The sequence below is a fragment of the Chloracidobacterium sp. N genome (assembly GCF_018304765.1).
Lineage (GTDB): Bacteria > Acidobacteriota > Blastocatellia > Chloracidobacteriales > Chloracidobacteriaceae > Chloracidobacterium > Chloracidobacterium aggregatum.
In genome coordinates, this window is sequence record NZ_CP072642.1 from 2,008,254 (window position 1) to 2,065,924 (window position 57,671).

Here is a 57,671-nt window from a genome sequence, read left to right on the forward strand (position 1 = left end):
TCCTCTGGTCAGAAAGGCTTTCTCGCGCAACCGCTGGGCCAGGGTATCGAAGTCATAGCGCGTCGTGGTGAAAATCCGGGGATCAGGCTTGAAACTGACGCGCGTGCCGCGCCGGGTCGTGACGCCTGTCTGCTGCAGGGGCCCCACCGGGATGCCCCGCTCGAATTCCTGCTCATAGACGTGTCCCTGACGACAGACTTCAACCCGCAGCCATTCCGACAGGAAATTGACACAGGACACGCCGACGCCATGCAGACCGCCGGACACCTTGTAGCTGTTATTCTCCCCAAACTTGGCGCCGGCATGCAACTCCGTCATGACGATTTCGACCGCCGAACGCTGCAGGGGATCATCCCGTTTGATGTCCACCGGAATTCCCCGTCCGTTGTCAATGACCGAGATGGAGTCATCGGGATGAATGAACACATCCACGTGGGTGCAGTACCCGGCCAAGGCTTCGTCCACGGAGTTGTCCACCACTTCATAAACCAGGTGGTGGAGTCCGAGTTCGCCGTTGGAGCCGATGTACATCGCCGGACGAAGCCGAACGGCATCCCGCCCGGCAAGGTTTGAAATCGAATCTGCGGTGTATTTTTCATCCGCCCTGTCCGCCATGACCGGCGGTGCGGCGGCGGGTTGAACTTCGGGTTGAACTTTGGGTGTCGTCATGGTGTGAGCGTAATCCGTTGAGCCTTTCACAAAGTACTTGTTCTGCCGTCCCCGGCATTTTTTTCAGTCCTGACACTCAGGCGGGGCGGGCAATAAAAAAGAGACTTCGGGCAAAACAGGTAAACTGGCGGTCATTGTCCACGTATTCGGTCATTTCCGCCGATACCTTCCCGATTCCGGCCCGCTTGAAGGGCTGCCGGCTGCTGGTTTTCGTCAGCCCCCAAACGGGTTCGATGGCACGCGCTACGGTGCGAAAGTCCCGGTTGACCACGGTCGGGGCAGAAACCGAAGCCAACAGCCAGTCGCCGAGGCGCGCATGGTTTTCCGCCGCCAGCAGCCCCCGGCGCGGGCCGAGACACGAGTAGTCAAACCCATCGGCGCGAATCCGTATGTGGGTGGCCAGGGTTGGACCAAACAGATCAATGACGGGCACTTCTTCGTCGTTGGTGTAAATCTCCTCCCGTTCGGCCTTGGTACGGCGTGTGGCCGTGGATTCCCGCGCCAGCACCTGACGGAAACGCAGCATCCCAAAGACCAGCAGGGAGATGTCTTTCCAGGGCAGGCGGAGGGGGGTCGCGGGTTCACTGCTCCACACTTCGAGGTATTCCCCCACGGCCACCAACGCCCGGGCGCGCCGTGGCGGATGGAGCGGCGACAACTGGGTATCGGACAGGATCAGGGTACGCAGCCCGGACTGCGCCAGGCGCTGGGTCAGCAGCACGGCATCGTGGGAGGTGGCCGCGCGCGCAATCGGCACCGGCGAGGGGGAGGCCAGCAGGTGCGCCGCCTGCTCCGGCGTGAGGCGTCCGACCGTGGCCACTTCCTCGATGGCTTCGGCGGTCGGCGGCAGCGAAGGCAGGAAGATGACATTGTAGCCCGGCTCAATATCGGCGGCGTCCCGCAGGCTGGGAAGCACCTGGCTTTCCTGCCCCGGCACGAGCAGGGGTTGGCCGCAAAACAGGCAGGTGGTGCGGTGGAGTCCGTTCAGGCGGCCGCACTTGGGACAGGCTACGGTCGAGATTTTGGCTGTCGTCATGTCGTTACCACGCACCCGCCAGAGAGCACGACTACCGTTCATCACCGTTCTGTCAGACTTACTCATTCCTGCTCAAGCAGGAACAAAGCTGACTTCCTGCTTCGTTGAGGCCGGTTTCACGACCGCCTTGCGGCTGCCGCCAGAGCCTTCCTCTCCACAGGCTGACACCGTGGAACTCACGGCGTATCGGGCAAGATTCCGCGCCGCATTCACATCCCGGTCGTGCGAAGCGCCACAAGCCGGACACAGCCACCGGCGTACAGCCATTGGCAGTACCTCCAGCTTATGTCCGCAAGCCGAACACGTCCGGCTGCTCGCAAAGAAGCGGTCGGCAGCCACCACCAGCCCGCCACGCCTTGCCGCCTTGTACTCCAGTTGCCGCCGGAACTCACCCCACCCCATGTCGGCAATGGAGCGGGCCAGTCGCCGGTTGGCCAGCATGCCGCGCACATTCAGGTCTTCAATGACAATGGTATGAAACCGGCGTGGAAGCTCGCTCGTGAGCTTGTGCAGGGCATCCTGCCGGATGTTGGCTATCCGCGCATGCAGCCGTGCCAGCTTCCGGCGGGCCCGGACGCGGTTGCGCGATCCCTTCTGCTTTCTGGACAGACTTCGCGACAGCCGGCGCAGGCGCCTGAGCAGGGCAGTGTGTGGTTTGGGCCCGGCAATTGTTTCTCCCGTCGAGAGCGTCGCCAGCGCCGTCACACCCACATCCACCCCCACCACGCCTTGGTTCTCGGCGGGGCGTCTGGGCGGATCGTCGGTGTCAACGGTGATGCTGACAAACCAGCGGTCGGCTGTGCGGGAGACCGTGGCTGACATGACCTTGCCGGAAAAGCGCAACGGCTCGCGCATCCGCACCCAGCCCAACTTCGGAATGCGAATGCGTAAGCCCCTGACGTTCACCTGGTCATTCGTAATCGTGAAACGATCATCCACGCCCTTTCTGCGAAACTTCGGATACCGGGCGCGACCATCAAAGAAATTCTCGAACGCCTGCCCCAACTGGATGATGGCCATCTGCGGGGCACACTTGGTGACCTTCAGCATCCAGGGGAACTGTTCGCGCTTGATGGCGTTGAGTTGGCGGCGCAGGGCCGCCTCGGACGGCCTGGGCCGGCGGTTGTCAGCCTTCCATGCCGCATACTGCTGTTGCCACTGGTCCAGCGCCCAGTTCCAGGCAAAGCGGGCCGTGCCGGCCGCGCGGGCCAGCCAGGTGGCCTGCCGGTTGTTCGGATCAAGCGCAATCCGATGGGCCGTCAACATACCTGTGCCTCGGCGACGTCCTGCTTCACGCCGTCAACAAGTTTCCGGTTCCGGTGTGACCGGCTGCCATAAAGCCGGGCACTGAAGATGGTGCTGATCTTCAGCACGTCTTTCGCCAGGTCTTCCTCAAACGTCGTGTCCTCGCCCTGGTTGAGCATCACCACTTCAACGTTTTTGGCCTCGCCAATGGCAAACACCAGTTCGGCACCGAAACGGAGCAGCCGGTCCTTGTGCGTGATGACCAGCCGCCCGGCTTCTCCGGCCAGGATGGACTCCAGCCAACACCTCAGTCCTTTCTTGTGGTCGTTCATGCCGGAACCAGGGCCGGCAATGATCCCGAACGTCCAGCCCGGTTGGGCGCAGTACAGTTCAGGAACCTGCTTTTGCCGCTCCAGCTCGTCTTTCTGGTCATGACTGGAAACACGGGCGTCAGCGATGGTGCGCCGCGCCGTTTCCCGGCCGCGGAACGACGCGGGACACAGCCGGGTCAGGTCATACCGCCGGTGCCCACCCGGCGTGCGTTCGTCGGGCAAAAGCCACCCCTCGCGTTCCCAGCGGCGCAGGGTCTGAGCTGAAACACCCAGGAACCCGGCCGCTTTGTGGATACTGACCATCCGGCGTGACATATCAAATTGTAGATAAATAAGCATAAATGTGCAACTACTGCGTCGGCAGTAAAAGCCCTTGCAGTTTACCACTTCCACAGCAATGATGGCGCTGGAGTTACCTGTCCGGCCCGGACCGTGTCTGCCCCGGAAACCCGGACAACTTTACGGCTCCGTGAGTCGCAGTTTTCGTGAAACACCTGACCGTTGCCATCACCGGTGCGAGCGGCGCCATCTATGCCCAGCGTCTGCTGCACTATCTCGATGCCAGCCCCGATGTGGCCCGCATCAGCCTGGTCATCAGTGCGCTGGGCGTGACGGTCATCCGGGAAGAACTTGAACTGCCTGTCACCGGCACCCGGCAAAGTGATGCCGAGTTGCTGCTGGGCCGGCCGACGACCAAGATCACCCTTTTGCCCGCCAGGGATGTCGGCGCGACGATTGCCAGCGGCTCCCACCCGTGCGACGGCATGGCCGTTGTGCCGTGCAGCATGGGCAGCCTGGGCTACATTGCCTCCGGCATTGCCCGCGACCTGGTTCACCGCGCCGCAGACGTGATGCTCAAGGAACGCCGGCGGCTGGTGCTGGTGCCCCGCGAAACGCCCTTCAATGCCATCCACCTGGAAAACATGCTGCGCGTCGAGCGGGCCGGAGCGTTGATCCTGCCGGCCTGTCCGAGCTTCTACCACCGCCCGCAATCCATTCTGGAGCTGGTTGACCATCTCGTTTTTCGTATTCTGGCCCACCTTGACGTGCCACATCCGACCGAAACCACCTGGCAGGGACGGCGGACACCCACCGGGGAAGCCACTTCAGGCCAGATGTAGGTCTTCGAGAATCTCACGCCGCCCGTACCCGCGCTGCCGCAGGTCACGTCCCCACCGCACATCGGCGGCAATGAGCCGGATGTCGAGCAGTGGAAACCTGGCACGCAGGGCCAGGATGGCTTCTTCGGGAGACTCAAGGCGAATGGCCTCCAGCAGGGCGTCGAGGTATTCCTGGGTCGTGGACGCGGGCATAGGTCCCTCTTTTGCAGGTGTCTCTGATTGCACCTGGCATCCCTCGTCGCCATCTCGTCGGCGTCGCAGCGACGTGGACAGGCACGACATCTTGCCAAGTGTGCGCTGAATACTACACCTTCTGCCACACAGCTTCAATTTTACCGGCTATCCGAACAGCATCCCCATCCGGTTTTGCCGCCCGAAAGCACCAGGTCCGCAGGAGCAGGTCATGAAACGTGATGACTACCGCCGTGAGTTCGCGGCCTTTCAGGCGGCACGCGCCAGTGCGCGGCAGGCGGGCTGGCGGCAGACTTCCCCCTTCGAGCCGCTTCCACCCCCGCTGCATGACCGCTTCAGTGACCTGTGGTCATCCACGACGGTGGAAGCCCTGCGCCGGGCATGCCAGGACGACACCTCCCGCCCGGCGGTCGAACAGCGCGGCGGACAGGTTCTTCAGACTTTTGCCGAAAACTGGTTCATCCGCGCCGCCACCCGGGAACTCGACGCCGAACTCCACCGGGCGCTGACGACACCGTTCATCACCTGGCAGGGGCAACGCCATGCCGCCACGACGGTCGCCGGTTGGCTGGGACCGGAGACCGACCGGGCCACCCGCCAGGAACTGACCCGCCGGCTGGAGGCGCACTACGCCAGTCTGGTGGACCTTCAGGCGCAACGCTGGGAGCTCGCAGCACAGGCAGCCCGGCAACTCGGCTATGACAGCCTTGCCGCCCAGGCCGCGGCACACACCCAACGGCTCTGTGGCGAAGACCTGGCCGCCTGGACGACCGCTTGTGAGCGGTTTCTGGCTGAAACTGACACCGCCTATCGCCGCGCCGTGGCTGCCGCCAGGGACACCTACCCAACCGACCCCTTCGCCCACCGCCGGCAACGGTATCTGGCCGAGGAACTGCTACGCGGCTTTGGCATCCGCCCATGGCAGCAAACCAGCCTCACCACGACCTGGCACACCACCGGCATCACCGGGGTCTTCCGGGTACGCATACCCGAAGACATCCGCTGGGCCGTCGCGCCACCGCGCGGCTGGCAAAGCTGGCGTGGTTTTCTGGGTGAACTGGCGCGCGTCCAACAGGCCGCCTGGACTTCTCCGAACCTGCCCGTCGAACTCCGCAGCCATGGCGACCCTGCCGTTGCCGCAACCTGGGACTGGCTTTTTGCCGGGTTGTTGACCGACCACCGCTGGCTGGCCGGGATGCTCGACCTTCAGCTTCCCCCGGCCGTGCAGCGCGCGATGGACGCCTGGCGCTGGCACGTTGTACGGCAGGCGGCCTGGCGCTGTATCGCATGGTATGGGCGTGCCACGGCTGACTGGCCGCTGGAGCGCCTCCGCACCGGGTTTGAACAGCACCTGGGTGAAACGCTTTCCGACTGGGAGCTTTACCGGGAGCTCGATCTGGCGGCCCACGCTTTCGGGCAACTCCGCGGGGCCTGGCTGGCGGCCGCCCTCGATGACTGGTTGCGCACCCGGTACGGCCTCTGGCCCACCAGTCGGCGTGCCGGAGATGACCTCGTTGACCTGTGGAATACCGGCTTCCGCTACCCGGCTGGCAAGTTGGCCAAACTCGTTGGCGTCGGGCCGCTGACGATGGAGGCTTTCCTTGCCCACTGAGCGGTGAAGTTGCCGCCGCTTTGACCGCATGGTAGTGTTGGATACATGGTGGCTTTTCTCACATTTCCTGATGCGCCAGCCACCATCGCATCCCCAAGGTGGAGGACTTTTCGCCATGTCTGAAAGCTCGAACAAAATCACCTACTTTCTTGCCGGTGCCAGCATCGGCGCGCTGGTGGCCCTGCTCTTTGCTCCCAAGTCGGGACGCGAGCTGCGCAGCGACATCAGCGATGCCACCCGGCGCGGCATTGACTACACGACGGAAAGCGCCAAGTCGCTGGGTGAGAAGGCCTCGCATCTCTACACCAGCGGGCGGGAAAAAACGTCGGAGCTGTACAGCCTGGGCAAGGAAAAAGCTTCCCATCTGCTGGAATCCGGGAAGGGCCTGCTCGACGAACAGCGTGACCGGGTGGCAGCCGCTATCGAAGCCGGCAAGCAGGCGTACCGGGACAAGAAAGCCGAGGTGCTGGCTCTGAACCCGAAAGAAACGACCGATAGCGAACCGGCCCTGTAGGGCACTGTCAGTCCAGCGCGGCTGGCGCCGGTGTGAACCCTCTCAACCTGTTGGTGGCGGTGCCCTGCGGGCCGCGCCAAGGCTCCATCCTGTGGGTCACGAGTCGTGATTACAAACGAAATCTTCCAGATCGTCATCAGCGTTTCGCTGGTCGTTGTCTTTATCGTTCAGTTGGCGCTGCTCATTGTTCTCTACCGGCTCGTCACCAGAGTGATCAGCCTGGTCGAGCAGGTGCGCGTCAAAACTGACCCGGTTGTTGAGCAGACACGCCAGCTTCTGACCTCGGCCAAGCCGATCATCGAGAAGGCACAGGCCACGGCCGAGGCCATCAACCCGATTCTCGTGCGCACCAACGAACTGCTGGGAGTCGCGCGCGAAACGACGGTGCTGGTACGGGACACGACGGCGACGATCAAAACCGAAACCCAGGCCTGTCTGGCCGCCGTCACGGCGACGACCAGGGAACTTTCCCGCCTCACGACGGAAAGCGCCCAGGAAGTCTCGGCGCTTGTCAAGGACACCTCCGAACAACTCCGCACCCAGGTGGACACCTACGCCCACGTCGCCTCACGGACGGCGCTGCGCATTGACGACACCGCCTCCATCATCCAGCAGGATGTGTTGCGCCCCGTACACGAAATTTCCGCCATGCTGACCGCGGTCAAGACGTTCCTCAGCGTTTTGCTGACACCGGAGCGGAAAACCATTGACCGCGCCTATCAGGACGAAGAAATGTTCATCTAGCGCCGACGCTGGGAGCCAAAGGCGGAAGCCAGGCTGGAAAAAGCCGGCCGACATCGAAAAACACTTGGTGCCGCAATGTCCTTTCGCTAGGTTTTGACAGCGTTGCTGCAAATTAGGTTCACGCTGGTGGGCGTTTCTGGATGTCCCAAACACTTTCCGGTGGTTTGCTGGTCAGCAAGCCACCCAATGTCACCTCACATGACGTGGTGGCCCTGGTTCGGCGGTTCATCGGTATCAAGCGCGTCGGGCACACCGGCACACTCGATCCATTCGCCACGGGCCTGCTGGTGCTGTGCGTCGGCCCGGCCACCCGCCTTTCACGTTTTCTGACCGATACTTCCAAGAGTTACCGGGCCGTTCTGCGCTTTGGTTTCGCCACCGACACACAGGACCTGACCGGCAAGCCCCTGACGCCGCCCCGTTCCACCAAAGACCTGACCGAAGACCGGTTGCGCGAAGTAGCGCAAGGTTTTCTGGGCCGGCAGATGCAGACGCCGCCCATGTACTCAGCCAAGAAGATTGACGGCGTGGCGCTGTATCAGTTGGCGCGGGCCGGCAAGGTCGTGGTGCGGGCGGCAACGCCCATTGAAGTGTTCCGCTTTGATTTCATCCCGGACGCGGAAGGCCGCATCCTCCGGCCGGACGAGCACGGCAACCTGATCGTCGAATGCGATGTCACCTGCTCATCAGGTACGTACATCCGCACGCTGGCCCATGACATCGGCGAGCGCATTGGCTGTGGGGCGCATCTCGTGACATTGCACCGCACAGCCGTGGATGGCTTCACGATTGAGGAAGCCCTGACACTCGAAGACCTGCAACGGTGTGTCATTACCGGCAACTGGACGGACCGGCTGCTGTCGCCCCTTGACCTGCTGCGTGGCTGGCCGCGTGTCACGCTGGATGCCCGGCAGGCACGGCATTTCATCCAGGGGCAGGCCCTTGCCCTTTCACCGGATGACATCATCGGTGGCGATCCCCGGCAGCGTCCCTTCCCGGTCACACCGGAAGTCGGGCTGGCTGTCACCGATGACACGGGTCAGTTCCTTGGCGTTGGACGCTACGATACGGCGGCCGGGCGGATTCGCCCCCAGACAGTGCTGCTGCCCGTGACCTGAAGTTGTGGCGTCCGTCATCCCGCCACAGCCCTTCTGGCGCACCCCAAACCCTCAGCCCGGCAAACACGCCCATGACACCTGACGAAGCCCGTGAAAAATTCAGCCGTCGCATTCAGCGGTGCGCCAGTTGCTACGTTGCCTTTTACGTCAAGGACCTGTGGTGGGCCGACGACGGCAACTACTACTGCCAGCACTGCCACACGGACTACCCCGGCGTCGCCGTTCATTTTTCGGACTACGCGCAGGACTTCGACTTCAGCCAGTTGCCGAGCCTGCACGAGTGAGCTTCTGGGCAATGCCCTCCACGACGCGGCGCGGAACGACGGTCGCGTTCTTCATGTGGAGTTCACGGGTCAGATGACCGACCACATACAGTCCCGGCACATTGGTTTCATTCGTTTCGGGGTCATAGACCGGACGCCCGTCGGCGGCAATCGTCACGCCGGCGGCTGCCAGCAACGACACCTCCGGTTTCGCTCCCAGCAGGGCAAAAATATGGTCACACGGAACTTCGTCCACTGTGCCGTCAGCGTGTTGCAACCGCGCCGCATTGGGTAAAACCTCGATGCAGGTCGTCGCATAGTGGATGGTCAACTCGCCCTGGGCGACACATTCCATCAGGGGCGCGCGTACCCATGGCTTGATACCAACCTGGTCCGTATCGTCAGGATGCGGGTCAAGCGTGGGACGCCGCAGTGACCAGTCCACCTGGACACCGGCGTGGCACAAATCCAGCGCGGCTTCCGCCGCCGAGTTGCCCCCACCCACCACCAGAATCCGCTTTCCGGCGTAGGGGAAAGCCTCCACGAAGCGATAGGAAACACGCGCTGGTGTTTCCCCTCGCACCCCCAACCGGAGGGGATGACCAAAACCACCGGTGGCGACGATGACCTGGCGCGCCCCATACACCGCCTTGGTGGAGATCACCTGAAATCCCGTTCCGGTCGGGAGAATGGCCTGCACCGGTTCGTAGGTATGAATCGGCAGGCTGAGTTCGCGGGTGGCCAGCCGGGTGTAATACGCCAGCACTTCCTCGCGGGTGGGCTTGGGGCCAAACTTGGGTTGCAGCGTTCCCGGAATGAGTTCAATCTCATTCGGCGTCGAAAAAAGCGGCCGTCCAATCGGATATTCGGCAATGGTCTGCGCGATGGCGGCACGCTCCAGCACAAGACAGTCAAGCCGGGACTGGCGGGCTGCATAAGCAGCGGTCAGTCCCGCCGGTCCGGCGCCGATGATGATGAGGTCATACGTTGACATAAGGTTCTCGTCTTCCTGAATGTTTTTCCAACACAGTCAACCCGCGCCTTTCAGCTACCAGTCCGTTGCCGGCGGGCAGACATCAGGCGCCACTTTCCAGCTTGGGGGGCTTATTGCAAACGAGCCATGAAAACCGCGTCCCGTTCCGTTTTTCGTTTCTTCTTCGTCATGCTGCTGGTGCTCGGTCTGGCGGCACCGCCGCTGGCACGCCACATCGAAGTTTTTCCCGCCGATGCTGCCGTTGAAGCCAACCTGCGCCGGCACATCGGCTACCTTGCCTCTGAGGCGCTGGAAGGACGCCTCCCCGGTACGCCGGGCGCGGAAAAAGCAGCACAGTACATTATCACTCAGTTTCAGCTTGCCGGGCTACAGCCGCTTGGCAGTCGGGGGTATCGGCAGCCCTTCAGCTTTGTGGCGAGCGTTCGCATGGGACGGAACAACCATCTGACAGCCACCCTGGCCGACACCCGTCTGGCAGCCAAACCGGAGGTGGATTTCCGCCCGCTGGCCTTTACGGCCAACGGTGCCGTCGAGGGCGAACCAGTGCTGGCAGGCTACGGCATTTCGGCCGCCAAAGAGGCGCAGTACGACGACTATGCCACGCTGGACGTGAAAGACCGACTTGTGATCGTCCTCCCCTACAGTCCGGCCGGCTCCAATCCCCACACGAAGTTCGGGGCGTTTTTGTCGCTGCGTTACAAGGCGACCACGGCGCGCAACAAAGGGGCCAAAGGGTTGCTCGTCATCGCCGAAGATGACGATTTCCAACGCTCGCAAGTCGCCCGTCTGCGCTATGACGACGCCTTCGGAGACGCCGGCTTTCCCTGCGCCGTGGTGAGCCGCGCCTGGGCAACGAAGCTGCTCGGCCGTCCCGTGGCGGACATCGAACGCCAGATTGCCACGACGGGCCAGCCGGAAACGCAGCTTCTTTCCGACCGGCGGCTGCGCCTTCAGACGGAAGTCATCAAGGAACGGAAGACAGCCGACAACGTCATTGGCTGGCTGGAAGGCCGCGACCCTGCGCTGCGCAACGAAGTCGTCGTCATCGGCGCGCACTACGACCACCTGGGACTCGGCGGCCCCAACTCGCTGGCGCCACGCGAAGGTGAGGTGCATCCGGGGGCGGATGACAACGCTTCAGGCACGGCCGGACTGCTCGAACTCGCCAGAAGTTTTGCCGCCGCACGCAACCGACCCCGGCGCAGCCTGCTGTTCATTGCTTTTTCAGCCGAAGAAAAGGGACTGCTCGGCTCGGCCTACTTCGTGGACCATCCCACCACCCGCGACAAACGCCTGGTCGCCATGCTCAACATGGACATGATCGGACGGTTGCGCGACAACCGGCTGACGGTGCAGGGCGTCGGCACATCGTCGGTCTGGCGGCCGTTGCTGGCCGAGGCCAGCACGCGCCACGGGCTGGAGCTTTCCCTCGGCGAAAGCGGCTTCGGCCCCAGTGACCACGCCTCGTTTTACAAGCGCAACATCCCCGTGCTGTTTTTCCTTACCGGCAGCCACCCGGACTATCACCGTCCTTCGGATACGCCTGACAAAATCAACTACGCCGGTGAGCGGCAGGTTCTGGCGCTGATCGGGGATGTCATTCAGTCCACGGTCAACCTGCCCACGCCGCCGGATTTCGTCGCACCCAAGGCAGGCGATCCAGCAGAACGTGCCCGTGGCGGATTTCGGGTTTCACTGGGGACGATTCCTGACTACGCCGCCGAAATCAGCGGCGTCAAACTCGCCGGCGTCCGTGAGGGCAGCCCGGCTGCGGCGGCCGGACTGCAAGCCGGCGATGTCATCGTGGGGCTGGCCGGACGCGACATCAAAAGCGTGTACGATTACACTTATGTCCTTCAGGAACTCGAACCCGACCGGGAAGTGGACATCGTCGTCGAGCGCAACGGGCAGCGGTTGACCTTCAAACTCACCCCGACGCGGCGGTGAGGTTTGATGGCGGCTCGCTGCCGCTCAGGCAACGCAGGCGGATATGCGGACTCAGGCCGACGATGCGCATCCCTTCACGGACCCGAATGCGACATGAAAGTGCCGGACGCTCGCGGTCTTCGCCGGGGCGGAAGTACCGAATCTGGCAGTTTGTGCAGTCACCGTTCCAGCAGAAATCACCGTACGAAATGCCTTCCATGTCGAGAAACTGGAAGCCGCGCAGGATGACGTTGTTTTCCGGGACGTGCACCACCCGCCCCAGCACTTCAATCGGAATGAGCCGCTCGTAAGGCTCGAAGATTTCTGCGGGTGGTGTGGCAAACATGGCGCAGAAGAAACCCGGTCAGGCAGGATTGAACCGTTTCAGACGATGCCCTCTCAATCGCATGAACTGAAGGCAGGAAGCAAGTCCTTCTGGTGTAAGGCACGTGGCATATCACACGTTCTATCTCGGACTCGGCAGTAACCTTGGCGACCGCGTGGCTTTGCTGACCCGTGCCATCCAACGTCTGACCACCGGCGCGAGCCAGTGGCGGTGCGCCAACTGGTATGCCACGGCTCCGGTGGACTACCTGGAGCAGCCCTGGTTTCTCAATACCGTGCTCGAACTGACGGTTGACCTGACGCCGGAAGCCATGCTGGCGCAGGGCCTTGGGCTAGAAGCCGAAGCCGGGCGGGTTCGTACCGTCCCGAAGGGCGCGCGGCCGCTCGATGTGGACATCCTGCTCTGCCAGACCACAGACGGTGTGTTCCTGGTTTCCGCAGATTCCGCCCTGACGCTGCCGCATCCCCGGCTGCATCAGCGGCGGTTCGTTCTGACGCCGCTGTGTGATCTCATCCCGGACGCGCAGCATCCACAGCTTCACCAGAGTTTTGCCCACCTGCTGGACGCCTGCCCTGACCGTAGCCCCGTCGAAATCTTTGCGCAGAACGGATTCAGCTTCGGCGGCGACGCCCGGCCGGAGGTGTAGCCGTCGGCAACCGCAGGTCCTCCGGCTCCAGCGTCGTTCCTTCGCAGAGAATGCAGGCCCGCTCGATGCAGTTTTCAAGCTCGCGGATGTTGCCCGGAAAGTCGTAGTCCTGAAGGGCTTTGAGGGCCGCCGGGGACAGTGTGACCCGGCGGCGGCGGATTTCGCGGCCGTACTTTTCGGCAAAGTGGTTTGCCAGCGCCGGAATGTCCTCCCGCCGCTCGCGCAGCGGCGGGATTTCCAGCGTGAATACGGCCAGCCGGTAGTACAAATCCTCCCGAAAAGTCCTGGCCGCTACGGCTGCGGTGAGGTCCCGGTTGGTCGCCGCCACGATGCGGACATCCACGCCAATTTCCTGTCCTCCCCCGATGCGCGTGATGGTGCGGGATTCCAGCGCGCGCAGGAACTTGGACTGGACGGCCAGGGGCAGTTCACCGATTTCGTCGAGAAACAGCGTCCCACCGCGTGCCAGCTCGAACTTTCCCACCTGCCGCCCGTCCGCGCCGGTAAAAGCGCCTTTCTCATGGCCGAACAGCTCATTTTCGACCAGGGTTTCAGGGATCGCCGCGCAGTTGATGGCCACAAACGGCGCCTGCCGCCGGTGGCTCAGGTGGTGCATGGCGCGCGCAAACAGTTCCTTGCCCGTGCCGGACTCGCCAAGCAACAGGACGGTCGTCTCCGTGGGGGCGACCCGTTGCAGGTGCTGTCCGACCTGCTGCATGGCCGGAGAATCGCCGATGATACGCGGAAAACCATAGCGCCGGGCATATTCCTCGCGCATCAGGAGGCAGGCGCGCCGCAGGCGGTGTGTCTCCACAAGGCGTTCCAGCACCAGCAGCAGGTGGTCAGGATCAACCGGCTTTTGCAGGAAGTCTTCCGCGCCGTCCTTCATGGCGGCAACGGCTTCCTCGATGGAGCCGTAGGCCGTCAGGACAACCACGGGCACGTCCGGGTCGAGGGACTTGGCAGCGCGGAGCACTTCCAGCCCTGTGCCATCGGGCAGGCGCAGATCGGTCAGCACGACGGTCGGCGGCTGCCGCCGCAGGGCCTGCCGGGCCTGCTTCAGGTCGGCGGCTTCGACGACGCCATAACCGGCACGCTCCAGCGTCAGCCGCCACATCTGACGCAGGGCATCCTTGTCTTCGACAATCAAAATGTCTGCCGGGCCGGTGGCCATGTCAGTTCCATCTCAGGCCAGTGCCATCTCAGGGTTGCCCTCCGGCAGGCTGCTCGCGGTACTGCCTGGACTGGCCTTCTTCGAGCAGACGGCGCAGCGTCTGGCGCGCCTTGATGACACGCGAGGTGGCATCCTGTTCTGGCGACACCGGACTATCGGCATTGTCCTGCCGCTGCTTTTCTTCCTCGGCTTCGCGCAACTCCCGCCGGGCTTCTTCGACAGCACGCCGCCAGGTCTCTTCCGGGTCTTCAGCGGCCGGGGCGTCCGCGTCTTCGCCATTCTCTCCACGTGGCGGCGGTGCGCCGAAATCATAGTTGTCCGTCGGCCGCCGCGAGCCTGAGCGGTTTGGGCTTCCGTCCGAAGGCATTGGAGACGCGCCCGTATTCGTCATCAACAGGTCTTGGGCCCCAAGGGGTAAATCCTCCATGGGCGGCATCTCCGGGGGCGGTGCCTTGGGCGCAGGTTTCCGGGATGACCGGCGGTTCTTTTTCCCGGTCGCTGGTGCCGGTGATTGGGCGGAAGCCGGATCAGGGGCCGCCAGCATCACCTCCAAACCGCCTGTCAGAAACAGACTCAACAGCAGGCTCATGCAGAACACCTCACTTTTCAACACCAATCCGCAACGGTAGCGAGATACGAAACTGCGCTCCACCGGCGGGAAGATTGCAGGCTTCAATGCGCCCATTGTGACTGACGATGATTTTCCGAACAATGGCCAACCCCAGCCCGTGGCCCTGCTTTTTCGTTGTAAAGAAGGGCAGGAACAGGTTGGCCGCGACTTCCGGTGGAAAGCCAGTGCCGGAATCCTCAACCAGCAGCGTGACATCTTCCGGGCCGGTGATGGCGCGCAGCCGCACTTCCCGTACGGGCGCGTCATCAGGGATGGCCTCCAGCGCATTGCGGAACAGGTTCTCGAAGACGCGCCGCAGCAGAGCGGCATCGCCCGGAATGACCGGCAGCGAATCCGGCAATACCAGTGTCATCGCCTGTCGGCGGAAGTCCTCCCCCAGCAGGGTGACGACTTCCTCGACCACGCCGGCCAGGTCAACCGGTGCCATAACGGGGCGCAGTGGGCGCGCAAAGGTCAGAAAATCCGAGACAACCTGCGTCAGATGCCGGACTTCATCCCGCAACGCCCGGGCGGCCGGGTTGTCGGGAACGTCCTGCAGGAGCAGCCGGGCGTAGCCATCCATCGTGGCCAGCGAGTTTTTGAACTCGTGGGCGATACCGGCGGCCATGTCCCCCAGACTCGTCATGGTCTCCCGGGCCTGCGCCGTAGCTCGCAACGCGGCCAGTTCGGTGATGTTGGCAATCAGACACAGGACACTCGCTGCACCGGGAATCGGGGCAACACTGGCCTCAAGCGTGCGCTGATGACCACCGATGAGCGCCGTGATGTCGGACTGTCGGCGTACGCTCCCGTCCTGCAGTCCGGCCGCCACCAGGTTCTGGAGTTCCGGCACATCGGCAAAGAATTCCCGGAACGGTATCCCCGGCGGGCGGCCAAACAAACGCTGGGCGGTCAGATTCGCCAGCACGGTCATACCGTGTTCGTCCACGACGACGAGCGCATCGGGAATACTCGCAATCAGCCGGTCGCTGAACTGGGCCTGCACCAGGGCGCGGTGTTCGGCATCGGTGCGCAGGCGTTCCAGTTCCCGTCCTGCCGATTGCAGGTGGTCAATGACTTCCTGATAGCCGGCCATGACGAACTCGACGGAAGCCGGCGGCTTGGCGTAAGAGCGCGCGGCCGACCGTCCCGAAAGGAAAACGGAACGCATCAACCACAGCCCAGCCGCGCCCACGACCAGCCACAGAGGCAGTTCGTAGGCCACACGCAGGACGACGCCTGAAAGCTGCGCCTGGCGATGGCGCGCCAGCAGGCGCAGATGGCCCAGCCGTTCACCATCAGCCTTGCGCAACGGAACCGTGAGCGCCCAAACGCCATGCACGTACCGGCTTTCTTCCCGGTCAGCGCCGGCCACATCGAGGTTGTCCGGCAGGGTGAGTTCCCCAGTCAGGTCATTCGTGACCACAGTACACCGCTGCCCCAGGTGGTCATAGATGCCAACGGCCATCGTCAGGCCAGACGGAAGCCAATCAGGTGTCAGCGGTTCGGTGATGGACTGCCCTGCCGTGAAGCGGGCTGCCAGGCGGTGCGCGGTCAACTGCACTTCAGCCCGGGTCCGGTGCTGCGCCTCCCGGTCATAGGCGCTGCGCAGGGCATACGTGGCCCACAACCCTATCAGGCAGACCGTCACCAGCAGGGCCACCAGAACCGCCGTCAGCGCCTGGCCGGCCATAGCCCGCCGGAAGGCAGGCCGCGGTCGGCGGGCGTGCGTCCGGGTGCAAAGCCCTGTGGACTGAAGAGGCAAAGGGCGTGGGTCTGGACGGAAATCGCCCATCGGGCTAACCGGAGCGTATTCCCCAACCCCAGTCATGGCTGACCGATGAGGGTTGGGGCACTGAAAGGATCATCGTCAGGGGGTGTGGGCGGTGTCACTTTCGGGAAGCCACGACTGTTGACGGCAGCCGATTGAGTCAGATAGCTCCCCAAAGCCACGGCCATTTCACGCGCCGTAGGGCGCCGGGCCGGGTCCTTTTCCAAGGCCTGCGCCACCAGGCGACTGAGTTCCGGTGGAACGTCGGAAATGACCTCGTGAACCGGCCGGGGTTTATGGGTCAGGTGCTGGAGCGCAATGCCGACAAAGCCGCTGGCACTGGCAAAAGGCAGCAGTCCCGTCAGCATCTGATACAGCATCACCCCGACGGCATAGACATCCGACTTCCCATCATAAGCCAGATGATTGATGCGCTCCGGCGCCAGATAGGCCGCCGTGCCCACGACGACGCCCAGCGCACTGACCGTCTGCTCGCCCGACATCTCTTCCTGCATCAGCTTGGCCACGCCAAAATCCACAACCTTGATGACTTCGCCGTCTTTTGTCTGGTGCAGAAAGATGTTGTCGGGCTTGATGTCGCGGTGGATCACGCCTTCGGCATGGGCGGCATCGAGAACATCGAGCACCGGAATGAGAATTTCGGCGCACCGGGTGGGAGGCAATGTGCCATACCGCCGCAACTCATCGGAGAGCGAGTAGCCCCGCAGCAACTCCATCACGATGTAGGCGATCCCTTCCGAAGACACGCCGGAATCCAGTACGGCCACGGCGTTCGGGTGGTTGACGCGACAGGCTGAAATGCCTTCCTGGCGGAAACGCTCCAGCGCCTGGGGTGAATCATTGCCGGCTGTTGGACGAAACACCTTGACGGCCACCTTGCGATTGAGGGCAAGCTGCGTGCCTTCATACACAACGCCGAAGCCGCCGGAGCCGATCTTCACATCCAGGCGGTATTTCCCATCGAGCACCTTGCCGGGCAGGGCTTCTGCCAGGGCACTGAACACCAGGTCGGTCCGGCGTTGCGCTTCGTCCAGTTCTTCGTTCTTGCGTGCCAAGTCCCGGTTGGCTTCGAGCAGTTTGAGATTCTTTTCGGCCAGGTCCTGGTTGGCGGACGCCAGGGCCGCCGTCCGCTCGGCCACTTTGGCTTCGAGGGCAAGCGTCCGCTGGCGCAGCACATACACCCGCCATTGCATGAGGCCGAGGCCGAGCGCCACACACGCCAGGGCGTAGAGCGTAAAGGCCCACCAGCGAATCCACCACGGCGGAGAAATGGTGATGGAAGCCGTCGTCACTTCCTGCACCTGACCCAGGTAGTCCCGGCTGCGAATCCAGAAGGTGTACGTGCCGGGCGACAGACTGGCAAAGGTACGCCGGCGGTCGGGCAGCCAGGGCGTGGGCTGTGCCTCGTAGCCGATGAGTTGCGTTGAGTACCGGGTTTCGGCGCTGCGAAAGAAACCCAGCAGCTCATATTCAAACGTCACTTCATTTTCCCCGTGGCTGAGCGCCAGGCGCGCCTCCAGCTTCCGGGGCTGCCCGTTGACGAGCAGGCGCACGAGACGCGGCGGCACGGTCCGGTATTCCCGGTTTTCAAGGCGCTCATCAAAAACGCCCAGACCGGCCACGGTTCCGATCCAGAGGCGGCCCTCACTGTCGCGCAGCGCCGATCCACCGTTGCACTCGTTGCTCGGCAGGCCGTCTTCGGTGGTAAAGGTTTCGAGCCGTGGGCGACGCCACCCCTGGCCGGCATCCGGCGTCAGACGCGCCACACCGCGATTCGTAAACAGGTAAATGCGCCCCTGCCGGTCGTGGCGGATTTCATAGATGACGTTGTTCGGGAGCGCCGGGTCCGTGCTGTCCGTCAGGGTATGCCACTCGATACCGGTCCCCTGCCACTCACCGATGGTGACGCCACCGTACGTGCCGACCCACAGCGTACGCCGGTTTCCATCCACCAGCATGTGCAGGGAGCGCACCACGTCGCTGGAAAGTGTGCCGTTGGCGCGGTTGTACACCGTCCACTGCCCACGGTACAGCGTGGCCACCCCGCCGCCAAAGGTGCCGAACCACAGGCGCAGCCCGCCTTCCGGTTCCGGGGTGGCGAGCATGGCGGTCACATACTCATTGCCCACGCCCGACTCGGCGAGGGGAAACCGGCTCCAGCGCCCTTCCTGCCACACAGCCACGCCTTTTTCCGTGCCCACGAGCAGCCGTGGCGTCCCGTTTTCATCCATCGTCTCCAGCAGGCTCCAGATGCCGTTGTCGGGCAGCGCCCCATTTTCCCGGTTGAATACCGTCCATTGTCCGTTCTGAAACTGCGCCAGACCGCCGGTGGCGGTTCCGATCCACACGGCCGGGCCGCCGGAGACGCGGTCGGTTTTGAGCAGACACGACACAAAGCGGCTGGGGAGCGGACTGTTTTCCATCTGGAAGATTTCCCAGCGCCCCTGCCGCAGACGGGCCGCGCCGTGGTTGCGCGTCCCGATCCAGAAGGTGCGGGAGCCATCCGGTTCCGTGTATTCCAGCAGGGCTTTGACCCCAACGGTGGGGATCATCTCCGGGGGAAAGGTGACACGCTGCCATGAGCCAAGCCGGAGGCGCGCCAGTCCGCCGCTGTTCGTCCCGACCCACAGCAGCGGCGGGCCATTCCCTGTTCGGGTCTCATATATCGAGGTGACTTCACTGTTGGGGATGACCCGCGTATCTGTGTTGTAGAGCGTCCAGTTTCCGTTCTGGCAGGCGGCCAGTCCGCCGCCATTCGTGCCGACCCAGACCGTCGCGGTCCCATCCGGCTGGTAGGTCACGGCCAGGCTCCGAATCTGCTTCGTGCCGCCAAAGTCTTCCCGCACCACCTGCCATTGCCCGTTGCGGTAGGTTGCCACGCCATGGTTGGCAAAACCGGCCCACAGGGTACGTGTCCCATTGGGTTCACGCACTTCACCCAGGGCCCGAATGTCATCGGACGGCATGGACTCCGTTGTGGTGGAATGGAGGCGCTGCACCTGCCCGCCCTGCCATTCGACGAGGCCACGACTGGTTGCCACCCACAGCAGAGGCTGCCCGTCACGTTCCGTCGCCAGCAGGGTGCGGACTTCGTCGCTGGGCAAGCCGGCGTTGGACTGGTTGAAGGTCTGCCACTGTTGTCCATCGAAGCGGGCCAGCCCGCCAGGCGTCCCGGCCCAGAGCGCAGCGCCGCCGTTCTCCGGGACCTCGGCCAGCGCCGTCACCATATCGTGGGGAAAGCCGGCCTGCCCGGACTGGTAGTGACCAACAAACTGCCCATCCCGCCAGGCAAACAGGCCGCTGGCATGCGTGCCAAACCACATCCGGCCGTCTCTGGACTGCAAGATGGCACGCACCCAGTTGGACGTTCCCGCGCCGGGCATGTTGATGCGCTGCCACTGATAGCCGTCATAGCGCGCGGCGCCATCCTGCGTGCCAATCCACAGATACCCGTCGGCGTCGCCGGTCATGGTCATGACCGAGTTTTGCGGCAGGCCGTCCATATCGGTAAACGTGTGCGCGCCGGGCAGGAACGCCATCGGGGCCGACGTGGTTGGGACGGCCGGCGGACGGACCGGCGCAGCCGGCTTTGCCCCGGCGCCTGTTTTCCGGGCAGGCACCATCTGACCGGAGGACAGGCACAGCAGCAGGCACAGCCCGGCCCGGAGCGCCCGCCAGGTCAGCTCGTGCCAGGTTGAACGCTGCCGTCTGCACCGTGTCATGGAAGCTACGCCGCCTATGTGAATGACCGGTGCCGGTTTTCAGAGCACGCGGGGAACCTTGAAGTGCCCGTACCCGGACGCCGGGGCATTGGCCAGGGCGGTCCCGGTTCCGGGCGGGGTGTGCGGTGTATCGGGACGCAGGGCCGTATCGCCCACGGCGCTACAGTGCGACATCGGCGGCACATCCGTGGTGTCCAGCTCATTCAAACGGTCGAAGTAACCGACAATGGCGCCCATCTGCGCCGCCAGGCGGTCGAGATCGGCCGCCGAGGGACGCAGATTGGCAAGCTGGGCGATTTTCTCAACATCCTGGGTGGTGATGGCCATCGCTTCCTCCGAAAAAAAAGAGCGTACAGGCTGGAAGGAGACTACTCGATGACCGGATCGGATGCCGAAGCCCGGCTGCCGCGCCGGTCACTTCCACGCAGTTTTCCGGTCTGGTCAATGAAATAGGACATGCGTCCCGAAGCCGGATAATCAGAAGGTACACTATAGCAGGCAAATGCGTTTTCTGAAGCCTCGATGAAAAATTGCGACATCCTGGCCTCGGAGGGGTCATTGGGCAGAAAACCGGCGTCCACAAGTTCCGCCAGCGACGCATAGCGCCCGTGGGCGGCATGGAAAGACGACTCCACGCGGGCAATCGTCAGCATACTGGCCCGCGTTGCATTGTCCCGTGAGGACTGGCTGGCGGCCACCACGACCTCATCCGGGCTTTCCTGCTTTTTGCAGGCCGGACTCATCCCAAGCACCAGCGCCACACTGACCACCTGACACACCCCAATCACAACCTTTCGCATGGCTGCTCCACCCCACTCCTTCTGGTTTGCTCAACATTCTACACGCGGCGTCTCCCAGTTGCCGGCTTACCTGACGGACATCACGGCCTGACGGACATCACGGCCTGACGGACATCACGGCCTGACGGACATCACGGCCTGACGGGCGTCACGGGCCGACGGGCAGCACGGGCCCGGTGGGTAGCGGGGACGCTTCAGCCGCCGTTCGACTGGAAGGCACTTCGGCGGCCGGAAACTCAAGGACGAACGTGGCCCCCCGTGGGTGGTTCGGCTCGTAGCGAATCGTGGCCCGGTGGTCGGCCAGAATATGCGCGACAATCGCCAGCCCCAGTCCCGTCCCCCGTTCACGGGTCGAAAAATACGGCTCGAACAGGCGGTTGCGGGCTTCCGGCGGAATACCGACGCCGGTGTCTGAAACCCGCAACCGGACCGTCTCCCGCGCCGCTGCATACTCCGTGGTGATGCGAATCTCACCCCGCGCCGGTTTCTCACCGCTGGCCTCGATGGCGTGCAGGGCATTGTCAATGAGATTGACCAGACACCGCTTGATTTGTTCGGCATCGAGCAACACGGGCGGCAGGTTGCCGGCCAGCCCGGTGGTCAACCGAATCCCGTCCAGCCGTTCAGCGTACAGGATAACTGTCCGCTCAACGATGTCATCCAGTGAACCCGGCGCAAGCTGGGCATCCGGGAGCTTGGCAAAACGCGAAAACTCGTCCACCAACCGCTGGAGCGTCGTCACTTCCCCAATGATGCTGGCCGCGCATTCCTCGACCGTTGCCCGGAGGCGCGGCAGATGCGCCGCCTGCCGCGCCACATTGCGCGCGATCCGCTCGGTGGAAAGCTGAATGGGCGTCAGCGGATTCTTGATTTCATGCGCCATGCGCCGCGCGACCTCGCTCCACACGGTATTCCGCTGGGCCTGCATGATGGGTGAAATGTCGTCGAGCATCACCACCACGCCGGTGATTTGCCCGCCGGTGTCCGAAAGCCTCGTGGCCGTCAGTGCCACCTGCATGGAGGGGCGGTCCGGCAGCCGGATTTCGGTTTCCAGGGTTGTCTGGGGCACCCGCCGGGCACGCCGCAGAAGCCGCTCGAAATCACCCCGGTTTCCCGGTGGCACATGCTGCAAGAACTCATCGCCCACAGCGGGCGTTGCACCCAGCATGTTGCAGGCAGCAGGATTGAATGTCGTCACCCGCCACTGCGTATCGAGTGAGACAATGCCGGTACACAGGCTCCCCAGAATGGTCTCGATGTAGCGGCGGCGCTCATCAAGTTGGGTCCGGTTGACGCGCAACTGCTGCGCCATGGCGTTGAAGGAATCCACAAGCACGGCCAACTCGTCCTGGGCTTCGACCCGCACGACGTAATCGAGATTCCCCTGCGCCACGGCTTCCGTCGCTTCGGCCAACGCCCGCAGTGGCACGATGACAAAGCGGGCCGTGGTGATGGCAAACCACATCGCGCCGAACATCAGGAAGAGCGTGACGAAGCCCAGAATCAGCAGGTAGTTGATCTTGAGCGTCCGCGATTCGGCCGCGAGGGTCGCCCGCTGGTTCGCCACCCGGGTCAGTTCGGCAATCTTCTGGTCGAGCACCGGCGGCATCGTACGGACCACCACAAGCACATCTCCGGTCTCTCCGACCGGAACGGCCGCGGCGATGAAGGTATTCAGGTTCCTCTCCAGATGACCGGCCGGAAACGGGTCCGACCGCGCGCGCCGATGCAGGCCGGCGACGAAGCCCGGCGGCAGTTCGGTCCAGTCACCAAAAATGGTGCGGGGCTGTCCCTCCCGGTCCAGCCACTGGCCGGCTTCAATGCCGAGCGCCTGCGCTTCATCCACAAAAAGCTTCCGCGCCGGTTCCATTCGCGCGCTTTCCGGCAGCATTGTTCGTTCCGTCTTCCCCGGCGCTTTTTCGGTCGCCAGCCAGGACACCAGCCGGCGCCCGACGGCGCGCCCGTCATCCTGCAGGGAACGCATTTCGCGGGTCAGCACCAACCGCTGAATGGCCACGGCGCTCTCCCGGTAGCGTTCGGCCGGAAGGTTGAACCACTTGTCAAGGCTGCGGTTCAACAGCCCGTAGGCAAAGAAAAACAGCATCAGCAGCGGCAGGGCGGAAACGATGAGCGAAGCCGTCACCAGGCGCGTCTGGAAGGACGTACCCAGGGTGCGCTGCCGCCGTTCCTGCTGCAACTTCATGACGTTGCGAATCAGGAGCGCCAGCAGGATGATGAGCGCCAGGAAGTTCAGCGCCGACAGCGCATACAGCATCAACGTCGCCGAAACATTGCGCGGCGCGAGAAAAGGCAGCACATTGAACGCTGACTGAACGACGAGCGCCCCCAGGAGTACGATGACGAGAATGAGCAGGGACAGCGTCCGTACCCGCCGCAGACGATAGGCGCGCAGCGCACGGGTCGCTTCCTGGGGGTTGACGATGCTCACCGGGTGCTCGGAAGACATGCCGACTGAAAAACAATCCAGGTGGGATGCCGGTTAGTTGTAACACAGCCGCGTCCTGACAACCGACCGGTTTTACCTTTGCCTGAACAACAACCGCGCCATGCCTTCCGAACGGGATTTTCTCCGCCGTCTCCAGTCCGTCGCACGCCGTGGATGTCCCGACCTCCAGCTTGGGATTGGAGACGATGCTGCCCTCATCACGCCGCGCCCCGGACGCCACCTGGTCGTCATGAGCGATGCCTTGGTGGAGGATGTGCATTTTCGCCGGCGCTACGTACCGGCCGCGGCCATCGGGCACAAGGCATTGGCCGTCAACCTCAGTGACTGCGCTGCCATGGGTGCGACGCCCCGGTTCTGCCTGCTTTCCCTCGCCCTTCCGCCGTCGGCACAGCCGCTGGCCGAAGACATCGTACAGGGATTGCTGGCTCTGGCTGACCGGGTGCAGGTCAGTCTGGTCGGCGGAGATACCACGGCCAGCCCGCAGTCCATGTTTGTGGATGTATGCCTGATGGGTGACATTGCACCCGGCTGTGCCGTCACCCGCGCCGGGGCCCGGCCGGACGACTACCTGTTTGTGAGTGGAACCCTTGGCGCGGCTGCCGCCGCCCTTCAGGCGCTTGAGCAGGGAGCAGCGCCGCCCGATGCGGCTTCCGAAGCCCGGTTTCTGTTCCCGGAACCGCGTCTCGAACTGGGCCAGCACCTGGCGGCACATGGCCTGGCCACGGCCATGCTCGACATCAGCGATGGACTGTCACTTGATCTGGCCCGGCTGTGCGAAGCCAGCCAGGTTGGCGCGGTGCTGGAGGCGGCGGCACTTCCCATTGCCCTGGCAGCCGTGGCGATCAGCCCCGACCAGACAGCCGCGCACCGGCTGGCGCTCGACGGCGGTGAGGACTACGAACTGCTTTTTACGGTCTCGCCACAGCAGGCGGCAACCGTGGCCGCGCTGAGCGGCACGGCGGCGGTCGGCGGCGTTTCCCTCACCTGCATTGGACGCATCACGGCCGGCCATGACATCACCCTGCACATGGATGGAGAAATCCGCCCGCTTCCGGCGCGCGGCCATGATCACTTCGTGAGGCCCGGAGGTAGTGGCACAGGGACGGCCGCCACCTGGGCGTAACCGCCCCGCTGCCAGCGCCACGGGAGCAAAGCGACATCCCAGAACGGCCGCACGGAACGCCAGTTGAAACCGACCTTCGAGCCTTCCGCGTGATTCCACACCACCGGCACTTCGGCCACCCGCGCGCCGATGTTTTGCGCCAGGTAGAGAATTTCCACATCGAAGGCAAAGCCCTGCACCTGCTGCGCCTGAAACACGGGCAGAAACACATCCCGCCGGAAGGCTTTGAAACCACACTGGGTGTCGGCGTACTTCAGTCCCGTCAGGACGCGCACGAAGCGGTTGAAGCACCGGCCGGCGAACTCACGCAGGGCGGACTGATGCACGCCAATCTGCGAATCCGGCAGGTCACGGGAACCGATGGCGGCTTCGTACTGCCCGGCGGTAATCGGTTCCAGCAGCTTGGGAGTTTCGGTCAACGGTGTCGAAAGGTCGGCGTCCGAAAACAGCACAACCTGGCCGCGGGACGCCAGAAAGCCATGCCGCACACTGTAGCCTTTTCCCTGATTGCCCGGATTGGACAACACCTGCAGGGAAAGCCCCTGACGCGCAAAGGACGGGACAAGCTGCTGCACCACCGCCGCCGTTCCGTCCACCGAGCCATCATCCACGACGATGACTTCCACACCACCGGCAAAATCCCGGAAGTAGGCCCCGACGCTTTCCAGCGTCGGGGCAAGACGGGCGGCTTCGTTGTAAGCCGGGATGACCAGGCTGAGGGATGGAACGTCTGTCACGCGATGGTCACTTCCGGGGCGAGATACACATCCTGGATGAGGTTGAGCAGCTTGACGCCATCGGCCATGGGCCGCTGGAAAGCCTTGCGCCCGGAAATCAACCCCATGCCACCAGCGCGTTTGTTGATGACGGCCGTGCGGACCGCTTCGGCAAAATCGTTGTCCCCCGATGCACCGCCGCTGTTGATGAGACCGGCCCGCCCCATGTAGCAGTTGGCGACCTGGTAGCGCGTCCACTCGATGGGATGGTCCGTCGCCAGCTCCGAATAGACTTTTTTGTGCGTCTTGCCGAACTTGAGGGCCTCATAGCCGCCGTTGTTTTCGGGCAGTTTCTGCTTGATGATGTCGGCCTGAAGCGTCACCCCCAGGTGATTGGCCTGGCCTGTCAGGTCGGCTGCCACGTGGTAGTCCTTCTCGGCTGTCTTGAAGGCAGCATTGCGGGTGTAGCACCACAGGATCGTCGCCATACCCAGTTCGTGAGCCGCTTGAAACGCCTCGGAGACTTCCTGAATCTGCCGGCTCGATTCGGGCGAGCCGAAGTAAATCGTCGCACCCACGGCCACCGCGCCCAGATTCCACGCCTGCTCGATGCGCCCGAACATCACCTGATCATATTTGTTCGGGTAGGAGAGAAACTCGTTGTGGTTGATTTTGACGATGAAGGGAATTTTGTGGGCATACTTGCGAGCGGCGAAACCCAGCACGCCGAAGGTTGTCGCCACGGCATTGCATCCGCCTTCGATGGCCAGCTTCACGATGTTGTCACCGTCAAAGTAGATGGGATTGGGCGCAAAGGAAGCCCCGGCGCTGTGCTCGATCCCCTGGTCAACCGGCAGGATGGACATGTAGCCAGTCCCCGCCAAACGGCCGTGGTCAAAGAGCTGCTGCAAGCTTCGCAGCACCTGGGGTGAGCGGTCCGATGGGGTGAAGACCCGATCCACGAAATCCGGTCCGGGCAGGTGCAGGTGCTCGGCTGAAATGCCTTTCGCACGATAGGTCAGCAAAGCCTCGGCTTCGTCGCCAAGCAGGCGTTCAATTTCTCCAATCATGACAGGAAAACCTCCGGGCAAAGATGATGCAAACAGTCCACAGGAAAACCACCGAAGCCGTTTTGTATCACAAGTGCTAAACTGGGGCGCATAACTCCAGGTTGTGGGCCGGGCCTTCCGAATGTACCATACGGCGTACACTTCAACCTGAAATCACGAACTCAAAAGTGGTGACATGCCATGACCGAAGCCGCCAAAACCAGTGTGCTGATTGTTGACGATGACCGGACGATTCGCCTGACGGTCGGGGCTTACCTGAGTGGGCAGGGATTTACGGTGCTCGAAGCGGCCACCGGACGCGAAGCCATCGAGACCGCCACGAAGCACCGCCCCCAGGCCATTATCCTCGATGTCATCCTGCCGGACCTCGACGGACTCCAAATCTGCCGCCTGCTCCGTGAATGCAACATTCAGTCGCCGATTCTCTTTCTTTCGACCGACACCGAACTCGACACGCGGTTGCGGGGTTTTTCCTACGGCGGTGATGACTTCCTCACCAAGCCGTTCAACATGCTCGAACTCGGCGCGCGCCTTCAGGCAATTCTGCGGCGGCATACCATTGTTCCCGACATCGAGGAAATCATCGTCCGGGGTGACCTTTCCATTGATGTCATCCGGCGGCGCGTCATCCGCAACGGCAAGGCGATTGAACTGACGCCAACCGAGTTTCGCATCCTGCTCACCATGGCGCGCCGTCCGGGGCAGGTCTTTTCCCGTGACCGCCTGCTCGATGAGCTACAGGATGAAGAAGGCTATCTCCGCAACGTTGACCCGCACATTGCGCGGCTCCGGGCAAAAATCGAGCCCATTCCCGGCCGTCCGACCTACGTGCAGACGGTGTGGGGGCAGGGCTACAAGTTCGAGTACGCCAACGCCACCAACCCGTAAGCTCATCCTTCACACACCTGCCGGAACGTCGTAAAGCCGGCGGCCGGGATGTCATTGGCTGGCAGGACAGCCACGGTGAGTCATGCGCCTGCTGCATACGTCTGACTGGCACCTGGGCATAGGCTTGGGCGGGTATCTGCGGGAGCCGGAGCACCGTCGCTTTCTTGCATGGCTGCTGGACACGCTCAGGAACCAGTCCGTTGACGCCCTGCTCATCACCGGCGACATCTTCGATGCGGCCAACCCACCGGCGGCGGCGCAACGGCTCTACTACGACTTCCTGGCGGAATGCCACGCCGCGCTGCCGGCGCTGGACATCGTCATCATCGGCGGCAACCACGACTCCGCCGGCCGGCTCGATGCCCCGGCCGAACTGCTCAGCCGTTTCCGCGTGCGCGTCGTTGGCGGCTTCGCCAGCCAGCCGGACGGGAAACCCGATTTCGGGCGTCTGCTCGTCCCGCTGACCAGTGCCACGGGCGACGTGGCAGCCTGGTGTGTGGCCGTACCGTTCCTGCGTCCCTCCGATGCCGGGCCGGCAGAGGACTTCCGTCAGGGTGCGCAGGCGCTTTACGCACAGCTTTTTGAGGCCGCACGGCAGCGGCGTCAGCCAGGGCAAGCCCTCATTGCCACCGGACACGCCTTCATGGTCGGCGGACAGGTCTCCGACACTGAACGCCCAATCGAGTGTGGAGGTCTGTATGCCCTGCCGGCTGACATCTTCCCGGAGGATGTCGCCTACGCCGCACTCGGCCACCTGCACCGGGCACAGTGCGTCGCCAACCGCCCAAACGTGCGGTACAGCGGCTCACCACTTCCGCTGTCCTTCACCGAGCGCGACTATGCACACCAGGTCGTGCTCATCGAACTCGAAGGCGAGCATGCTGCGCGGATCGAGCCGCTTCCGATCCCACGGGTGCGTGATTTGCTGCGTGTGCCGCGCCAGGGGGCAGCGCCTCTCGCCGCCGTTCTCGATGAACTGCGCCAGCTTCCCACCGCGCCCACCGCAACCGACAGACTGCCGCCGCTGGTTGAGGTTTATGTCCAGCTTGACCGTCCGCAGCCAGCCCTGAAAGACGACATCGAACGTGCGCTGAACGGCGTCTGGGCCGAGCTGGCCCGGATTGAACTTGTCCACCCACAGCCGGACAGAGCCGCCTTGCCGGACGGTCTCTCACAAAACAGCCATACCAACCTCACGCCGGAAGCCATGTTTCGCGCCTGCTACCGGGCCAAGCATGGCAGTGACCCACCGGAAGCTCTGGAGCAGGCGTTTCACACGCTGCTTCAGGAAACCCTGCAGGAGATGGCGCCATGAGAATTCTCGCCATTCGCGGTCGTCATCTCGCCTCACTGACGGACTTCGCTATGTCCCTCGAACATGGACTGCTGGGGCGCGCCGGGCTGTTCGCCATCACGGGTCCGACCGGAGCCGGCAAAAGCACCCTGCTCGACGCGCTGTGTCTGGCGCTCTATGACCGCCTGCCCCGGATCAAGCGCAAACAAGGCGGCTACCAGGTTCCGGCCGGTACGGCCGATGATGTGGCGCTACCGTTTACCGACTGCCGGCACATCATCCAGCGCGGACAGCGCGACGCCTACGCCGAGGTGGACTTCCTTGGGTGCGATAACAAACGCTGGCGTGCGCGCTGGCAGGTAAGAGTGTCGCAGCGCAAAACCTCCCGGCAGGCGACCGGACCGCGTGCATCGGAAGTCGAGTTGTTTGAACTGACCACAACGGACGGCACATCACCGGGAAACAGCATCCGCAAAACCGAACACGGCAAGGAAGAAACCCTCAAGCTCATCAGGCAGAAAGTTGGCTTGAGCTACGAGCAGTTCTGCCGGTCGGTCCTGCTGGCACAGGGTGACTTTGCCGCCTTTCTCAAATCCAGCGCCGAAGAACGCGCCAGCCTGCTTGAAGCCATGACCGATACCCGGCTCTACACGGCACTTTCCAAAGCCGCCCACGAGCGGGCCAAACGCGAAAAGGAAGCGCTGGAAGCGCTGAAACAACAGACGGGCTACCTCAATCCCCTTCCCGATGAGGAACGCTGCCGGATAGAAGCCGAACGGGAGCAACGTGCCGCGCAGTGCCGGGAAATTGAACGGCAACGCAGCGCCTACGAGCAGGCGCGGCAGTGGTATGAACGGCATGACGCCTTGGAAGCCGCTTTTCAGAAAGCAAAAGCCGATCATGACGCGGCTCTTCAGGCGCGTCATGATACCGAAAGCCAGCGTGCGTACCTTGCCCGCCTTGACCAGGCGCATCGGCTGCGTCCCATGTATGAAGACCACTTGGCGTCTGACCGGGAGCAACAGCAGGCAGCGCGACAGGTTACTGAAACAGCCGCGCGTCATGGCGCAGCCTGCCAGCACCTTGATGCCGCCCGCAGCCGCGCGGAACAGGCTGAAAAAGACCTTGCCTGTGCCAAGGCCGAGCGCACGGACTGGCAGCCGGCCATCGAAGCAGCGCGCGAACTCGATGTGAAACTTAATCAGGCCCGGCAGCAGGTTTTGGAAGCCGAACACCAACTCGAAGCAGCCAGGCAGCAGTTTCAGACGCAACAGCAGCAACTTGCGGATACCGAACAGGCGCAGGCACAGGCTGCGGAGTCCCTTGCCCAAATCGGCCAGTGGTTGGAAGCCCATTCGCACCTCCAGCCTGTCTCTGACCAGCATGAGCGTTGGGAACGCGACATCAGAGCTTATCTGGAGGCCCGAACCACACTGGCGCAACTGGAAGAACAGGCAGCCAGACTGACCACCGACCTCCAGCGCGGCAAAACCGAAATGATGCATGCTCGCCAGGCGCTTCAGAACGCGGAAGCACAGCTTGCGGACGACCGGCAGGCATTGCAACGCGCCACCCAGCACCTTGAACATCTCACTCGCACCCAATCGCCCGACGCACGGCGTGAGGCACGCTGCCGGCTTGATGAGCAACGCGCGACACTGAATGCACTCCACAATCTGGTTGAAGCGGCCCACAAAGCTGAACGCGAATGTGCGGAAGCCGCGCAGGAAGCGGAAGCGGCCCGAACGGCGCTGGACACCTTGCAGCACGACGACAACCAATATGTGCACCAGCAGGCCGCGCTGGAAACTGCACTCACCGAACGCCTTCAGGAACTCCGTCTGGCGGAGGCCGCCGAGGAGCTGGCCGCCCGCCGTCCCGATTTGCTTGCTCCCGGTCAGCCCTGCCCGCTTTGCGGCTCCACTGAACATCCCGACGCCGACAAACCGGCCCCGCCCGGTGATCTCGTCGCCCGTGTCAGAGCCGAAGTCGAAGCCCTCCAACAGCAGTGCGCTGCCTGCTCGCAGGTTGTACTGGAACTGGAACGCAGGATGGCGGCTGAAGAAACCCGGCTGGAGGCCGCGCGCCAGCGCCATGACAGGGCAACGCAGGAAAAAGAAAGCCGCCTGGCAGACTGGGCACAGCAACGGAGTCCAAACCTGCCCGATTCACCACTGGCGCCGGAAACCAGGCCGATGCTCGACGCGGCTTCCAAACGGCTCGCAGAAGAACAACGCCAGCTTGAAGCGGAAGAACACGCATGTGAAGCCGTGCGCCGGCAACGGGATGCGGCACAACAGGCCGTTGACCGAAGCCAGGAACAACACCGCCAGGCACAGGAAACGTACCGGCAGGCTGAAAATGCCCTGCAACAGGTGAGAAATGCCCTGGAGACATGCCAAACCAGGTATGAAACCTACGAACAGCAACTTCGCCGGTACGTTCAGGAACTCGCCACGGTCTTTTCGGGCACCCCCAACTGGCAGGCGCAACTTGACGCCGACGCCGACACTTTTCTCAAACAGGCCGGAAACGACGCCACCGCATGGAAAGCCAACGTTCAGGCCCGACAGGCAGCCACGGCGCAACTTCAGGAAATCGAACGCCGGATAGCTGCCCACCAATCCGCCCTTGCCGCGGCACAAACCCGGCTGGAGCAGGCTGAACAGGACGCCTCTGCCAGAACGGCCGCATGCCAAGACCTTGAGATGCGCCGCGCCGCGCAGCTTGGCGGCCAATCTACCGAAGAATTCTGCCGGAGACTCGATGATGCCATAGCGCAGGCCGAACGCGCTTTCCATGACGCGCGTCAGGCGCTTGCCGCCGCCGAACGTGAGGAAGCCCAGGCCACGGCTGATCACCGGGCGGCTGAGAAACGTCACCGCGAAAAAGCCACGGCGGCTGAAGCCGCCCGCCAGGCGCTCGATGCCGGACTGACCGAAGCCGGCCTGTCTGAAGCGGAGCTGAATGACCTGCTGGCTGTTTCCGAAGCCGAACAGCAGCAACTGCGGGAGCATATCGCGGCGCTCGATGAGCGGGTCAGACAGACGGCAACCGTGTTGGACACCAGGTGGAAGGAACTCGAAGCCCACCAGGCGTCAGCACCACCGGACATCAGTCGGGAGGACATCCAGGCAAATCTTCCGGCCCTTGCAGAGCAGCTCCGCAACCAGCACCAGACCATTGGGGCGCTGGATGAAAAGCTCAGGCAGGATGCGGAGACCCGCCAACGCCAGGCGGCGCTGGCCGCGGAGATTGAGGCGCAGGAAAAGATTTACCGCCACTGGGCCGATCTGGATGACGTCATTGGCGCAGCCGACGGCAAAACCTTCCGCCTGTTCGTCCAGGACCTTCAGTTCCAAACCCTGCTCGGCCACGCCAACGATTATCTGCGGCGGCTGCGCCAGCGGTATCGCCTGCAGTCCGTCAAGGGTGCCAGTCTGGAACTCCAGGTACTCGACCACGACCTGGCCGATACCGTACGCCCGATCAGCACGCTTTCGGGCGGCGAGACCTTTCTGGTTTCACTGGCGCTTGCCCTGGGATTGGCGGCGATGTCGGCCAACAAGGTCACGGTCAAATCCCTTTTCATAGACGAAGGTTTTGGCACGCTCGATCCCCAGTCGCTTGAAGCCGCACTGGGCATGCTGGACGAACTGCAAGCCACCGGGTGCCAGATTGGCATCATTTCCCACATCCCGGAACTTGCCGAGCGGATTGGCTACCGCATTGCGGTGACACCCAACGGGCGTGGCACGAGTCAGGTTGCCGTACTTGCCTGAGCCGGGGCATGATCGCGCGGTCATTCCCAAAATGTGCCTGCAAGGAGACAGCCCGCGCCATGCTGACACCGGAACAACAAGCCCAGTACAACGCCCTGCTGCTGAAGCAGTACAAGGGCACGCTTACCGCCGAGGAGCAGGCAGAGCTGGAAGCTCTCCAGTTGCTGCGGGACGCGCCAGATACCGCACCGACCGCGGCCAACATAGCCAACCTGCCGCCCCATCTGGCGCGTTTTGCCGGTGAAGTGGACCTTCTGGAAGCCGACCTGGCGGACATGTCCGGCAAAATTGGCGGACGCAGCGCCCTTGCCGAAGCCAAAACCAGGATGGGAGAAACCGCCACGGATGCTGCCCGGAAACCAGAAGACGATGGCGCACATTGAACGCGGCCGTGAAGTGCTGCGGGTGGAAGCCGAAGCCGTGGCGCGTCTCGTGCACCGGCTCGATGAGCATTTTGCGCGGGCGGTGGACATCATTCTCGCCGGACGCGGGCATGTGGTCACCCTGGGCATGGGCAAAAGCGGTTTCGTGGCGCGCAAGACTTCGGCAACGCTGGCCAGTCTGGGGACACCTTCGTTCTTTCTGCATCCGGCCGAAGCCGCTCATGGCGACATCGGGCGCGTAACCGCCGAAGATGTCATCCTGGTGTTTTCACACAGCGGGGAAACCGAAGAAATCGTCCGGCTGCTGCCCAGCTTTCGGGACCTGGCGCTGCCGCTGATGGCCATTCTGGGACGGACGGACTCGACCATCGGGCGGGCGGCGCAGGTGGTACTGGAAACGGCCGTGGATGCCGAAGCCTGCCCGCTCAATCTGGCCCCGACGGCCTCGACGACAGCCGCCATGGCGCTCGGTGATGCGCTGGCGGTCGCCGTCGGTACGGCCCGGGGCTTTGCCGTCGAAGACTTTGCCCGGCGACATCCGGGCGGCAAGCTGGGACGCGAACTGCTGCGTGTCGCCGATGTCATGCACGTGGGGGCGGAGGTTCCGACCGTCCAGCCGACCACGCTGATGCCGGACATCATCCACGAAATTTCACGCAAAGGCTTTGGCATCACCACCGTCGTGGACAGCGAACGGCGGCTGCTCGGCGTCATTTCCGACGGCGATCTGCGGCGGCTGATGGAGCATCAGCCGGAAGCCTTCCTGCGGCTTACGGCGGCGGCGGCGCTGGAAGGGCGGCAGGCACGGCATCCACATCCGCGCACGGCGCGGGCAACCGACCGCGCCATGGCGGCGCTGCGGGCTATGGAAGCGTACCGTATCACCTCGCTGGTCGTTGTGGATGCCGGGCAGCACGTCGAAGGGCTGGTCCATCTCCACGATCTGTGGGGTGTTTTGTCGTCGGCCGGAGCGGAACCGCGCGTTTGACAGCCAGTTTGACAGCCGGGCCAGGGCTTTGCCAGAGTCGTCCCGTGCAGACCCTGAACTTTTCCCAGTTTCCGACGCCATTGCCATGCACATTGCCATCATCGGTACGGGTTACGTAGGTCTCGTCACGGGGGCCTGTTTTGCCGAGTTCGGCGTCAACGTCACCTGTGTGGACAAAGACGCCGCCAAGATTGCCATGCTCGAAGACGGGCGCGTGCCCATCTACGAGCCGGGGCTTGACGTGCTCATCGAAAAAAACCGCCGGGCCGGACGTATCCACTTCACAACCGACCTGAAGGCGGCCGTCCACCGGGCGCTCGTCGTGTTCATTGCCGTTGGCACACCGCCCAATCCAGACGGGAGTCCTGACCTGTCACAGGTGGAAGCCGTGGCCGCGCAGATTGCCGAAGCCCTTGACGGCTACAAGGTCATCGTCACCAAAAGCACCGTGCCGACCGGCACGGGGCAGGCGATTCGCCGGGTGATGGAGGAATGCTGCCCGGCCGGGGCGAGCTTCAGTGTCGCCTCCAACCCGGAATTCCTGCGTGAAGGCGATGCCATCAACGACTTCATGCGCCCGGAACGCATCGTCATTGGCTGCGAAGACCCGCAGGCCAACGCCATTCTCCGCGACCTCTACGCTCCGCTCATTCAAACCGGCGTGCCTTTGGTGGCGACGACCGTGGAAACGGCAGAACTCATCAAGTATGCGTCGAATGCGTTTCTGGCGGTGAAGATTTCCTTCATCAACGACTTGGCGCTGCTGTGCGACCGCCTTGGCTGCGATGTGCTCGATGTGGCCCGTGGCATGGGGCTGGACAGCCGGATTGGCAGCAAGTTTCTGTCGCCGGGGCCGGGCTACGGCGGCTCCTGCTTTCCCAAAGACACCCAAGCGCTGGCCCACCTGGCGCGCAGTCAACAGCATCGGCTGCGCATCGTCGAGGCCGGCATTGCCGTCAATGACGACATGCACGAGGCCATGCTGGGCAAAATCAAAACGCTGCTGGGCGAACCCTACACCGACAAGGTGGCCGGCATGCTGGGGCTGACCTTCAAGCCCGAAACCAGCGATCTGCGTGAATCACCTGCGGTGGCCATCGGGGCGGCCATCCGCCGGCTGGGCGTCACCCTGCGGGCCAGCGACCCGGTGGCGATTCCAGAAGCCGCGACGTTGCTGCCCGATGTGACGTTCTGTGAAGACCCCTACGAAACAGCCGCCGGCTGCGACCTGCTCATCATCGCCACGGAGTGGAATCTGTACCGCCGGCTCGACTTGGAGCGGCTGCGCGAGGTGATGCGCACACCGGCGATTGCCGACCTGCGGAACGTCTGTGACCCGATGCAGGCGCGGCGCGCCGGCTTCCGTTACCTGGGCGTCGGGCGACGCTGACGCAAACGGGCGGCCACGGCTTCCCCGCCACGGCCGCCACGCTTTCAAGCGCCACACGCTCAAGCCGTTTGACTGGCCCCCGGCGGCACGACCAGCACCGGGCAGGGCAACTCCCGAATCACCCGCTCGACGTGGTGGCCAAGCGGCTGGCCGGATTTGCGGTCGCCACAGCCCATGACGATGAGATCGGCTTCGATTTCGTGGGCCAGTTTCAGGGTGACTTCATAAGCCCGTCCATCACATAACCGGGACTCAACATTGACGCCGGCGGCCGCCGCTTCGGCGGCCAGCGCCTCGAAGCGCGCTTCGGCGTTGCGCCGCACGAGTGCCACGGCATCATCTTCCCCGCTTTTGGCGCGCATGGGGAAGTACCCCAGAACGATATGAATGGCATGGAGGGCCGTGACCTTGGCCCCATGGGCTTTTGCCAGATCGAAGGCCAGTTGCTTGGCGGCATCCGTCACCGGGTCAAAATCCGTGGCCAGGAGAATCCGGTTGAGTGCAATCGTCGTTTCAGCGCCTTTGTAGTACACGAAGTCGCGCGAAGGCGGCCGGGCCACCAGGACCGGACAGGGGGTTTCTTCGAGTACGGCCAGGGCTGTCGAACCAATGAGCGGACGACTTAGAAACCCACGCCGCTGCGTTGCCATCACCACGAGGGAGATGTCTTTCTCGCGTGCGACACGCAGGATTTCCGCTGCCGGCTCACCTTCCGCCAGCATGGCATTGGCATTCAGCCCCTGGAGCACTTCGTGCTGAAGTATTTCTTCCAGCTCGCGACGAATACCAACGAGCCATTCAAAGCCGTTTTCGGCCAGGGCCCGCTCCGAAAGCCGCAGCGCCTGGGCCGGCAGGGAGGCGCTCTGAACATTGAGGATGGTCACCTGCCCGTTGGACTGTCGCGCAAAAGCCGCTGCGTATTTCAGCAGCCCACGCGAGAGCGGGGAGAAATCAGTGGGAAAGAGAATGTGCTGGAACATGGCGTCAGAACCGGTACGTATGTGGGTCAGTCATCTGGTGGGAAGTTTCGGTCAGCCGAAACCTTTGCCGTTACTGCGTGAGATTCCAGCGTAGCGCACCAGATGGCGCTGCGCCTATCAGAAAATCTCTGACAGGCGCAGTCGAACGCCACATCACAGGCACCACACCAGGTCATAACCAACCTGCGTCCGGTTCACCACGCCAGTTCGCCACACCAGGCGAACTCCACTAGGCGGCCTGTGCCTGCGGACGCCACAGGCTTTCAACCGCACGGCGCGCATCCGCCACCAGACGGCCCAGCAGTGAGTCGGACGCAAGTGGCTGTCCGGCCACGATGCGCTGCACATCGGCGCTGACCTGTTCCCGCAGCCGGGCGGAAGACAGGATGGTTTCGACGAGTTGCCACCGGGCGCCAAACACCGGGCGCGGGTCTGCGGCCCGGAAGAACTGCTCCACCACGTAGGGAATCTGCCGTTCTGCCGGCAACTGCCGGGCTACTTCCACAACCCGCCGCATGCGGCGGATGGGCGCGCCCGGCATAATGTCCAGCGAAGTTTCATAGGCGGCTTTTTCAATGACTTCAAACTTCGCCTGCGCCCGCCGCACTTCGGCTTCCCGTCCGTTGGCCTTGAGTTCGGACAGATACTGGTTGCCCCACCGGACGTGCCCGGCTTCTTCGTTTTTGACCTGGTTGAGCAGCTTGAAGGCTTTGCTTTCCCTGGGCAGGGTCGAAACATGCAGTGCAAAGCTGAACAGCCCGCGCTTTTCCGTCACGTTGAGCGCCGCCAGCAGTTCGACTTCATCAATCCGGTCGGGATCAGTGCTGGCGGTAGCGAGGGCGGCAAACTCATCCACATACTTGATGCCCAGCGGCGGGCGTGGGACATCGCCCAGGTCCGTCATAATGTCGGCAATCATCGCGGCGTGGCGAAACTCATCGTCCGCGTGGTGAACAAGCGCTTCGGCAAGCTGGGGATTGGTGGCTTCGACCTGTTTGGCCAGCGCGGCAATCCCTTCGGCTCCGTGATATTCCGAGTAGTAGTAAAGATTCATCGTCGCCCAGTGCAAATCAGGATCGGCGACAATGCGCTCGAATACCTGACGCATGGCGGCTTCTTGGCGAGTAGCTGACATGCAAGGTCTCCCAAACTGGCAAAGAGATGGGTTGTCCTGGGGGATGAAGGCCACAACTGTAAACCACCGCCGGCCAATTGCAAACCCATGGCCGACGCCTTTGTGCAATGTGAATGGCAAGTGGTCAATTGCAACCCACGGCTGACGCCGCCGTGCAAGCTCGTCCGGGCGCTTTCAGCCCGGCGAAGGCTGTGCCGCCGACGCGATGAGGGCTTCCGTCACGGCGCGTCCCGAAGCCACCAAGGCTTCCAGATCGGACTGCCGATACAGCAGCATGCCCCGCCCCAGCGCATCCGGCAGGACGACGTGAATGGGCACGTCCGGCCGACGCGCCTGCCAGACCTTGAGTTTGGCAGCGTTTTCCCGCCGGTGGGACAGGCGGTTGGCAATGTCACTGACCACAATCTGACGCGGACGGAAAGGCGCGGCAAAGAGGTACTCGATGGGCAGCCGGTTGCGCCCACCGGCGTCGCTGAGGGACATCCGCTGCCCGGCATGGACGATGCGCCGTGGCGGATAGACCACCGGAATGGCCACGGCCCCCCGCATGGCCTCGGCCAGCGGGAAATCCGGCATCTGGTTGTGAAACATGACTTCCCGCCTGGCAAGGCCATCGAAGGCCAGCAGGCCAATGCGCTCGACGCCGTGGTGCAGTGACCGCCCGGAGGCTTGTTCGAGCCGCTCCAGATAGGTTGGGACAATCCCGGCCCGGCGCTGGAAGTAAGGGCGGGCAAAGCGTGGTGCACGGCGCGCCGCTGCCCAGGCCAGCAGATGCCGCGAGGAAAGCCCCAGCCCCAGGGTGCGCATTTCCTCAAGCGACAGACCAACCCCGGCATAGTAGGCCGCAATCAGCGCGCCAACGCTGGAGCCGACGATTTCCTGTATGCGGAAACCGTGCGTCACCAACGCTTCGAGCACCCCGACGTGGGCGACGCCACGCGCACCCCCAGCGGCGAGAACCAGACTGACCGGCTCTTCTGGTTGCAGTGGACGCATGTCCCCCCCATACCACAGGTGACAGGCCACTTCCCCTGAAAGACCGTGCCCGGAAGATGGGTTCTGCCCAGTGCAGCCGCCAGGTGCGCCTAGGCCGCCAAGGCCACTACCTTCTCCGCGGCATCCCGCATGCCGCTGGCCGTCGTGAAGTTCAGCCCCGAACTTTCAAGCAGGGCGCGCCCCTGCTCGACGTTCGTGCCTTCAAGCCGGACGACAATCGGCAGACGCACATCCAGGTTGCGTGCGGCCCCAATGACCCCGGCCGCCACCATGTCGCACCGGACGATGCCGCCAAAAATGTTGATGAGCACCGCCCGGACGCTCGTATCGGCAATGAGGATGCGAAAAGCCTGCTCGACCCGTTCCTGGGAAGCGCCGCCGCCAATGTCGAGGAAGTTTGCCGGATGACCACCGGCCAGCTTGATGATGTCCATCGTGGCCATCGCCAGCCCGGCGCCATTGACCATGCAGCCGATGTTGCCATCCAGCTTGACGTAGTTGAGATCGTACTTGGCGGCCTCAGTTTCCAGCGGTTCTTCTTCGCGGGTGTCGCGCAGCTCGACGTAGTCGGGATGCCGGTACAGGGCGTTGTCATCGAGCATCACCTTGGCATCGAGCGCGTAGAAATCGCCTTCTTTGGTGAGCAGAAAGGGATTGATCTCGACCAGTGAGGCATCGCTTTCCACAAAGGCCCAGTAGAGCGCCAGCAGTATCTTCACCACCTTCCCCGCCTGGCTGCCCGTAAAGCCGAGGCCGAAAGCGATTTTCCGCGCCTGATACGGCTGCAACCCAAGCGCCGGATCGATGACTTCCCGCAGAATCTTTTCCGGAGTCGCTGCGGCAACTTCCTCGATTTCCATCCCGCCGGCTTCGCTCGCCATGATGATGGGCGAAGACGTAGTGCGGTCAATGAGCAGACTGAGGTACAGCTCGCGGTCAATGTGCAGACCTTCTTCGACGATGAGCCGGTGAACCGTGCGCCCTTCCGGGCCCGTCTGGGGTGTCACCAGCTTGTGCCCCAGCATGCGCAAGGCAATGGCTTCCACTTCCTCAAGCGAGGAAGCGAGCTTGACGCCGCCGCCTTTACCGCGGCCGCCAGCATGAATCTGGGCCTTGAGAACGACCGGAAAAGTCCCCAGAGCTTCCGCCGCCATGCAGGCATCCATCGCATTGAGCGCCACGTGGTGGCGCGGCACGGGTACGCCAAACTTCGCCAGCAGGCGTTTGGCCTGATATTCGTGAATCTTCATAAGCAGGTTCCTGAGTGAGCCGGGCTTAGCGGCGGCTGCGCAGACGCTCGATGGCCTGCTTCAGACTGATGCGCATGCGTTCGAGCGATTCGCCCAGTTCGCCGATTTCATCCCCGGTGGCGACCACGATGGGCTCATCGAGTTCGCCGAGACTGATGCGGTTCGCGGCTTCGGTCAGTTGCAGAATCGGCTTCGTGAGAAGCTGCGACAGGTAAAAGGCAATGCCAACGCCCAGCACCAGTGAGACGCCGGTGACGATGGCAATGATGAGCAGCGTCGTGTTGAACACCTGACTGAAATAGCTTTCACGCACCCCCACGCCAACGTAGCCGATGATGGTGAGGTCACTGGGCTCCTTGATCGGCGCAAAGGCCGTTTTGTAATCGCCTCCCAGCAGGGTGTTGTTGACGGCCGTGGGTTTGTCGTCGGCCAGCGGACCTTGAATCGCCACACCCAGGGCGCGGGGATCGCTGGCTGAAATCACCTTCTTATCCTTCGACAGCACGAGTGTCACCGACACATCCTGCAGGTCGCGGTAGAGCGTCTGCTTGATTTCCCGCGTGAGTGCCGTCAGGGGACGGTTCTCATCCTGGGGCGCGTTGTTGATGAGCTGCCCGGCCACAACGTAGCCCTGCACCCGATTGCCGGACACCACCGGCGCAATGCCTTCGAGGGTCAGCCCAACCTGTGACGCCACGTTGCGGTTGAACTGCTCGGCCAGGCCAAAGTCCCGGAGCAGATCGGGCGTTTCATTGACGGCCCCGGACACCAGCGCCCGCAACAGGGCATCGGGCTGATTGCTTTCGGCAGCATTTTTGGCCTTGATGAACAGCGGGTTGTCACCAAAGGAGCTGTCTCCACTGCCGGCGCTGCGCATCAGAACCTGCCCTTTGGTGTCGAGGGTGGCCAGGAAGTCCACCCCGGAAGATTCGACCCGCTGCCGCAGCAACTGACTGAGCTTTTGCCGCCCGCCCGCCTGGCTCTGCTGGGCCACCTGGGCTGGATTCCCCGAAGCACTCGAAGCCCCGGTCGGCGCCGCCGCCGAGTCAATGAGGTTCTCGGCCGCAATGGCCTGGGCCGTGGACTGGGCGACTTCCCGCAGGGCCTGCTGTCGGGAGCGCAGAATGCGGTCGGCGAGGCGGGCATCCTTTTCGATGTCCCGGCGGGCATTGCCATCAATCGTCCCACTGACGATGACCACGAAAGCCAGCGCCGACAGCGCCAGCGGCGCAAAAATGAGGAGCGCCGCAAAAATGGCAAGTTTATTCCGAATGTTGAGTTTCATGGTCGAAAATGAAGCGTGACGTGTCGGTGGCCGACACGGCCGAAAGGTGCGGCCCCCGCCTGCCTCCCCAACCTGCCGGGAGCAGGGACGCTACGATGCGAAACCATCCCGACAGCGTGGCCCACGCCCGACGCCCATCCAGTGCAGCCGTCCGGGTCAGGCATAAAGGTGCTGCATGATTTCAAGCATGGCCTCCTGAAACTTGACCCGCCGTTCGTTGTCCGGGATTTCTTCGGCCAGGCGCTCGGCCAGGGATGGCATCATGTCTTTGGGCATCTGCCGCAGTTTGAACCCAAGGGCTTCGGCGCAGTCTTCGAGCACAATCGGCGCCATGGGGCCGATGGCGCGGGTCAGTTCGCGCTCAGTCTGGTGGATGATGTCATCTGAGACCACATCCACCTGCACATCCTCTTCCTGACGCTCGCCGACATACTCGACGAGCCCCAAATCGTACAGGCGGACGATCACCTTCGACGCCATCAGTTCATTGAGTTGCGTGATGTCCCCAATCTCGCCGACCGTCTGGACACCATCCAGGTTCTGAATCACCGACCAGTCTTCCGCGCGCAGGGAAAACTCCTTCATCGAGCGCGAAGAAAGCCGGAACACCGCGCGCGCCGAGGGCACGACCCGGCGGACACTTTCCCACTCGGTCGCATAGGTGACGCATTCCAGCAGAATCTCTTCGGTCTGAAGGTAGGTGGTTCGTTCATCGGTTGGCGTGTCCGTGGCTGTGAAGCTGAACTTCCCGCTGCCCCAGGAAAACAGACCATAGACGGCGTCCTCCCCGATGGCATCCTCATAAACAGCGTGGACAATCTGGCCGTTGTCGAAATAAATCTCCCCCTGCCGCCCATCGTCGTGAACGAGTTCCAGCGTCCCGGTCCGGTTGCTCGCATGAAGCAGCCGCAGGACATCCATAAGCTTGAGCTGCGCCAGATTCCCACTGAATGCGTTCGACATGGTGTACGTCCCCAGGGCCAAACAAAATACCGTTGGGTGCTCTGACCAGCTCCCGGCGGAAGCCGCCACGCGCCCCCTGATGCCACGTCACCTCGCTGCCACCGTCAGGCGCGATTCATGGCTTCCAGCAGCTCCCAACTCGTCGCATCGAGTCGGTCGCGCGTCAAAAGATTGCGACGCAACACACTGACGCTGACCCGTAGTCCAGCCACGGCACGGTCTTTTTTGAGCTTGTCGGCCGCTACCTTGACGGTCATGCGCATGGTCGGCAGGTTGGCCGCCGGCACACTGACGAGGATGAGGAAGACTTCCTGCGTACCATAGGTGGTCTCGATCATCAAGTCAAGATTCGTGAAAGTGGTGATGCGCCCGTCGGCAAAGACCATCGAGATTTCTTCGACCTTGTTGTACTCGATCTCGGCCACCGCCGAGAGCTGCGCCAGCAGCACCCCCATCTGCACGGTCGCCTGGGAGTTGAGGGCGAATTGTCCGGCGCTCAACAGGACTTCCCCGCGATTGTTAACGAGCAGGGCGCTTTTGATGCCCGGCATGCGCATCAGGTCCTGGAGAAACACTTCATGGGCTTTCGACATGCGCACTCCTTACCAATCAAGGCTCGATTCACAATACTCACGGCGTCCCGCTGACTGGAACCAGTGCCGCCACCTATCCGGCCGGGTATCCGGCCGAGGGTGCCAGAATTTCGTTTGTGGCGATTTCCAGACCGTACCGCTCGAACTCCGCCCGCCGCCGCTGATGTAACGCCCGCAATGCCGCCTCGATATGCTGGCGAAGCTGGGTTTCCGGCGCGCGCCGGTCCAGATCGGTGACGGTAAGCCGGAGCGCCTGCGAAAGCCCCACCACGAAGTCTGCCGGACGCGCCTTGCCGCGAAACGTGGCCATGCCATCGGCATACTCAAACTCGGCCGCAAAAGGGTCAAGAAAGGGATAGTGGGTGGCAATGCTGATGAGCGCCTCACGGAATGCCGGTACGAAATCCGCCCGGCGCAGGGCTTCCGTGACACCGGATTCCACGGCGCGCACCACCTCCCCCATCAAGCCGACCAGTTCGGCATACTGCTCGCGGGTCAGCGGGCGAATACTTTCATCTTCGAGTTCGAGCGGTGAATCGCTGTCCTCCACGTCCTCGACGAGCACCGTATCCACCACCGGGGACGCGCTGGGCAGGGGCTGCACCTCCGGCACGCGCAGGGTGGGTGGCGCCAGGTCAGGCGCTGGTGTCACGGGGCCGGGACGACTGACCGGCGGCGGACTGACCGGCGGCATTTCCGGGCGTGGCGGCGCGACCAGCGGCTTGATGGTCGCCATTGAAGCCGCCGGGGTGCTCGTCCCACGATAGACGTTGAACGTGGCCCCCCGCGCAACCCGGTCGTAAATCAGTGCCAGTCCGTCCTTCCCCAGCGCCGTGGCGTACTCGCCGCCAGCCGTCGGTGCGACCGAAACGACGGCCTCGGCCCGCTCATCGAAAACGTAGATGATTCCGCCGCCCTGTTCCTGTTCAAACAGGACTTCAACATACCAGGCAGTGCCGGACTTGATGAGCTTTTCGACGAGCTTTTCGAGGTTGGTAAAATCCGAAGACAAATCGCGGTGCACCGGCTCACCATCAATGATGCCGGTAATGGCCTGGATGACTTCTTCCGGGTGCTGGAAGAACCCGACCTTGCCGTTGCGCGCCTGGGCGCGTGACAGCAGGTTGTCCAAAGCCTGCCGCTCGCGCTGGACAGAGGTTTCCGTCGCCTCGTAGGCATTGACAATCTGCCCGCGCGACAGGAACACATAGCCACTGTAGCCCCAGAACTCGACGGAGACATAGCCCGTAAACTCGTTGACCTGGAGATCAGCCAGCAGGGCCGCAACGTTGACGTACGAAGTGCTCAGGTTTTCATGGACTGGCTTTCCGCGTGGAACAATCATGGCCAAGCGTCAACATCAACCGGTGTCGCAGCGCCAAGCCGACAGCACTACATCGTCAGCGGCCCCGCATAAGGCCCAGGTGGGGTCAGCGCACCTGTACCACCCAACAAACCCGTCGAAACCCCTTCGGTTGCACCGTTGATGCGCGCCTGCATCTTGCGGAAGATGCGGTCAATGTGTGGACTCATGGTTTCAAACCGAACCGCCGCACTGAACTCGATGAGCGCCAGGTAGTTTTCGAGGTCGAAGACCATTACCTTCTTCGGGCCAACGCTGATGGTCATCCGGGACAGGGCCCCCACCCGGCTCGGCACGGTGATGAGCCGTCCAAGGTGAACCAGCAGGGCCACCATCATGCCCAGCTTTTCGGCTGATTTGACTTTACTGGCAGCCTGCACGGTGCCATCCCGCGCCACCGCCAGCGCCATGTCAATCCCTTTGACTTTTGTCAGATCATTGACCAGCACCTGGTAAATGTTGACCACCCGGGCTGCGCCACTCGTGGTCGTCGGCGTCCGGGTCGGCAGCGCCGCTGTCGGCGTGGGTGTGGTGGCTTCACCATCTTCTCCGCGTCCCGCGCGGGCCTCGTCCAGCAGCCGCAGCCCTTCCATGATGAGGTTGGCCCAAGGCTCAAAAATCGTGCGGGTCGGCGCTGGAATGCCGGTGTCAATCCGAAAGGCTCCCTGGTCATACTCCAGGGCCTTGTACACCGCTTCAACCCCTACCAGATTACCGAGACGCGCATCCACCACCTCACCATCGGCAAAGTAAAACACGCCATCGCCAATCGGGTAGTGAACGGTCAGCCGCGCCGTGTTGCGGCCGACGCAGTTGATTTGGATGATGTCCACCAGTGCGAGGTCGGTGAGATCGCCTACGAGCGGCATAGGGCTTTCCAGGCAGGAAAAACAGGTTTTGGAAGCGTTATGAACTATAACGAAGGTAGGGCTAAGCTAACAGAGTTTTTTCCGTGGTGTCAATTCACGATGCACCATCTGATCGACACCCGGTAGCAACCCCCCGGAGCCGTTTTGCCGGCGGGCTAGTCGGTCTGATACCGCCGCCACAACCAGATGCCGGTCACAAACAGCGTCAGTCCCACCAGAGCCAGATAGACGCCGTAGGGCACGTCACCCCACGGCACACTGACCGCCAACACCACCGACAGGTGCAGCCCCAACGCCGTCCCGCCGGCAAAGGCCGGAGCTTTCCAGCGCGTGGACAGACCCAGCACCAGTGCGGTCAATGCCGTTGCATCCGCCAGCATGTCCTGGCCAGGCGCCCCCTTGCCATCCAGACGGAGCAGTATAGACTGCACGACGACCGGAAAGCAGAAGACGAAGCTCCCCAGCCAGATGAGCAGGCGCGCCAGCACCGGATGACCGCGCTGCCACCGCCACTTGAGCCAGCCGACACCCGCCACCACCACGCCATAGGGCACAGTCAGGGCGGCAACCCGCTCAAACGGCGGCAACACCAGGTAGCTGAGCGCCCATACGTAAGTCACAGCGCCCCACACCAGCGCGGCTACGGCGTACAGGTCATGCGTGGCATCCCGGGCAAGGAAACTGGCTACGGCCAATGCGCTGGCCGCGCAGACAAGACTACAGCCGACGAGCACTGCGGACTGACCTTCCAGAACGCCCAGCGCGCCCACAGCCCCAACCCACAGGCAGAGCTGCCCGCCGGCGTTCAGTGATCCCCACAACGACGGTTCGGCTTCTCCCTCCTTGGCGCGCTGCGGTCTCCGCCACCCCAGCCACGCCGCGCTGTAGCCATACACCACACCAACCATGGGCAACGCTTCCATCGGACATCCGGCGAGCCGCGCGGCCTGGACGGCCGCCAGCCCGCCACACACCGTTGCCAACAGCCCCCACAGCGGAACCACCTGCCGGACGGCGGCTACCCAGCCCGCACCAGCCGCCGATGCCAGTGCCAGGAAGTGCCCGGCTTCCGGCCCCGTCGCGGTCACGATGCCAACCAGCGCGGACGGCACGCCCCACCCCAGCACAACCAGCGAGACCTGCCGTAATGCAGCGCGAAGGTGGCTTTCATCCACCACCGGAGCGGACACCACCACGACACTGCCCCCGGCAACCAGCGCCACCCAGGGCAGGATGTCGAGCCATCCCACCTGCCCGGCGCCGCACCCCGTCACCACCAGCCCCACGTAGGCCACACCCCACAGCGCCAGGGCATACCCACGCTGAAGACCCGGCGTACTGCTCAGAAACCATCCCAGGCCGCCATAAAGGGCCAGGATGGCAATCCCGACCGTGTGAACCGGATGCCATGCCTCCGCGGCCAGCACCACCAGCCCCAGCAGGTGAACAACCGCGCAGAAATCCACCACCCACCGCGACGGCACGATGGCCGGATGATGCGGCAGCCCGAAGTCGAGACCAAAGCTCGTGTCCACCTCGGTGCTGTACTCCCGCCCCAGCCACGCGCCCAGCCACTCAATCCCGAAGCGCGTGGCACACAGCACAACCGGCAGCACCAGCAGGGCCATCGGCCCAGAAATGACCTGTATCTCCCGTGCGCCCATCGTCAGGGCGCTGGAGATGGCCAGAATGGACACGACCGCCAGGCAGAGTGGAAACCACAGGAGCGTTTTCCGCATCTGCCACGCCCCCCACCCCGCCACGAGCGCCCACGCCAGACCGTACCCGACACACTCATGAGCCGTCGCCAGCCCGCGGCCGAGCGTGATTCCAGCCGACGTTGCAAAAAGCCAGATGTCAAAGCCGATGACGACGCCAAGCAGCGCCCACAAACCAAGGACGCCCGCCAGAAGATGCCCCGCCCACCTGCACGGCACAGAGAAACGTCGGGCCTGCTCTTCGTGGTCCGTTTCCGCCCGGCGATCCGCTGCGATCTGCCCCAAGGTGAGCACCCACAGCCAGCCGGCCCAACCCGTTGCCAGCCAGCCCGATGGCAGGTTGTGCAGCGCGAGCCATTGACCATAGGCCAGCGTCAGGACGCCGAGACCACCGCCCACCCATGCCCAGGCCGCGCCCTGGCTGGCCGTCACCGCCCCCACCACTAGACATGAAAGGCCGGTGAGGCCGCCCAGCCAGAATTCACCAAGGGAAGGCGTCGTCAGCGCGCACAATCCCACAGTGGCCGCACCCCACCACCAACCCGCCACAGCCGCAATGTGGGCCGGAAAACGGACCGACCAGACGGCCAGCCCCATCGCAACGACCGACAGCAGTCCGCAGGCCGCCGCTTCCGACGGCAGGACATCCACCCCAAACCACAGGACGGCCACCAACCCGACACCCACCGCCAGGTGGGGCACGGCCCGGTCAGCAAGCCATGTGGCCAGCGACCAGTACGCCACGGCACACGCCAGCGCATAAGCCCACCCGACCCCGGACGGCAGCCAGCCGTGCCGAACCCCCAACCAGGAATTGAGCGGAAGCAGCAACATCGCCAGCCAGAGCCAGCCCCGGGCCAGGAGATTGTCGGGATCGTGATGCAAACCGCGCACCGCCAGCCCGAAAAACCCCGCCATGGCCGCCGTGACGAGACCAAGCTGCACCGCCGGATATTCCAGAATGATGCCCCGCAGGTACACCAGCGCGCCGATGACCATCAGCATCCCGCCGCCATACACCAGAACCGGCAGCAACCACGCCACAGAACCGGTATCAGCATCGGACGGCCACCCGGCCTCCGGCTCCGTTTCGGCCAACGCGGTCTCCATCTGCACTGGCGGCACAGGTCTGCCCGGCGCGGAACCCGCTTTCGCGGTGCTGGCTTCCGTGGGCAGCAGCGACATCAGAATGGCCCGGCGTTCGGCCTCAAGCGCCGCCAACCGCTCAAAGGCGACTGCGTCGTAGCGCAATCCACACCGGATACAGTATTTCTGCCCAACCGCCAGCGGCGCCCCACAGTTCGGACACCAACCCCCATACGGATGCCCGGCCGCACCCCCTCCGCCCGAAGTGACGTCTGCTTCCAACATTGGTGGCCCCCTCTCTGATTCCTGATGTCAGACAGAAATCACGACCGCCACGGGCTGCTCTCCCCTCTCCGGCAGCGACGCCCGGCCGCGGTTCCCGAAGCAGCAGTTTTGCCTTGACCGCCGGAATGGACTACAAGCACGGTCTTTTGCGCGTGGGAAGATGTTGCCACCTGCTCGAAATCTGAGAAAGCACGGGCCGCAATCATGACGACGATAACGGATACCTGGTTCAAACTCCCGGCTGGCGTCACCTATGTCCTCGGGCCGGAAGTCCGCCGCCGCCGGACCATCGAGCGCATTGTGTTCGAGACCTTTCACGGCTGGTCCTACGAGGAAATCCTGCTGCCGGTCTATGACGCCCATGCCCTTTTTGTCCAGAGCACGGGCAGCCATCCGGCGGAAGCCACCTACTGCTTTACGGATGTCGAAGGCGAGTTGCTGGCGCTGCGCCCGGATTTGACCTCGCTGGTGGCACGCACCGTCGCCACGCGCTGCCGGGACTGGCCGCGGCCCATCCGGCTGTGCTACGGCGGCGAAGTTTTCCGCAACACCCACGCCGCCCGCCGTGTCGCCAGCGCCACCTGGCAACTTGGCGCGGAACTTTTCGGCAATGACCGCCTCGAAGCCGATGTCGAAGTCCTGCTCGTGGCGCTGGAAGCCCTCGAACGGCTTGGACTGGAGGAAGTGCATGTGTCGCTGGGCCATGCCGGAATCCTCGCCGGCGTCGCCGAAGAACTGGGACTTTCCGCCGGACAGCGCGAAATCCTGCGCCAGCTCATTGACCGGCGGCAGTACGACGCCCTGAAAACGTGGCTGCGCGAGCAGTCCGCTCCTGCCCTCTGGCGCGACCTGCTGAGCGTCCATGGGCAGAGCGCAGCCCTACACCACCTGCGTGCGCAGACCCGCAATGACCACATTCTGGCGGCGCTGGACGACCTCGAACACGTCTTTGATGTCGCGTCCGCCCTTGGCATTGCCGACCGCCTGACCTTCGATGCCGGCGCCGTCGGCCGCCTGGGGTACTACACCGGGATGACGTTTCACATCTACGTCCCCGGCAGCGGGCTGGCCGTCGGGAGCGGCGGACGGTACGATGCCCTGACCCGTCTGTTTGGCGTGGATGAGCCGGCCGTGGGCTTTCAGCTTTCGCTCGACCACCTCATCCGGGTGCTGCCGACGCTTTCCGTGTCCATGCCCCGGACGACGGCGCTCGACGCCGATGGCGACGACCTGACCGCGGCCTTCCGGTACGCCCGGCAGTGCCGGCGGGCGGGTGAACGGGTTGAAATTCGCACACTGCGCCATTCCAGCTCCCCTGAAAGATAATCCATTTCCCTTTTGTTTTGTTGTATTTGCACTCCGGGACCGGCAAAATTCTGCCGCATCGCATCACTTTCCGCTTGACTTTTTGACGCAGTGCGTTATCCTCCCCTCAGCGTCCGCCCACGACGTAACTTCCGACGCCACAGGATGGAGGCAACACCCATGGCACGCACAATCAAACGTTACGCGAATCGCAAACTGTACGATGTCGTCGCCCGACGCTACGTGAAACTGGAGGAACTGGCCGATCTCATCCAGGCGGGAGAAGAAGTGCAGGTCATTGACAAGGAAAGCGGCGAAGACATTACGGAAGCCACCCTCTCGAAGATTGCGGCGGCGACGGTGCGCCAGCCAACGGAGCCGATTTCCCGCAACGCGCTGGTGTCGTTCATCCGGCAGCCGAGCGATCTGTTTTTTGGCTACATGCGGCGGACGGTCTCGGCCGGGCTGGACACGGTGCAACAGATTGACCGCCAGTTTGAGCGGCTGGGGACGATGCTCCGGGACGCCCTCCGCCACAGCGTGAAGGGCACGGCGAGCGCTGATGAAAGCGCCGAGCAACTGGCGCCGGCGCTGCGGGCCGTCATCGAAACCTTTGTTTCACAATGTGTTACTGAGCAGCTTGCGGCGCACGGCGTGCCTTCGGCAAGGGAATTCGGACGGCTTCAGCGGCGGGTGACTGAACTCGAAAAGCAGCTTGGAAAGCTTACCCAGGCTGTGCCGCTGGATGGTGCCGGCGTGGACGGCGCAGGAGCTGCTGAGTCCGCCCAACGTGTCACCAACGGCCACGGGATGACCACCCGGAAGCGCACACGCGCCGTCCGGTCGTAATCCCTCACTGTCAACTGCCCCTCGTACAACCCACCACACGGACTTCATTTTTCTGAATACATACCCTCGCAATAAAGGAGTGCACTCGTATGGCAACGACCAAGACCACCCGGAAAACAACCCGCAAAGCGACAACCACGACTTCCAAGCCCCGTTCCCGGGCCGCCCAGCGGCTGGCTGAACAACCGACGGTGCGGCCACCTTTTGAGATCGTTTCCGAGGCGGCCGTCAAAAGCGTCAAGTTCGGGATTGGCACGACGCTGGTTGTGCGTGACACCGTGAAGAAGTTTTTTGACGATGCCGTGGCCCGCGGCAACGAAGTCGAACTCACCGTTCCGACATTGCCTATGCCCAACCTGAACCTGCCCAACCTGAACCTGCCCACGCCGCAGGACATCGAGCGGCAGGTCAGCAAACTCAGTGAAATGCCTGTCGCCCAGGTCAGACAGGTGACGGAGCAGCTTCAGAAGTTTTTTGACGGGCTGGTGCGCCGGCTCACGGAGCTGACCACCCCGCGGTCGAAGAAGGCGGCACTGGACAAGGAAGCCCTGCGGGAGGAAGTCCTCAACGTCGTGGCGTCGCTCGACCTCGCCAACGGCTCGGACATCAAGCGCATTCTCAATCAGGTTGAAAAGATGTCGCGCAAGCTCGACAAGGAAACCAAGGCGCCGACCCGTCGCAAAGGCGAACCGGCCGGTGAACCGACGCCTGCTGTGGCCTAGTTGTTTACTCACTGCCGGCACCGGGCTGCCGACCAGGCAGCACCGTTATCCTGCGACGGCTTTCTGGCAAATTCCGCGACGCGCTCCAACCGGGGCGCATCTTTGCTTTTTGTGCGGGCGGTTCGCGAACCGCCCCTACCTGTCGCCACTCGCCAGTATGGGCGACCGGCCGGTCGCCCCTTCCACTCGCTACTCGCTGCCCACTTCCGGGAAGGCATGCTTTGGATAGCGCCGGGCAAGTTGCGGGCGCAGTTCACGGTAGGCCCGTTTCCAGAAGCCAGCCAGATCGGTCGTGACCTGAACCGGCCGCCGATTGGGTGCCAGCAGGTGCAGGGTGACGGGAACGCGCCCGTGGGCCAGGCGTGGGGTTTCTTTGATCCCGAAGAAATCCTGAATGGGTGCAGCGATGAATGGCGGCCCATCCGCCGGATACCCGATGGACACACGGCGGCGGCCCAGCGGCAGGTTTTCCGGGGCAATGTCATCGAGCCGCGCCCGCTGCACCGGCGTCAGCCGCGCCAGCAGCAAGGCGGACAGGCGCTGCCTCTGTAGCGCCTGTCGGACTTCCTCCAGCGTCACGCAACCGAGACACAGTTCCTCCACGGCTGCCCACACATCATCGTCGGTAAAGGGTTTGAGACCGGCTTCCGGGACATGGGCCGCCGCAAAGGCCAGCCGTGCCTGCAAACGATCCAGCGCCGGCTCGGCCGGCCAGACACTTCCTCCGCTCGCGCGCAGACGGTCAACGAGCAACCGGGCCGCGGCTGCTGGCTCAACCGCCGGAGGCACCCGTTCCTCAAAAACAATGCCCTGATAGAGCAGCCGCCGGAAACGGACGACACGCCCTTCGGCGTTCAGCTCGTGCGTGTCCGTTTCCTCGATGGCATCGAAAAACAGCTCTAGCAGCCAGTCCGGCGAAATCCGGCTCGCCAGCCGCACAAGCGTCGTTCCATCCATCTGTGTTTCAGCATCGAGCGCCAAGACCAGCCCCGGTTCCGTCACGACACTCGACGCCGCCAGCCGGGCCCGTCCACCACCGGGCAGAAGTACCTCACGTTCGCCGTCGGGCCGCCGCCGCATCCGCCCCACCCGGTCAGGAAACGCCACGAGCAGGCAGCGCCCCAGCCGGAATTCGACCTCCCCGGCAACCTCTCCCGCCGACGCCAGCCGCGGCTCCGGCGGCAGACGGCGCACACACCGCAGCAGTTGCTGCTCGACCTGCCGCACCCGCGCCACCGTGCCGGCTTCGTTGGCGGTCTCAAACGTATCGAGCAGCGCCAGAACATCCGATTGCCCGTAGCCGGGCGGAACGGTGGATGCCCGGCGAACATCGCGCTCCCCCAGCAGCGCCGCCACCCGGCAGGCTTCCCGTACCACACCCTGCCGGCGCCCTTCGACGACGAGCCGCGCCAGACGTGGCGCAACCGGTAGTTCGAGCATGGCACGCCCAACGGCTGTCACCCCTTCGGCGTCGAGCGCCCCCAGGCGATGCAGGGCCGCTTCGGCCGCGGCCAGCGCCTCGGCCGTTGGCGGCTCAAACCACGGAAAGGTTGATATGTCGCAGATGCCGGCGGCCCGCAGTTCCAGGACGGCCTCCGCCAGATCGGTACGGTGAATCTCCGGTGTCTCAAAAGGCGGGCGCAGGTTGAAATCCGCCTCGGTGTAGAGCCGCAGGCAGCGTCCGGGACGGGTCCGGCCGGCGCGGCCGGCGCGCTGGATGGCGGACGCCTGGGAGACGCGCCCAATCGTCGTCTGGGGCAGTCCCGTCCAGCTTGCGTACTCCACGCGGCGCACCAGACCGCTGTCAATGACAACCGCCACCTGTTCAATCGTGATGGCCGACTCGGCGACGTTGGTCGCCAGAATGACCTTGCGGCGCGGCCTGGGCCGTACGGCAGCATCCTGCTCCGCCGCCGGCAGGCTGGCGTGCAGAGCATGCAGCGCCAGATTGTGGCGCGCGGCCAGCGGGGAGCACTCCCGCAGGCAGGCGCGAATCTCGGCCATGCCCGGCAGGAAGACGAGTACATCCCCGTCGGGTCCCTCCCGGAGGCACCGCTCAAGAGCCGCCGCCACCTGCCGGGACAGGGGCACCGCACCCGGCGGCGGCAGGTAGTCCACCGTCACCGGAAAGGTCTGCCCCGGCACCGTCACCACCGGTGCGTCGGCAAGGAAGGCGGACACCCGTTCGGCATCGAGCGTCGCCGACATGACCACCACCTTGAGGTCAGGACGCGCGCCCTGCCGCAGCCGGTGCAGGTGCGCCAGCGCCAGATCGGTGGAGAGATGCCGTTCGTGGAATTCATCCACGATGACGATGCCCGTGCCGCGCAGGGTTGGGTCATGGAGCAGACGGCGCGTGAGTATGCCCTCCGTTACGAAGCGCAGGCGGGTCGCCGGGCCGGTGCGGTCATCGAAACGAACCGTGTAACCGACCGTCTGCCCGACAGCTTCCCCGTACGACCGGGCCACGAAACGGGCCGCCAGGCGCGCTGCCAGGCGACGCGGGACGACCACCACGATGTCGCCTGATGCGGACAGCCCGGCTTCCAGCAGCGCCGCCGGGACACGGGTTGTCTTTCCGGCGCCGGGAGCGGCCTGAATGACCAGCCGACCGGCCGCGCGCAGGGTCTCAACGATGCCGGGCAGAAAGGCGTCAATGGGAAGCGGCATCACCGGCCCGGCCTCCCTGGCAGGCTGCCTACGGACTCTTGCTTTCGGCCGGTGTCATTTCCGGTTATCGTCTGCGAATGCACGACACACAACATCCTGAAATGGAGCGCGTTTGTTTCCTATGTACAAGCGACTGATTGCCGGGGGGCTGGCCCTGGTGCTGTCTTCCGGCTGCTTCTTTACCCTCACCCAGGCCGAAGAAGGCATGTGGCTGCCGGATACGGTCAACACCCTGCCTCTCGCCAAAATGCGGGCCAAGGGTCTCACCCTCAAACCCGAAGACATTTACAACCCGAACGGCCCCAGCCTCAAGGATGCCATCGTCATCATTGACGGCGGCACGGGGGAGTTCATCTCTCCCGAAGGGCTTCTGCTGACCAACCACCACGTCGCCTTCGACGGCATCGCCAGCCTGAGCACCCCGGAAAAGGATTATGTCGCCAATGGCTTCGTCGCCAAAAACCGGAGTGAAGAACTGCCGACGCCGGGCTACACCGTTCAGGTGCTCGACATTATGAAGGATGTCACGGCGGAAGTCCTTGCCGGCGTCACACCGGAGATGACCGCCGAGGAACGGGAGAAAAAAATTGCCGAAAACCGCAAAAAGATCATTGACGCCCAGACTCAGCCGAACCGGCAGGCCCAGGTCGTCGAAATGAACAGCGGGTTGCAGTTTTACCTCTACGTCTATGACGTGTTTCCCGACGTGCGGATGGTCTATGCCCCGCCCAAGGACATCGGCTACTACGGCGGCGACCCGGACAACTTCGAGTGGCCGCGCCACTGCGGGGATTTCACCTTTTTCCGCGTCTATGCCAACAAGGACAACCGCCCGGCGGCCTACGCCAAAGACAACGTGCCCTACCGCCCGAAGAAGCACCTGACGATTTCGCTGGCCGGCTACAAAGAAGGCGACTTCACCATGGTCATGGGCTATCCGGGACGCACGAACCGCTACCGCGAAGCGTCCTCGGTGGAAACCAATGAACGCCTCCAGATTCCGCTGCTCATTGACTTTTTCACCGGCCAGATTGCCGCGCTCGAAGAAGCCGCCAGGGCCGACCGCAAGACGGCGCTGGCGCTGGCTTCGCAGATTTTCGGGCTGAGCAACTCGCTCAAGGCGTACCAGGGCGCCCAGCGTACGCTCCGCCGCGTCCAGTTTCTCGAACGCCGCCGCAAGGAAGAAGCCGCGTTGGCGCAGTTCATTGCCAGCACACCCGAAAACCAGGCCAAGTACGGTGATGTCATTCCCAAACTGACCAAACTCAACGAGGAGCAGCGGCCGTTCGTGCCCACGGATTTCCTGCTGCCGCGGATTCCCGGTTTCATCAGCCAGGTGGCCGGTGTCGCCAGTCTGGCCGTGGCGCGTGCGGTGGAAGCCGAAAAACCGGCCGGCGAGCGCAACCCGCAAATCGAAGCGCAGGCGAGCCGCCTCAAGGCCGTCATTCCAAACCTGTTTCGTGACCGGAATGTGCATCTCGAACAACAACGACTGGTGGCGCTCTTTGAACTGGCCGACAAGCAGCCGGCGGGCTACCGCATCGCCTTTCTCGACCGGCAGTTTGAAGGCAAAACCGGAGAAGCGCGCGCGGCAGCGCAACGGGAACTCGCCCGGCACATCATCGAATCGCCCTACTACAGCACGCCGGGGCGGTTACAGGTGCTGTTTGAACTGTCGGCGGCCCAGCTCCGGGCGCTCGATGACCCCGGACTCAACTTCCTGCTGGCGCTGGCCCCCGAAAACGATGCTGCACGCAAGCGCACGGAACGTTTCAATGCTGAAGTCACCGCGCTGCGGGCGCGCTACATTGCGGCTCTGGCGGCCAGTCGCGGCAACCAGCCCTTCTACCCGGACGCCAACCGTACGCTGCGGTTCACCTACGGCGAAGTCAAAGGCTACACGCCCAAAGACGGCGCGACCTATCGTTACTACACGACCCTGTTTGGGGTTGTCGAAAAGGACCGTGGCGTTGATCCCTTTGCCGCGCCCCAGGCTGTCATTGACCTGCACCGGCGCAAGGATCACGGCCGGTACTTCGAGCCGCGTTTCGGCGATGTGCCCGTGAATTTTCTCTCCACGAATGACATCATTGGGGGCAACTCGGGAAGTCCCATCCTGAACGGGCGCGGCGAAATCATCGGCGTCGTCTTCGACGGCAATTTTGAAGGGTTGGGCAACGACTTCCTGTATGATTACGACGCCCAGCGCACCATCAGCGTGGACATCCGCTACGTACTGTTCCTGACCGAGAAAATGGCAGGAGCGGATTACCTGTTCAAGGAAATGACCTTTGCGCCGGCCAGCGGCGCGGCAACCCGCCGGTGAACCGCCGGTCAACACGGTGTGTGGGAGGTTGGCATGCTCGGGCGACTCATGTGGCGTGGCCTTTGTGGTCTGGTTGGTCTTGTTCTCGTCAGCGGCGTGGTCGTGGCCCATGAACGCGGACATGGCCCTACCCGCGACAGCGCCCGTGCGGCGCTGCGGATGACGGCTGACGATCCCCGTTTCTTTCCGCTGCACGCCATCCGGCCCGGACTGGTCGGCGTGGGCCGCACGGTGTTTCAGGGCGACCGCGTGGAAGACTTCGGCGTGGAAATTCTGGGAATTTTGCCCGGCACACCGAATCCGAAACAGTCCTTCATCGTGGCGCGGCTGACCGGCTCCAACGTCGAGCGCACGCTGGTCTTTGCCGGGATGAGCGGTAGCCCGGTTTTCATCGAAGGCAAGCTCGTCGGCGCGATTTCGGCGGCCTTTGCCTTTGCCAAGGAACCAATTGCGCTCATCATGCCCATCGCCCACATGATTGAAGTCTTTGCCGAAAGCGACCCGGCACGGCTTGCCCGGCGGACCGGGACGCTTTCGCCTATCCCGGTTGATGCGGCAGCCGTGGCGCGCATTCCGGCGCTGCGTGATGCCTGGCGCGAAGGCGGGGCCTTCCTGCCGATTGCCACGCCACTGGCGGCGTCCGGTTTTGCCGTGGATGTCCTGGCGCCCTTTGCCGCCACCTTTGAAGGGCTGGGCTTCCGGGTTGTCAACGGTGGCGGCGCTCCGGCGCAACCAGCCGGTCTGGGCGTCATCACCCCGGAAACCCTTGCGCCGGGGCGGACGGTCTCCGTGGACCTCATGCGCGGCGACTTCGGTCTGAGCGCCTCCGGCACGGTGACGTGGCGCGATGGCGATGACATTCTGGCGTTCGGTCATCCCTTCTTCAGCCCCGGCGGGATTGGCGGCGTGATGTTTCCGATGTCAGAAGGCGAAGTGGTGACGGTCATCCCGAACGTCGGCAACTCCTTCAAGCTGACCGTGCCCAAAGCCCCGGTCGGAGCCATGACGCAGGATCGCTCGGCAGCCATCCGTGGGCGGCTGGGCATCACGGCCCCGATGATTCCGGTGACGGTTGAGGTCAAAAGCGCACTTGGCGCTGCCCGGCGCTACCGCTTTGAGATTGTCGAAGATGGCTTCCTGTCGCCGATTCTGGCCAACATCGGCGTCGCGGCCAGTCTGACGGCCACGGAACGCAGCATCGGCGAGGCGACACTTCGCGCCGAAGGGCGGATCGAGCTGGACGGCGCACCGCCGGTCCGGTTCGCCCGTTCGATTGCTTCCAACTTCAGCCCGGCGACAGGCGTTGGCATCAGCGTGGCGCAACCGCTGGCGACATTGCTCAACAGCGGGCTGGCCAAGGGGAAGGTACGCGCCATCCACGTCACTGTGACAGCACGGGATGCCCGGCTCAACGCCACCCTGGACGGACTGTGGGCCGACCGCCTGCGCGTCCGGCGGGGTGAAACCCTCCACCTGACGCTCGTGGCCCACAATGCCCAGGGGCAGACGCTTGTGGAGCAGGTGCCCGTCACCATTCCGGCCGATGTGCGTCCCGGTATGGCGACGCTGCTCGTCGGTGATGGCCGCGTCATGGATGCCCTCGATCCGGTTGTGACCGGCACGGCTGAGAATCTGGGACAGCTTGCGGCGGCACTCAATCGCCTGCACCGCCCTGACCGGCTCTACGTTCGGCTCTACCGTACTGAGCCGGGTGCAGTCATCGGCGAGGAGGCCATGCCGGCGCTGCCGGCTTCCTATCTGGCGACCATCAGCAGTGCGCGCATCAGAACCGAAGGAAAAGCCCTGCCGACCCTGACCCTGCTCAAGCAGGAACTACCACCCGGCGAGTGCGACGTGAGCGGCCGCCAGCAACTGGAGGTTGAAATCCTGCCGTGAGGCTGGCCGGTCACGGCCGGGGCCGCAACCGCACCCGGTAAGGAGGAACGGAACTCGGTGTCCACGGCAGCGACCCCGATGATGCGCCAGTACTTTGCCATCAAGGCCAAGTACCCCGGCACCCTGCTCTTTTTCCGGCTCGGCGACTTTTACGAGATGTTCTTCGAGGACGCCCACATCGCGTCACGCGAACTCGATCTCACCCTCACCGCCCGCCACAAGGACACCGCCCAGCCCGTCCCCATGTGCGGCGTCCCCTACCACGCCGCCGCCGGCTACATTGCCCGGCTCGTCGAGCGCGGCTACCGCGTCGCCATCTGCGAACAGACCGAAGAGGCCACCGGCAAGACCAAGCTCGTCGAACGCGCCGTCGTGCGCGTGGTGACGCCCGGCACCTCCCTCGAAGAAACCCTGCTGACCGGA

The 57,671-nt window shown here is 63.6% G+C and carries 48 protein-coding genes (2 of these 48 cut by a window edge); 21 read left to right on the forward strand and 27 right to left on the reverse strand.

Annotated elements, in window-relative coordinates; all coding sequences use genetic code 11:
* The 4 genes from gyrB to J8C05_RS08390 form a co-directional block, all read right to left on the reverse strand.
* Positions 1–669: the beginning of a DNA topoisomerase (ATP-hydrolyzing) subunit B gene (gene gyrB / locus J8C05_RS08375; RefSeq protein WP_246840685.1), read on the reverse strand. 1,824 nt of this gene lie to the left of the window's left edge; only the first 669 of its 2,493 coding nucleotides appear in the window; its start codon is at positions 667–669; its stop codon lies off the left edge, out of view.
* A gap of 76 nt (positions 670–745) precedes the next feature.
* Complete coding sequence (locus J8C05_RS08380; protein WP_211421768.1) at positions 746–1,705, reverse strand: hypothetical protein; 960 nt, start codon at positions 1,703–1,705, stop codon at positions 746–748.
* 72 nt (positions 1,706–1,777) lie between these two features.
* The gene (locus J8C05_RS08385; RefSeq protein WP_211421769.1) at positions 1,778–2,971 is read right to left on the reverse strand and encodes an RNA-guided endonuclease InsQ/TnpB family protein; all 1,194 of its coding nucleotides are present in this window, start codon (positions 2,969–2,971) and stop codon (positions 1,778–1,780) included.
* Complete coding sequence (locus J8C05_RS08390) at positions 2,965–3,597, reverse strand: IS607 family transposase (protein WP_211423235.1); 633 nt, start codon at positions 3,595–3,597, stop codon at positions 2,965–2,967. Before J8C05_RS08390 ends, J8C05_RS08385 begins: the two co-directional genes overlap by 7 nt.
* 170 nt (positions 3,598–3,767) lie before the next feature.
* On the opposite strand from J8C05_RS08390, the gene J8C05_RS08395 reads away from it, so the two are divergent.
* Positions 3,768–4,403, forward strand: a complete 636-nt coding sequence (locus J8C05_RS08395) for a UbiX family flavin prenyltransferase (protein ID WP_211421770.1) — start codon at positions 3,768–3,770, stop codon at positions 4,401–4,403.
* Here J8C05_RS08395 and J8C05_RS08400 read toward each other — a convergent pair.
* The gene (locus J8C05_RS08400) at positions 4,389–4,595 is read right to left on the reverse strand and encodes a hypothetical protein (RefSeq protein ID WP_058867068.1); all 207 of its coding nucleotides are present in this window, start codon (positions 4,593–4,595) and stop codon (positions 4,389–4,391) included. The two genes, J8C05_RS08395 and J8C05_RS08400, sit on opposite strands and share 15 nt — an antisense overlap.
* Positions 4,596–4,806: 211 nt before the next feature.
* On the opposite strand from J8C05_RS08400, the gene J8C05_RS08405 reads away from it, so the two are divergent.
* From J8C05_RS08405 to J8C05_RS08425, 5 genes are all read left to right on the forward strand, one after another.
* A complete protein-coding gene (locus tag J8C05_RS08405; protein WP_211421771.1) occupies positions 4,807–6,207 on the forward strand; it encodes a hypothetical protein in 1,401 nt (466 codons plus the stop codon).
* Positions 6,208–6,322: 115 nt separating this feature from the next.
* Entirely contained in the window at positions 6,323–6,721 is a 399-nt protein-coding gene (locus tag J8C05_RS08410; protein WP_211421772.1) for a YtxH domain-containing protein, read from the forward strand.
* A 105-nt stretch (positions 6,722–6,826) separates the two neighbouring features.
* Positions 6,827–7,465, forward strand: a complete 639-nt coding sequence (locus tag J8C05_RS08415) for a hypothetical protein (protein WP_211421773.1) — start codon at positions 6,827–6,829, stop codon at positions 7,463–7,465.
* A 140-nt stretch (positions 7,466–7,605) separates the two neighbouring features.
* Positions 7,606–8,583, forward strand: coding sequence for a tRNA pseudouridine(55) synthase TruB (gene truB, locus J8C05_RS08420; RefSeq protein WP_211421774.1), 978 nt, complete (start codon positions 7,606–7,608; stop codon positions 8,581–8,583).
* Between the two features lie 71 nt (positions 8,584–8,654).
* Positions 8,655–8,867: a hypothetical protein gene (locus J8C05_RS08425; RefSeq protein ID WP_058867063.1), complete on the forward strand. Its 213-nt coding sequence runs from the start codon at positions 8,655–8,657 to the stop codon at positions 8,865–8,867.
* On the opposite strand, the gene J8C05_RS08430 is transcribed toward J8C05_RS08425, so the two are convergent.
* A complete protein-coding gene (locus J8C05_RS08430; RefSeq protein WP_211421775.1) occupies positions 8,839–9,840 on the reverse strand; it encodes an NAD(P)/FAD-dependent oxidoreductase in 1,002 nt (333 codons plus the stop codon). The two genes, J8C05_RS08425 and J8C05_RS08430, sit on opposite strands and share 29 nt — an antisense overlap.
* A 126-nt stretch (positions 9,841–9,966) precedes the next feature.
* Between J8C05_RS08430 and J8C05_RS08435 the strand changes: the two genes are divergently transcribed.
* The gene (locus J8C05_RS08435) at positions 9,967–11,787 is read left to right on the forward strand and encodes a M20/M25/M40 family metallo-hydrolase (protein WP_211421776.1); all 1,821 of its coding nucleotides are present in this window, start codon (positions 9,967–9,969) and stop codon (positions 11,785–11,787) included.
* Here J8C05_RS08435 and J8C05_RS08440 read toward each other — a convergent pair.
* On the reverse strand, positions 11,768–12,112 hold the full coding sequence (locus J8C05_RS08440) for a 2Fe-2S iron-sulfur cluster binding domain-containing protein (RefSeq protein ID WP_211421777.1): 345 nt from the start codon (positions 12,110–12,112) through the stop codon (positions 11,768–11,770). The genes J8C05_RS08435 and J8C05_RS08440 overlap by 20 nt on opposite strands.
* Positions 12,113–12,215: 103 nt before the next feature.
* Between J8C05_RS08440 and folK the strand changes: the two genes are divergently transcribed.
* Positions 12,216–12,758 carry a 2-amino-4-hydroxy-6-hydroxymethyldihydropteridine diphosphokinase gene (gene folK, locus J8C05_RS08445; RefSeq protein WP_211421778.1) on the forward strand — a complete coding sequence of 181 codons (543 nt, stop codon included), beginning with the start codon at positions 12,216–12,218 and terminating at the stop codon, positions 12,756–12,758.
* On the opposite strand, the gene J8C05_RS08450 is transcribed toward folK, so the two are convergent.
* From J8C05_RS08450 to J8C05_RS08480, 7 genes are all read right to left on the reverse strand, one after another.
* Positions 12,724–13,932 (reverse strand): sigma-54-dependent transcriptional regulator, encoded by a 1,209-nt coding sequence (locus J8C05_RS08450; RefSeq protein WP_211421779.1) that lies wholly within the window; start codon positions 13,930–13,932, stop codon positions 12,724–12,726. The two genes, folK and J8C05_RS08450, sit on opposite strands and share 35 nt — an antisense overlap.
* A gap of 28 nt (positions 13,933–13,960) precedes the next feature.
* Entirely contained in the window at positions 13,961–14,521 is a 561-nt protein-coding gene (locus tag J8C05_RS08455; protein WP_211421780.1) for a hypothetical protein, read from the reverse strand.
* 10 nt (positions 14,522–14,531) lie between these two features.
* Complete coding sequence (locus J8C05_RS08460) at positions 14,532–16,235, reverse strand: sensor histidine kinase (RefSeq protein ID WP_211421781.1); 1,704 nt, start codon at positions 16,233–16,235, stop codon at positions 14,532–14,534.
* Positions 16,236–16,369: 134 nt separating this feature from the next.
* Positions 16,370–20,056: a protein kinase domain-containing protein gene (locus tag J8C05_RS08465; protein WP_211421782.1), complete on the reverse strand. Its 3,687-nt coding sequence runs from the start codon at positions 20,054–20,056 to the stop codon at positions 16,370–16,372.
* Positions 20,057–20,095: 39 nt separating this feature from the next.
* Positions 20,096–20,383, reverse strand: coding sequence for an Asp-tRNA(Asn)/Glu-tRNA(Gln) amidotransferase subunit GatC (gene gatC, locus J8C05_RS08470; protein ID WP_211421783.1), 288 nt, complete (start codon positions 20,381–20,383; stop codon positions 20,096–20,098).
* 41 nt (positions 20,384–20,424) lie between these two features.
* On the reverse strand, positions 20,425–20,856 hold the full coding sequence (locus J8C05_RS08475) for a hypothetical protein (RefSeq protein ID WP_211421784.1): 432 nt from the start codon (positions 20,854–20,856) through the stop codon (positions 20,425–20,427).
* A 148-nt stretch (positions 20,857–21,004) separates the two neighbouring features.
* Positions 21,005–23,323: a sensor histidine kinase gene (locus J8C05_RS08480; RefSeq protein ID WP_211421785.1), complete on the reverse strand. Its 2,319-nt coding sequence runs from the start codon at positions 23,321–23,323 to the stop codon at positions 21,005–21,007.
* A gap of 100 nt (positions 23,324–23,423) precedes the next feature.
* Between J8C05_RS08480 and thiL the strand changes: the two genes are divergently transcribed.
* A complete protein-coding gene (gene thiL, locus J8C05_RS08485; protein WP_211421786.1) occupies positions 23,424–24,446 on the forward strand; it encodes a thiamine-phosphate kinase in 1,023 nt (340 codons plus the stop codon).
* Here the strand turns inward: thiL and J8C05_RS08490 are convergent.
* Both J8C05_RS08490 and J8C05_RS08495 read right to left on the reverse strand, forming a co-directional pair.
* Positions 24,392–25,183 (reverse strand): dolichyl-phosphate beta-glucosyltransferase, encoded by a 792-nt coding sequence (locus J8C05_RS08490; protein ID WP_211421787.1) that lies wholly within the window; start codon positions 25,181–25,183, stop codon positions 24,392–24,394. The genes thiL and J8C05_RS08490 overlap by 55 nt on opposite strands.
* Positions 25,180–26,232: a class I fructose-bisphosphate aldolase gene (locus tag J8C05_RS08495; protein ID WP_211421788.1), complete on the reverse strand. Its 1,053-nt coding sequence runs from the start codon at positions 26,230–26,232 to the stop codon at positions 25,180–25,182. Before J8C05_RS08495 ends, J8C05_RS08490 begins: the two co-directional genes overlap by 4 nt.
* A 180-nt stretch (positions 26,233–26,412) precedes the next feature.
* Here J8C05_RS08495 and J8C05_RS08500 point away from each other — a divergent pair, with 180 nt between their 5' ends.
* The 6 genes from J8C05_RS08500 (at position 26,413) to J8C05_RS08525 (ending at position 34,957) form a co-directional block, all read left to right on the forward strand.
* Positions 26,413–27,120 (forward strand): response regulator transcription factor, encoded by a 708-nt coding sequence (locus tag J8C05_RS08500; RefSeq protein ID WP_211421789.1) that lies wholly within the window; start codon positions 26,413–26,415, stop codon positions 27,118–27,120.
* Positions 27,121–27,202: 82 nt separating this feature from the next.
* Positions 27,203–28,435, forward strand: a complete 1,233-nt coding sequence (locus J8C05_RS08505; protein WP_211421790.1) for an exonuclease SbcCD subunit D — start codon at positions 27,203–27,205, stop codon at positions 28,433–28,435.
* On the forward strand, positions 28,432–32,196 hold the full coding sequence (locus J8C05_RS08510) for an AAA family ATPase (protein ID WP_211421791.1): 3,765 nt from the start codon (positions 28,432–28,434) through the stop codon (positions 32,194–32,196). The genes J8C05_RS08505 and J8C05_RS08510 overlap by 4 nt, the downstream gene beginning before the upstream one ends.
* 59 nt (positions 32,197–32,255) lie before the next feature.
* Positions 32,256–32,579, forward strand: coding sequence for a hypothetical protein (locus J8C05_RS08515; RefSeq protein WP_211421792.1), 324 nt, complete (start codon positions 32,256–32,258; stop codon positions 32,577–32,579).
* A complete protein-coding gene (locus tag J8C05_RS08520) occupies positions 32,566–33,567 on the forward strand; it encodes a KpsF/GutQ family sugar-phosphate isomerase (protein ID WP_211421793.1) in 1,002 nt (333 codons plus the stop codon). Before J8C05_RS08515 ends, J8C05_RS08520 begins: the two co-directional genes overlap by 14 nt.
* Positions 33,568–33,652: 85 nt before the next feature.
* Positions 33,653–34,957: a UDP-glucose dehydrogenase family protein gene (locus J8C05_RS08525; protein WP_211421794.1), complete on the forward strand. Its 1,305-nt coding sequence runs from the start codon at positions 33,653–33,655 to the stop codon at positions 34,955–34,957.
* Between the two features lie 59 nt (positions 34,958–35,016).
* Here the strand turns inward: J8C05_RS08525 and J8C05_RS08530 are convergent, their stop codons facing one another.
* The 10 genes from J8C05_RS08530 to J8C05_RS08575 all read right to left on the reverse strand — a co-directional run bounded on the left by J8C05_RS08530 (position 35,017) and on the right by J8C05_RS08575 (position 47,480).
* Positions 35,017–35,937: a universal stress protein gene (locus tag J8C05_RS08530; protein ID WP_211421795.1), complete on the reverse strand. Its 921-nt coding sequence runs from the start codon at positions 35,935–35,937 to the stop codon at positions 35,017–35,019.
* A gap of 229 nt (positions 35,938–36,166) precedes the next feature.
* Positions 36,167–37,072 (reverse strand): ferritin-like domain-containing protein, encoded by a 906-nt coding sequence (locus tag J8C05_RS08535; RefSeq protein ID WP_211421796.1) that lies wholly within the window; start codon positions 37,070–37,072, stop codon positions 36,167–36,169.
* Positions 37,073–37,246: 174 nt separating this feature from the next.
* The gene (locus J8C05_RS08540) at positions 37,247–38,068 is read right to left on the reverse strand and encodes a patatin-like phospholipase family protein (protein ID WP_211421797.1); all 822 of its coding nucleotides are present in this window, start codon (positions 38,066–38,068) and stop codon (positions 37,247–37,249) included.
* A gap of 89 nt (positions 38,069–38,157) precedes the next feature.
* Entirely contained in the window at positions 38,158–39,318 is a 1,161-nt protein-coding gene (gene sucC, locus J8C05_RS08545; RefSeq protein ID WP_211421798.1) for an ADP-forming succinate--CoA ligase subunit beta, read from the reverse strand.
* A gap of 25 nt (positions 39,319–39,343) precedes the next feature.
* Complete coding sequence (locus tag J8C05_RS08550; RefSeq protein ID WP_211421799.1) at positions 39,344–40,603, reverse strand: HAMP domain-containing protein; 1,260 nt, start codon at positions 40,601–40,603, stop codon at positions 39,344–39,346.
* Between the two features lie 156 nt (positions 40,604–40,759).
* On the reverse strand, positions 40,760–41,566 hold the full coding sequence (locus tag J8C05_RS08555) for a DUF4388 domain-containing protein (protein ID WP_211421800.1): 807 nt from the start codon (positions 41,564–41,566) through the stop codon (positions 40,760–40,762).
* A gap of 104 nt (positions 41,567–41,670) precedes the next feature.
* Complete coding sequence (locus J8C05_RS08560; protein WP_058867036.1) at positions 41,671–42,159, reverse strand: hypothetical protein; 489 nt, start codon at positions 42,157–42,159, stop codon at positions 41,671–41,673.
* A gap of 73 nt (positions 42,160–42,232) precedes the next feature.
* Entirely contained in the window at positions 42,233–43,504 is a 1,272-nt protein-coding gene (locus tag J8C05_RS08565; protein WP_211421801.1) for a hypothetical protein, read from the reverse strand.
* Positions 43,505–43,551: 47 nt separating this feature from the next.
* Positions 43,552–44,391: a DUF4388 domain-containing protein gene (locus J8C05_RS08570; protein ID WP_058867034.1), complete on the reverse strand. Its 840-nt coding sequence runs from the start codon at positions 44,389–44,391 to the stop codon at positions 43,552–43,554.
* 155 nt (positions 44,392–44,546) lie between these two features.
* A complete protein-coding gene (locus tag J8C05_RS08575; protein ID WP_211421802.1) occupies positions 44,547–47,480 on the reverse strand; it encodes a zinc ribbon domain-containing protein in 2,934 nt (977 codons plus the stop codon).
* A 204-nt stretch (positions 47,481–47,684) separates the two neighbouring features.
* Between J8C05_RS08575 and J8C05_RS08580 the strand changes: the two genes are divergently transcribed.
* The 3 genes from J8C05_RS08580 (at position 47,685) to J8C05_RS08590 (ending at position 50,356) form a co-directional block, all read left to right on the forward strand.
* Positions 47,685–48,806: an ATP phosphoribosyltransferase regulatory subunit gene (locus J8C05_RS08580; RefSeq protein WP_211421803.1), complete on the forward strand. Its 1,122-nt coding sequence runs from the start codon at positions 47,685–47,687 to the stop codon at positions 48,804–48,806.
* 159 nt (positions 48,807–48,965) lie between these two features.
* Positions 48,966–49,634: a polyhydroxyalkanoate synthesis regulator DNA-binding domain-containing protein gene (locus J8C05_RS08585; protein WP_211421804.1), complete on the forward strand. Its 669-nt coding sequence runs from the start codon at positions 48,966–48,968 to the stop codon at positions 49,632–49,634.
* Between the two features lie 89 nt (positions 49,635–49,723).
* The gene (locus J8C05_RS08590; protein WP_211421805.1) at positions 49,724–50,356 is read left to right on the forward strand and encodes a hypothetical protein; all 633 of its coding nucleotides are present in this window, start codon (positions 49,724–49,726) and stop codon (positions 50,354–50,356) included.
* A gap of 189 nt (positions 50,357–50,545) precedes the next feature.
* Here the strand turns inward: J8C05_RS08590 and hrpB are convergent, their stop codons facing one another.
* A complete protein-coding gene (hrpB, locus tag J8C05_RS08595) occupies positions 50,546–53,026 on the reverse strand; it encodes an ATP-dependent helicase HrpB (RefSeq protein ID WP_211421806.1) in 2,481 nt (826 codons plus the stop codon).
* Positions 53,027–53,147: 121 nt separating this feature from the next.
* Here hrpB and J8C05_RS08600 point away from each other — a divergent pair, with 121 nt between their 5' ends.
* The 3 genes in view from J8C05_RS08600 to mutS are tightly spaced (at most 57 nt apart) and all read left to right on the forward strand, a layout consistent with a single transcriptional unit that may run on beyond the window.
* Complete coding sequence (locus J8C05_RS08600; RefSeq protein ID WP_211421807.1) at positions 53,148–55,352, forward strand: S46 family peptidase; 2,205 nt, start codon at positions 53,148–53,150, stop codon at positions 55,350–55,352.
* Between the two features lie 33 nt (positions 55,353–55,385).
* A complete protein-coding gene (locus J8C05_RS08605; RefSeq protein WP_211421808.1) occupies positions 55,386–57,248 on the forward strand; it encodes a hypothetical protein in 1,863 nt (620 codons plus the stop codon).
* 57 nt (positions 57,249–57,305) lie between these two features.
* Positions 57,306–57,671, forward strand: partial view of a DNA mismatch repair protein MutS gene (gene mutS, locus J8C05_RS08610; protein WP_246840686.1) — the start only. The gene runs 2,298 nt beyond the window's last position; 366 of the gene's 2,664 nt are visible here — the first part of the coding sequence; the start codon lies at positions 57,306–57,308; the stop codon falls past the right edge of the window.

What these genes read in the sequence shown, in the direction of transcription:
- J8C05_RS08605 (WP_211421808.1), top strand. Translation starts at nt 55,386, where the DNA reads ATGCTCGGGCGACTCATGTGGCGTGGCCTTTGTGGTCTGGTTGGTCTT.
- J8C05_RS08455 (WP_211421780.1), bottom strand. Translation starts at nt 14,521, where the DNA reads ATGAGCCTGCTGTTGAGTCTGTTTCTGACAGGCGGTTTGGAGGTGATG.
- J8C05_RS08495 (WP_211421788.1), bottom strand. Translation starts at nt 26,232, where the DNA reads ATGATTGGAGAAATTGAACGCCTGCTTGGCGACGAAGCCGAGGCTTTG.
- J8C05_RS08410 (WP_211421772.1), top strand. Translation starts at nt 6,323, where the DNA reads ATGTCTGAAAGCTCGAACAAAATCACCTACTTTCTTGCCGGTGCCAGC.
- J8C05_RS08520 (WP_211421793.1), top strand. Translation starts at nt 32,566, where the DNA reads ATGGCGCACATTGAACGCGGCCGTGAAGTGCTGCGGGTGGAAGCCGAA.
- J8C05_RS08510 (WP_211421791.1), top strand. Translation starts at nt 28,432, where the DNA reads ATGAGAATTCTCGCCATTCGCGGTCGTCATCTCGCCTCACTGACGGAC.
- J8C05_RS08400 (WP_058867068.1), bottom strand. Translation starts at nt 4,595, where the DNA reads ATGCCCGCGTCCACGACCCAGGAATACCTCGACGCCCTGCTGGAGGCC.
- J8C05_RS08530 (WP_211421795.1), bottom strand. Translation starts at nt 35,937, where the DNA reads ATGTTCCAGCACATTCTCTTTCCCACTGATTTCTCCCCGCTCTCGCGT.
- J8C05_RS08570 (WP_058867034.1), bottom strand. Translation starts at nt 44,391, where the DNA reads ATGCCGCTCGTAGGCGATCTCACCGACCTCGCACTGGTGGACATCATC.
- J8C05_RS08585 (WP_211421804.1), top strand. Translation starts at nt 48,966, where the DNA reads ATGGCACGCACAATCAAACGTTACGCGAATCGCAAACTGTACGATGTC.
- hrpB (WP_211421806.1), bottom strand. Translation starts at nt 53,026, where the DNA reads ATGCCGCTTCCCATTGACGCCTTTCTGCCCGGCATCGTTGAGACCCTG.
- J8C05_RS08475 (WP_211421784.1), bottom strand. Translation starts at nt 20,856, where the DNA reads ATGCGAAAGGTTGTGATTGGGGTGTGTCAGGTGGTCAGTGTGGCGCTG.
- J8C05_RS08480 (WP_211421785.1), bottom strand. Translation starts at nt 23,323, where the DNA reads ATGTCTTCCGAGCACCCGGTGAGCATCGTCAACCCCCAGGAAGCGACC.
- J8C05_RS08460 (WP_211421781.1), bottom strand. Translation starts at nt 16,235, where the DNA reads ATGGCCGGCCAGGCGCTGACGGCGGTTCTGGTGGCCCTGCTGGTGACG.
- J8C05_RS08525 (WP_211421794.1), top strand. Translation starts at nt 33,653, where the DNA reads ATGCACATTGCCATCATCGGTACGGGTTACGTAGGTCTCGTCACGGGG.
- J8C05_RS08560 (WP_058867036.1), bottom strand. Translation starts at nt 42,159, where the DNA reads ATGTCGAAAGCCCATGAAGTGTTTCTCCAGGACCTGATGCGCATGCCG.
- J8C05_RS08580 (WP_211421803.1), top strand. Translation starts at nt 47,685, where the DNA reads ATGACGACGATAACGGATACCTGGTTCAAACTCCCGGCTGGCGTCACC.
- gatC (WP_211421783.1), bottom strand. Translation starts at nt 20,383, where the DNA reads ATGGCCATCACCACCCAGGATGTTGAGAAAATCGCCCAGCTTGCCAAT.
- J8C05_RS08590 (WP_211421805.1), top strand. Translation starts at nt 49,724, where the DNA reads ATGGCAACGACCAAGACCACCCGGAAAACAACCCGCAAAGCGACAACC.
- J8C05_RS08405 (WP_211421771.1), top strand. Translation starts at nt 4,807, where the DNA reads ATGAAACGTGATGACTACCGCCGTGAGTTCGCGGCCTTTCAGGCGGCA.
- J8C05_RS08500 (WP_211421789.1), top strand. Translation starts at nt 26,413, where the DNA reads ATGACCGAAGCCGCCAAAACCAGTGTGCTGATTGTTGACGATGACCGG.
- J8C05_RS08575 (WP_211421802.1), bottom strand. Translation starts at nt 47,480, where the DNA reads ATGTTGGAAGCAGACGTCACTTCGGGCGGAGGGGGTGCGGCCGGGCAT.
- J8C05_RS08385 (WP_211421769.1), bottom strand. Translation starts at nt 2,971, where the DNA reads ATGTTGACGGCCCATCGGATTGCGCTTGATCCGAACAACCGGCAGGCC.
- J8C05_RS08535 (WP_211421796.1), bottom strand. Translation starts at nt 37,072, where the DNA reads ATGTCAGCTACTCGCCAAGAAGCCGCCATGCGTCAGGTATTCGAGCGC.
- J8C05_RS08390 (WP_211423235.1), bottom strand. Translation starts at nt 3,597, where the DNA reads ATGTCACGCCGGATGGTCAGTATCCACAAAGCGGCCGGGTTCCTGGGT.
- J8C05_RS08440 (WP_211421777.1), bottom strand. Translation starts at nt 12,112, where the DNA reads ATGTTTGCCACACCACCCGCAGAAATCTTCGAGCCTTACGAGCGGCTC.
- J8C05_RS08430 (WP_211421775.1), bottom strand. Translation starts at nt 9,840, where the DNA reads ATGTCAACGTATGACCTCATCATCATCGGCGCCGGACCGGCGGGACTG.
- J8C05_RS08540 (WP_211421797.1), bottom strand. Translation starts at nt 38,068, where the DNA reads ATGCGTCCACTGCAACCAGAAGAGCCGGTCAGTCTGGTTCTCGCCGCT.
- J8C05_RS08435 (WP_211421776.1), top strand. Translation starts at nt 9,967, where the DNA reads ATGAAAACCGCGTCCCGTTCCGTTTTTCGTTTCTTCTTCGTCATGCTG.
- J8C05_RS08515 (WP_211421792.1), top strand. Translation starts at nt 32,256, where the DNA reads ATGCTGACACCGGAACAACAAGCCCAGTACAACGCCCTGCTGCTGAAG.
- J8C05_RS08550 (WP_211421799.1), bottom strand. Translation starts at nt 40,603, where the DNA reads ATGAAACTCAACATTCGGAATAAACTTGCCATTTTTGCGGCGCTCCTC.
- J8C05_RS08450 (WP_211421779.1), bottom strand. Translation starts at nt 13,932, where the DNA reads ATGGCCACCGGCCCGGCAGACATTTTGATTGTCGAAGACAAGGATGCC.
- J8C05_RS08555 (WP_211421800.1), bottom strand. Translation starts at nt 41,566, where the DNA reads ATGTCGAACGCATTCAGTGGGAATCTGGCGCAGCTCAAGCTTATGGAT.
- J8C05_RS08380 (WP_211421768.1), bottom strand. Translation starts at nt 1,705, where the DNA reads ATGACGACAGCCAAAATCTCGACCGTAGCCTGTCCCAAGTGCGGCCGC.
- J8C05_RS08425 (WP_058867063.1), top strand. Translation starts at nt 8,655, where the DNA reads ATGACACCTGACGAAGCCCGTGAAAAATTCAGCCGTCGCATTCAGCGG.
- J8C05_RS08505 (WP_211421790.1), top strand. Translation starts at nt 27,203, where the DNA reads ATGCGCCTGCTGCATACGTCTGACTGGCACCTGGGCATAGGCTTGGGC.
- sucC (WP_211421798.1), bottom strand. Translation starts at nt 39,318, where the DNA reads ATGAAGATTCACGAATATCAGGCCAAACGCCTGCTGGCGAAGTTTGGC.
- J8C05_RS08600 (WP_211421807.1), top strand. Translation starts at nt 53,148, where the DNA reads ATGTACAAGCGACTGATTGCCGGGGGGCTGGCCCTGGTGCTGTCTTCC.
- J8C05_RS08465 (WP_211421782.1), bottom strand. Translation starts at nt 20,056, where the DNA reads ATGACACGGTGCAGACGGCAGCGTTCAACCTGGCACGAGCTGACCTGG.
- thiL (WP_211421786.1), top strand. Translation starts at nt 23,424, where the DNA reads ATGCCTTCCGAACGGGATTTTCTCCGCCGTCTCCAGTCCGTCGCACGC.
- J8C05_RS08565 (WP_211421801.1), bottom strand. Translation starts at nt 43,504, where the DNA reads ATGATTGTTCCACGCGGAAAGCCAGTCCATGAAAACCTGAGCACTTCG.
- truB (WP_211421774.1), top strand. Translation starts at nt 7,606, where the DNA reads ATGTCCCAAACACTTTCCGGTGGTTTGCTGGTCAGCAAGCCACCCAAT.